At 71.3% G+C, this 57,377-nt stretch carries 51 protein-coding genes and 1 pseudogene (1 of these 52 running past the window's edge); 37 read left to right on the top strand and 15 right to left on the bottom strand.

Going from position 1 to position 57,377, the window contains the following annotated elements; genetic code table 11:
• Positions 1-221 carry the end of a trypsin-like serine peptidase gene (locus IF88_RS0119945; RefSeq protein ID WP_234323606.1) on the top strand. 559 nt of this gene lie to the left of the window's left edge, so the window shows 221 of its 780 coding nt (coding positions 560-780); the start codon falls outside the window, past its left edge; the stop codon is at positions 219-221.
• Positions 222-285: 64 nt separating this feature from the next.
• Here IF88_RS0119945 and IF88_RS0119940 read toward each other — a convergent pair whose 3' ends face one another.
• The 3 genes from IF88_RS0119940 to IF88_RS0119930 all read right to left on the bottom strand — a co-directional run bounded on the left by IF88_RS0119940 (position 286) and on the right by IF88_RS0119930 (position 3,428).
• Positions 286-1,230 carry an EamA family transporter gene (locus IF88_RS0119940; protein ID WP_030713824.1) on the bottom strand — a complete coding sequence of 315 codons (945 nt, stop codon included), beginning with the start codon at positions 1,228-1,230 and terminating at the stop codon, positions 286-288.
• A 44-nt stretch (positions 1,231-1,274) separates the two neighbouring features.
• A complete protein-coding gene (locus IF88_RS0119935; protein WP_030713815.1) occupies positions 1,275-2,096 on the bottom strand; it encodes an isocitrate lyase/PEP mutase family protein in 822 nt (273 codons plus the stop codon).
• Positions 2,097-2,315: 219 nt separating this feature from the next.
• Positions 2,316-3,428 carry a threonine synthase gene (locus IF88_RS0119930; protein ID WP_030713812.1) on the bottom strand — a complete coding sequence of 371 codons (1,113 nt, stop codon included), beginning with the start codon at positions 3,426-3,428 and terminating at the stop codon, positions 2,316-2,318.
• Between the two features lie 198 nt (positions 3,429-3,626).
• On the opposite strand from IF88_RS0119930, the gene IF88_RS0119925 reads away from it, so the two are divergent.
• From IF88_RS0119925 to IF88_RS0119890, 8 genes are all read left to right on the top strand, one after another.
• Positions 3,627-5,198 carry a S8 family peptidase gene (locus tag IF88_RS0119925; protein WP_030713810.1) on the top strand — a complete coding sequence of 524 codons (1,572 nt, stop codon included), beginning with the start codon at positions 3,627-3,629 and terminating at the stop codon, positions 5,196-5,198.
• Positions 5,199-5,344: 146 nt separating this feature from the next.
• Positions 5,345-6,550, top strand: a complete 1,206-nt coding sequence (locus IF88_RS0119920; protein WP_158754463.1) for a DUF4190 domain-containing protein — start codon at positions 5,345-5,347, stop codon at positions 6,548-6,550.
• Between the two features lie 137 nt (positions 6,551-6,687).
• Positions 6,688-7,440, top strand: coding sequence for a GntR family transcriptional regulator (locus tag IF88_RS0119915; protein ID WP_030713806.1), 753 nt, complete (start codon positions 6,688-6,690; stop codon positions 7,438-7,440).
• A 328-nt stretch (positions 7,441-7,768) separates the two neighbouring features.
• The gene (locus IF88_RS0119910; RefSeq protein ID WP_030713803.1) at positions 7,769-9,454 is read left to right on the top strand and encodes a purine-cytosine permease family protein; all 1,686 of its coding nucleotides are present in this window, start codon (positions 7,769-7,771) and stop codon (positions 9,452-9,454) included.
• A gap of 160 nt (positions 9,455-9,614) precedes the next feature.
• The gene (locus IF88_RS0119905; protein WP_030029543.1) at positions 9,615-9,800 is read left to right on the top strand and encodes an SPOR domain-containing protein; all 186 of its coding nucleotides are present in this window, start codon (positions 9,615-9,617) and stop codon (positions 9,798-9,800) included.
• A 28-nt stretch (positions 9,801-9,828) separates the two neighbouring features.
• Positions 9,829-10,305 (top strand): (deoxy)nucleoside triphosphate pyrophosphohydrolase, encoded by a 477-nt coding sequence (locus IF88_RS0119900; protein ID WP_234323605.1) that lies wholly within the window; start codon positions 9,829-9,831, stop codon positions 10,303-10,305.
• Positions 10,306-10,458: 153 nt separating this feature from the next.
• Positions 10,459-10,887 (top strand): ATP-binding protein, encoded by a 429-nt coding sequence (locus IF88_RS0119895; protein WP_030713796.1) that lies wholly within the window; start codon positions 10,459-10,461, stop codon positions 10,885-10,887.
• Positions 10,888-11,096: 209 nt separating this feature from the next.
• The gene (locus tag IF88_RS0119890; protein ID WP_234323617.1) at positions 11,097-13,706 is read left to right on the top strand and encodes a SpoIIE family protein phosphatase; all 2,610 of its coding nucleotides are present in this window, start codon (positions 11,097-11,099) and stop codon (positions 13,704-13,706) included.
• Positions 13,707-13,783: 77 nt separating this feature from the next.
• On the opposite strand, the gene IF88_RS43725 is transcribed toward IF88_RS0119890, so the two are convergent.
• From IF88_RS43725 to IF88_RS0119870, 4 genes are all read right to left on the bottom strand, one after another.
• Positions 13,784-13,936 (bottom strand): hypothetical protein, encoded by a 153-nt coding sequence (locus IF88_RS43725; RefSeq protein WP_420710992.1) that lies wholly within the window; start codon positions 13,934-13,936, stop codon positions 13,784-13,786.
• A gap of 55 nt (positions 13,937-13,991) precedes the next feature.
• The gene (locus IF88_RS0119880) at positions 13,992-14,711 is read right to left on the bottom strand and encodes a PspA/IM30 family protein (protein ID WP_030713790.1); all 720 of its coding nucleotides are present in this window, start codon (positions 14,709-14,711) and stop codon (positions 13,992-13,994) included.
• A gap of 54 nt (positions 14,712-14,765) precedes the next feature.
• Positions 14,766-16,934, bottom strand: coding sequence for a TPM domain-containing protein (locus IF88_RS0119875; protein WP_078893003.1), 2,169 nt, complete (start codon positions 16,932-16,934; stop codon positions 14,766-14,768).
• A 71-nt stretch (positions 16,935-17,005) separates the two neighbouring features.
• Positions 17,006-17,776: a succinate dehydrogenase/fumarate reductase iron-sulfur subunit gene (locus tag IF88_RS0119870; protein WP_030713783.1), complete on the bottom strand. Its 771-nt coding sequence runs from the start codon at positions 17,774-17,776 to the stop codon at positions 17,006-17,008.
• 137 nt (positions 17,777-17,913) lie between these two features.
• Here IF88_RS0119870 and IF88_RS0119865 point away from each other — a divergent pair.
• A pseudogene (locus IF88_RS0119865) lies at positions 17,914-18,873 on the top strand (RNA-guided endonuclease InsQ/TnpB family protein); the annotation flags it as partial.
• Positions 18,874-18,886: 13 nt separating this feature from the next.
• On the opposite strand, the gene IF88_RS0119860 reads toward IF88_RS0119865, so the two are convergent.
• From IF88_RS0119860 to IF88_RS0119850, 3 genes are all read right to left on the bottom strand, one after another.
• Complete coding sequence (locus IF88_RS0119860; RefSeq protein ID WP_030713779.1) at positions 18,887-20,788, bottom strand: fumarate reductase/succinate dehydrogenase flavoprotein subunit; 1,902 nt, start codon at positions 20,786-20,788, stop codon at positions 18,887-18,889.
• A 1-nt stretch (position 20,789) separates the two neighbouring features.
• Positions 20,790-21,614 carry a hypothetical protein gene (locus IF88_RS0119855; RefSeq protein ID WP_030713776.1) on the bottom strand — a complete coding sequence of 275 codons (825 nt, stop codon included), beginning with the start codon at positions 21,612-21,614 and terminating at the stop codon, positions 20,790-20,792.
• Positions 21,615-21,717: 103 nt separating this feature from the next.
• Positions 21,718-21,948, bottom strand: a complete 231-nt coding sequence (locus tag IF88_RS0119850; protein WP_030713774.1) for a hypothetical protein — start codon at positions 21,946-21,948, stop codon at positions 21,718-21,720.
• A gap of 348 nt (positions 21,949-22,296) precedes the next feature.
• Between IF88_RS0119850 and IF88_RS0119845 the strand changes: the two genes are divergently transcribed.
• The 21 genes from IF88_RS0119845 (at position 22,297) to IF88_RS0119745 (ending at position 47,812) form a co-directional block, all read left to right on the top strand.
• A complete protein-coding gene (locus IF88_RS0119845) occupies positions 22,297-24,636 on the top strand; it encodes an ABC transporter family substrate-binding protein (RefSeq protein WP_030713771.1) in 2,340 nt (779 codons plus the stop codon).
• Positions 24,637-24,981: 345 nt separating this feature from the next.
• On the top strand, positions 24,982-26,886 hold the full coding sequence (gene typA / locus IF88_RS0119840) for a translational GTPase TypA (RefSeq protein WP_030713768.1): 1,905 nt from the start codon (positions 24,982-24,984) through the stop codon (positions 26,884-26,886).
• A 491-nt stretch (positions 26,887-27,377) separates the two neighbouring features.
• Positions 27,378-29,033, top strand: coding sequence for a peptide ABC transporter substrate-binding protein (locus IF88_RS0119835; RefSeq protein ID WP_234323604.1), 1,656 nt, complete (start codon positions 27,378-27,380; stop codon positions 29,031-29,033).
• 257 nt (positions 29,034-29,290) lie between these two features.
• Positions 29,291-30,157: an ABC transporter permease gene (locus tag IF88_RS0119830; RefSeq protein WP_234323603.1), complete on the top strand. Its 867-nt coding sequence runs from the start codon at positions 29,291-29,293 to the stop codon at positions 30,155-30,157.
• A 23-nt stretch (positions 30,158-30,180) separates the two neighbouring features.
• Positions 30,181-31,104, top strand: coding sequence for an ABC transporter permease (locus tag IF88_RS0119825; RefSeq protein WP_030713759.1), 924 nt, complete (start codon positions 30,181-30,183; stop codon positions 31,102-31,104).
• A gap of 51 nt (positions 31,105-31,155) precedes the next feature.
• Positions 31,156-32,205: an ABC transporter ATP-binding protein gene (locus IF88_RS0119820; protein ID WP_030713756.1), complete on the top strand. Its 1,050-nt coding sequence runs from the start codon at positions 31,156-31,158 to the stop codon at positions 32,203-32,205.
• Positions 32,198-33,250 carry an ABC transporter ATP-binding protein gene (locus tag IF88_RS0119815; protein WP_030713754.1) on the top strand — a complete coding sequence of 351 codons (1,053 nt, stop codon included), beginning with the start codon at positions 32,198-32,200 and terminating at the stop codon, positions 33,248-33,250. The genes IF88_RS0119820 and IF88_RS0119815 overlap by 8 nt, the downstream gene beginning before the upstream one ends.
• 124 nt (positions 33,251-33,374) lie before the next feature.
• Positions 33,375-34,301, top strand: a complete 927-nt coding sequence (locus IF88_RS0119810; RefSeq protein WP_030713752.1) for a GNAT family N-acetyltransferase — start codon at positions 33,375-33,377, stop codon at positions 34,299-34,301.
• A gap of 106 nt (positions 34,302-34,407) precedes the next feature.
• The gene (locus IF88_RS0119805) at positions 34,408-36,039 is read left to right on the top strand and encodes a peptide ABC transporter substrate-binding protein (RefSeq protein ID WP_030713750.1); all 1,632 of its coding nucleotides are present in this window, start codon (positions 34,408-34,410) and stop codon (positions 36,037-36,039) included.
• Positions 36,040-36,070: 31 nt separating this feature from the next.
• On the top strand, positions 36,071-36,994 hold the full coding sequence (locus tag IF88_RS0119800; RefSeq protein WP_030713747.1) for an ABC transporter permease: 924 nt from the start codon (positions 36,071-36,073) through the stop codon (positions 36,992-36,994).
• Entirely contained in the window at positions 36,987-38,024 is a 1,038-nt protein-coding gene (locus IF88_RS0119795) for an ABC transporter permease (protein ID WP_051837196.1), read from the top strand. The genes IF88_RS0119800 and IF88_RS0119795 overlap by 8 nt, the downstream gene beginning before the upstream one ends.
• 12 nt (positions 38,025-38,036) lie before the next feature.
• Positions 38,037-39,020 (top strand): ABC transporter ATP-binding protein, encoded by a 984-nt coding sequence (locus IF88_RS0119790; RefSeq protein ID WP_030713741.1) that lies wholly within the window; start codon positions 38,037-38,039, stop codon positions 39,018-39,020.
• Entirely contained in the window at positions 39,013-40,056 is a 1,044-nt protein-coding gene (locus IF88_RS0119785) for an ABC transporter ATP-binding protein (RefSeq protein WP_030713738.1), read from the top strand. Before IF88_RS0119790 ends, IF88_RS0119785 begins: the two co-directional genes overlap by 8 nt.
• 394 nt (positions 40,057-40,450) lie before the next feature.
• Entirely contained in the window at positions 40,451-40,645 is a 195-nt protein-coding gene (locus IF88_RS0119780) for a hypothetical protein (protein WP_030713736.1), read from the top strand.
• A 23-nt stretch (positions 40,646-40,668) separates the two neighbouring features.
• Positions 40,669-41,565, top strand: coding sequence for an N-acetyl-1-D-myo-inositol-2-amino-2-deoxy-alpha-D-glucopyranoside deacetylase (gene mshB, locus IF88_RS0119775; protein ID WP_030713732.1), 897 nt, complete (start codon positions 40,669-40,671; stop codon positions 41,563-41,565).
• Positions 41,562-41,945, top strand: a complete 384-nt coding sequence (locus tag IF88_RS0119770; RefSeq protein WP_037806421.1) for a DUF6113 family protein — start codon at positions 41,562-41,564, stop codon at positions 41,943-41,945. Before mshB ends, IF88_RS0119770 begins: the two co-directional genes overlap by 4 nt.
• Before the next feature lie 205 nt (positions 41,946-42,150).
• Positions 42,151-44,172 carry a hypothetical protein gene (locus tag IF88_RS45530; protein ID WP_030713727.1) on the top strand — a complete coding sequence of 674 codons (2,022 nt, stop codon included), beginning with the start codon at positions 42,151-42,153 and terminating at the stop codon, positions 44,170-44,172.
• A gap of 143 nt (positions 44,173-44,315) precedes the next feature.
• Complete coding sequence (locus IF88_RS0119760; RefSeq protein WP_030713725.1) at positions 44,316-45,266, top strand: ABC transporter ATP-binding protein; 951 nt, start codon at positions 44,316-44,318, stop codon at positions 45,264-45,266.
• Positions 45,263-46,003, top strand: coding sequence for an ABC transporter permease (locus IF88_RS0119755; RefSeq protein WP_030713723.1), 741 nt, complete (start codon positions 45,263-45,265; stop codon positions 46,001-46,003). Before IF88_RS0119760 ends, IF88_RS0119755 begins: the two co-directional genes overlap by 4 nt.
• An 88-nt stretch (positions 46,004-46,091) precedes the next feature.
• The gene (locus IF88_RS0119750; RefSeq protein WP_051837222.1) at positions 46,092-47,198 is read left to right on the top strand and encodes a sensor histidine kinase; all 1,107 of its coding nucleotides are present in this window, start codon (positions 46,092-46,094) and stop codon (positions 47,196-47,198) included.
• Positions 47,195-47,812: a response regulator transcription factor gene (locus IF88_RS0119745; protein WP_030713719.1), complete on the top strand. Its 618-nt coding sequence runs from the start codon at positions 47,195-47,197 to the stop codon at positions 47,810-47,812. Before IF88_RS0119750 ends, IF88_RS0119745 begins: the two co-directional genes overlap by 4 nt.
• Positions 47,813-47,953: 141 nt before the next feature.
• Here IF88_RS0119745 and IF88_RS0119740 read toward each other — a convergent pair whose 3' ends face one another.
• Positions 47,954-48,739, bottom strand: coding sequence for a transglutaminase-like domain-containing protein (locus tag IF88_RS0119740; RefSeq protein WP_030713717.1), 786 nt, complete (start codon positions 48,737-48,739; stop codon positions 47,954-47,956).
• A 5-nt stretch (positions 48,740-48,744) separates the two neighbouring features.
• Positions 48,745-49,731, bottom strand: a complete 987-nt coding sequence (locus IF88_RS0119735; protein ID WP_030713716.1) for a GNAT family N-acetyltransferase — start codon at positions 49,729-49,731, stop codon at positions 48,745-48,747.
• Positions 49,732-49,848: 117 nt separating this feature from the next.
• On the opposite strand from IF88_RS0119735, the gene fdxA reads away from it, so the two are divergent.
• Positions 49,849-50,178, top strand: a complete 330-nt coding sequence (gene fdxA / locus IF88_RS0119730; RefSeq protein WP_030713714.1) for a ferredoxin — start codon at positions 49,849-49,851, stop codon at positions 50,176-50,178.
• Between the two features lie 109 nt (positions 50,179-50,287).
• Positions 50,288-51,397 carry a succinyldiaminopimelate transaminase gene (dapC, locus tag IF88_RS0119725; protein WP_030713712.1) on the top strand — a complete coding sequence of 370 codons (1,110 nt, stop codon included), beginning with the start codon at positions 50,288-50,290 and terminating at the stop codon, positions 51,395-51,397.
• Between the two features lie 74 nt (positions 51,398-51,471).
• On the opposite strand, the gene IF88_RS42830 is transcribed toward dapC, so the two are convergent.
• Complete coding sequence (locus tag IF88_RS42830) at positions 51,472-51,888, bottom strand: hypothetical protein (protein WP_030713709.1); 417 nt, start codon at positions 51,886-51,888, stop codon at positions 51,472-51,474.
• A 293-nt stretch (positions 51,889-52,181) separates the two neighbouring features.
• Entirely contained in the window at positions 52,182-53,165 is a 984-nt protein-coding gene (locus IF88_RS0119715) for a hypothetical protein (protein ID WP_234323602.1), read from the bottom strand.
• Positions 53,166-53,251: 86 nt separating this feature from the next.
• Between IF88_RS0119715 and dapE the strand changes: the two genes are divergently transcribed.
• Positions 53,252-54,331: a succinyl-diaminopimelate desuccinylase gene (gene dapE, locus IF88_RS0119710; protein WP_030713700.1), complete on the top strand. Its 1,080-nt coding sequence runs from the start codon at positions 53,252-53,254 to the stop codon at positions 54,329-54,331.
• Between the two features lie 64 nt (positions 54,332-54,395).
• Positions 54,396-55,211 carry a TIGR00730 family Rossman fold protein gene (locus IF88_RS0119705; RefSeq protein WP_078892998.1) on the top strand — a complete coding sequence of 272 codons (816 nt, stop codon included), beginning with the start codon at positions 54,396-54,398 and terminating at the stop codon, positions 55,209-55,211.
• 70 nt (positions 55,212-55,281) lie between these two features.
• On the opposite strand, the gene folP is transcribed toward IF88_RS0119705, so the two are convergent.
• On the bottom strand, positions 55,282-56,142 hold the full coding sequence (gene folP / locus IF88_RS0119700) for a dihydropteroate synthase (protein WP_030713694.1): 861 nt from the start codon (positions 56,140-56,142) through the stop codon (positions 55,282-55,284).
• A gap of 76 nt (positions 56,143-56,218) precedes the next feature.
• Here folP and IF88_RS0119695 point away from each other — a divergent pair, with 76 nt between their 5' ends.
• On the top strand, positions 56,219-56,572 hold the full coding sequence (locus IF88_RS0119695; RefSeq protein WP_030713693.1) for a DivIVA domain-containing protein: 354 nt from the start codon (positions 56,219-56,221) through the stop codon (positions 56,570-56,572).
• Positions 56,569-57,147: a DNA-3-methyladenine glycosylase I gene (locus IF88_RS0119690; protein ID WP_030713692.1), complete on the top strand. Its 579-nt coding sequence runs from the start codon at positions 56,569-56,571 to the stop codon at positions 57,145-57,147. The genes IF88_RS0119695 and IF88_RS0119690 overlap by 4 nt, the downstream gene beginning before the upstream one ends.
• Positions 57,148-57,377: the final 230 nt, after the last annotated feature.

Raw genomic sequence — 57,377 nt, 5'->3', positions numbered from 1 at the left:
AGACCCGCCACGACGACGACGATCCCGACATGCTCTACATGAGCTGCGCCGGGTTCTGGACGGGGACCAGCGGCAGCCCCTGGATCGCCGACCGGGGCGGGGCGGACCGCGCCGGGCGGCTGATCGGGGTGCTGAGCGGCGGGGACACGGACGTGGACTCCACGGCCGCGCTGTTCGACGAGCACGCGAAGGCCCTGTACGAGAAGGCAGCGCGGGGCTGAGCGGTGCCGGTGCACGTGCCGGCGCCGGTGCCGGTGTCTGTGCTCGTGCCCGGGCCTGCGCTCGCTACTTCTGGCGCTCCGTGCTGACGATCACGCCCACCGCCGCCACGACGATCGCACCGCCGACCACGATCGGCCAGGTCAGGGCCTCGCCGAGGATCAGCGCGCCGAGCGCGACGGCCACGACCGGATTGACGTACGCGTACGTGGCCACCAGCGACAGCGGCGCGGCCCGGAGCAGCCACACGTACGAGGTGAAACCGACGAGCGAGCCGAAGAGCACCAGGTAGCCCAGGCCCAGCCAGGAGGCGGTGGAGAAGGACGCCGGGTCCAGGCCGTGGTGCTCGCCGCGCACCAGGCCGACGACCACCCCGCCCACCCCGCCGGCGAGCATCTGGTAGGCGCTGCCGGTGAAGGCGTTCTCCGGCAGCGTCAGCTTCGACGCCGAGAACGAGCCCAGCGACCACAGGACGGACGCCGCCAGTACCAGCAGCACCCCCGACAGCAGTACCGTCCCGCTGAGGCCCGGACTGGTCAGCACCGCGAGCCCCGCCAAGCCGACGAGGACCCCGCCCAGCGTGCGCAGCGGAGGCCGGTCACCCGTGCTCGCCCGCAGCACCACCAGCCACATCGGCACCGCCGCGATCAGCAGCGCGGCGAGGCCGGACGGCACGGAGGTCTCGGCGAGCACGACCAGGCCGTTGCCGCCGAGGACCAGCAGCAGGCCGACCAGGACCGCCGAGCCGAGCTGCGTGCGGGTGACCTTGAGCGCGCCCGGACCGTACCGCCAGGCGACGGCGCCGGCCAGCAGCAGACCGGCCGTGATGAACCGGGCCCCGGCGGAGAGGAAGGGCGGCATGGTCTCGACGACGATCCGGATGCCGAGGTAGGTCGAGCCCCAGACGACGTAGACGAGCGTGAGTGCGATCCAGACCGCGCCGCTGGTCTTGCCGCGCGCCGCGGCCGTGGCCGTGGCCGTCCTACCGTCCACCGGAGTCGATGTGCCCATGACCGGATCCTATGGTCGTTGCCCCATGCAGGCTTCCGAATATCTCAGCCCTTGAGCAGGGCGTTCAGATCGCCGTACGGGAGGGAGTGCGCGAGGGCTCCGTACGTCCCGTCGGAGAGCAGCTCCTCGGCGGCGCGGCGGACCACGGCGTACGCGGCTTCGGCGACCCAGGAGCCGAGGCTGACACGGGACACGCCGAGGGCGCCGAGCTCGGCGACGGCCGGGGCGTCGGGGCCGAGAAGGATGTTGAGCGGGGCGTCGATGCCCTTGGCGAGCTCGGTGACGGTGGCGGGGTCGAGCACGCCGGGCACGAAGATGCCGGTTGCTCCGGCGCGGAGGTAGGCGGCGGCGCGGGCCAGGGTCTCGTCGAGGCGGGTGGCCGGGTCGCCGAGGCCCCTGAGGTACGTGTCGACGCGGGCGTTGATGTAGAGCGGGACCCCGGCGGCGTCGGCCGCGGCCCGGGCGGCGGCCAGGCGCTCGGCCATCTCCGCGGGGGTGCGGTGGGGGCCGTCCTCGATGTTGATGCCGACCGCACCGGCGGCGAGCACCCCGGCGACGGTCTCGCCCACGGCGGCGGCGTCGGCGCCGAAGCCGCCCTCGATGTCGGCGGTGACGGGGACGGAGACGGCGGAGACCACGCGGGCGACGAGGTCGAGGGCCCGGTCGCGGGCGAGCGCGTCGCCGTCGGGCGAGCCGAGGGACCAGGCGACGCCGGCGCTGGTGGTGGCGACGGCGGGGGCGCCGGTCGCCTCGACGATGCGGGCGCTGGCGACGTCCCAGGCGTTGGCGAGGGCGAGGGGCTTCGCGGGTGTGTGCAGTTCCGCGAACGCGGTGGCCTTGGCGGTGAGCTCAGGATTCGTGGTCATGAGCCCACTTCACCAGACCGGAGGGGCCCGGACTCGCGGTTTCCGACATCAAGGCCGCCCCCGCCCCTGGGGCTCCGCCCCAGCCCCCGCACGGCGCTCCGCGCCCGCGCCTCCAACGCCGGCGGGGCTGGAGGCACGGGCGCTCCGCCCCGGGCCCCGGTCCTCAAACGCCGGACGGGCTGAAAGATCGCCTCCAACGCCGGCGGGGCTGTTCGTTGGCTACGGGGCCAGGCCCGTCTTCGCGCCGGCGCCGCAGAGGGGGATGACCGCGGTGCGGCCCTGCAGGGGGTCGGAGGGGGCGCCCGGGCCCACCGCCGCCCAGCACGCCGCCGCCGTCGGTTCCACGAAGAGCCCGCGCCGGGCCAGGTCCCGCTGGGCCTCGCGGAGGCGGTCGTCCGGGACCGTCAGGAAGGTGCCGCCGGACTTGCGGACCGCCGCCAGGATCTGCCGGGCGCGCGGCGGGGCGGGGATCGCGATCCCCTCGGCCAGGGTCGGCAGCTGCGGAACCGGATCCGCGTCCTCGGCGCCGGCCGCGAAGGCCGTGGCCAGCGGGGCCACCGCCGCCGCCTGCACCGCGATCAGCGCCGGCGGCCGCACCCCGCGCCTGGCCAGTTCCTCCACGGCCAGCGCGGCCCCCAGCAGCAGGGTCCCGTTGCCCACCGGCACGACCAGCACCTCCGGCAGCCGCCCGCCCAGCTCCTCCCATACCTCGTACACGTACGTCTTGGTCCCGTGCAGGAAGTACGGGTTGAAGACGTGGCTCGCGTAGAAGACCCCGGGCGCGTCCGCCGCCGTACGCGCGGCCTGCGCGGCGGCCTCGCGCCCGCCGGTGATCACGCGCACGGCCGCCCCGTGCGCCCGCATCTGTTCCGTTTTCTTCTCGGATGTGCCCTCGGGTACGTAGATTTCACAATCGAGTCCGGCCCGGGCGCAGTACGCCGCGATCGAGGTCCCCGCGTTGCCGCTGCTGTCCGCCACGACGCGTTCCGGAGCCAGCCGCCGGGCCAGTTCCACGAGCATCACGGCGCCCCGGTCCTTGAAGGAGAGCGTCGGCATCAGGAAGTCGAGCTTGGCGTGAACCCGCTCTGCCAGCGGGACCAGCGGAGTATGACCCTCCGCCAGCGACAGCGAGAACGCCCCCGGCAGCGGCAGGGCGGATCCGTACCGCCACAGCGAATTCGGCCCGGCGGCGGGCTCCAGCGGCGCGGCCGGATCCGGCGTGAAATCGAGGTCCCAGGGACCGCCACAGACGGGGCACCCCCAAGGCGCAGTCCGGACGTCCGCGCGTGTACCGTCCTCGGAGCAGACGTAACCGGGGGTTGCGTGCGTCATGTGCGGATCGCCTTCGCTCGATCATGGCCGCTGTATGGCACGGATGTTACGCATCCGTTGTCCTCTTGTGGGTCGCGCCGGGGCTGGGTCAACCTTTCGAAGGCGGCAGCCCGTTGGGCCATCTGCGTTGTCATGGCCACGCTTGCGCGGCACCGCTCCACCCCCCGCAACGCACCACCTATGAGGAGGACCCGTCACATGCCCGTGATGCGTCACACGAGCCGGAAAATCGCCGGCATCAGCGCGACCGCCGTCGTGACCCTCGCGCTCGGCTCGGCCGCCGCGCTGCCCGCCTCGGCCGCCGACATCGGCGTGCGGGGCGTGATCCAGAACGCCGGAGCCCCCGGCTCCGTCCCCGGCAGCTACATCGTGACCCTGAACGACGCCGCCGCACGCTCGACCGCCCCGAGCGGCAAGGCCGTCGCGAAGCGCTACGGGGCGAAGATCGACAAGACGTACAGCGCGGCCCTCAACGGGTACTCCGTGGAGGTCTCCGAGGCGCAGGCCAAGAAGCTCGCCGGTGACCCGGCGGTCAAGTCGGTCGTGCAGAACCGTACCTTCACGGTCAGTGCCACCCAGCCCAACCCGCCGTCCTGGGGTCTGGACCGCGTCGACCAGCGCGCGCTCCCGCTCAACCAGAGCTACACCTACCCGGACCAGGCGGGCGAGGGCGTCACCGCGTACGTCATCGACACCGGTGTCCGCATCACGCACCAGGACTTCGGCGGCCGCGCCTCCTACGGCTACGACGCCATCGACAACGACAACACCGCCCAGGACGGCAACGGCCACGGCACGCACGTCGCCGGCACCGTCGCGGGCAGCACGTACGGCGTGGCCAAGAAGGCCAAGATCGTCGGCGTGCGCGTGCTCGACAACAGCGGCTCCGGTACGACGGCCCAGGTCGTCGCGGGCATCGACTGGGTGACCCAGAACGCCGTCAAGCCGGCCGTGGCCAACATGTCCCTCGGCGGCGGAGCGGACTCCGCGCTCGACGCGGCCGTCCGCAACTCCATAGCCTCCGGCATCACCTACGCCGTGGCCGCGGGCAACGAGTCGAGCAACGCCTCCACCAAGTCCCCGGCGCGCGTCACCGAGGCCATCACGGTGGGCGCCACCACCAGCACCGACGCCAAGGCGAGCTACTCCAACTACGGCTCGGTCCTCGACGTCTTCGCGCCGGGCTCCTCCATCACCTCCGCGTGGGGCACGGGCGACACCGCCACCAACACCATCAACGGCACGTCGATGGCCACCCCGCACGTCACGGGCGCGGCCGCCGTCTACCTCTCGCAGAACCCGGCCAGCACCCCGGCCCAGGTGGCCACCGCTCTCGTCAACTCGGCCACCCCGGACGTGGTGACCGGGCCGGGCACCGGCTCCCCGAACCGCCTGCTGTACGTCGGCGCCCAGGGCCCCGTCCCGCCGGGCAAGCGCTTCGAGAACACCGCGGACTTCGCGATCAACGACCACGCGACCGTCGAGTCCCCGATCACGGTCAGCGGTGTCACCGGCAACGCCCCGGCGACGCTGAAGGTCCCGGTCGACATCAAGCACACGTACATCGGTGACCTCAAGGTGGACCTGGTCGCGCCCGACGGCACCGTCTACACCCTGCACGACCGTGCCAACGGCGGTGCCGACAACATCGTCAGGACCTTCACCGTGAACGCCTCGGCGGAGACGGCGAACGGCGTCTGGAAGCTGCGCGTGAACGACAACGCGACGGCCGACACCGGGAAGATCGACTCCTGGGCGCTCCAGTTCTGAGCGGTATCCGAGCAGCAACCGAGCAGTATCCGAGCAGCGGGGGCGGCGGAAACTGACCGCGCCGTGACCAACAGCGGGGGCGACCGGCATGCCGGTCGCCCCCGCTGCGTACTATTCGCGCATTCGTTCGCGCGCATCGTTCGCGCGTGACGCCCCATGCGATGGAGTCCGACCCCGTGAGCACCCCGCCGAGTCCTCCTCCCGGACCGGGCCACTCCTGGCCCCCGCCGTCCCCGCAGCCCGCCTGGGGCCCACCGCCCGGATACGGTCAGCCGCAGCAACCGCCGCCGCTCAACGGCTTCGCGCTCGCCTCCTTCCTGTCCGGGCTGCTGTGCTTCGCGCCGCTCGGCATCGCCTTCGGCATCGCGGCCCTCGTGCAGATCTCGAAGCGGCGGGAGCGCGGGAAGGTCCTGGCGATCACGGGCCTGGCGCTGTCCGTGGTGATGACCGGAGTGCTGGTCTTCGCCGCCGACCGGGTCGCCACGGCGGTCGGGGACCGCTTCGAGGGGCTGGGCGACTACACCGAGGTCGAGGGCGAGCTCACGGACGTCGACGCGCTGCGGGCGGGCGACTGCTTCAACGTCCAGGACGGTGAACTGCTCGACGAGCACCCGCTGATGTACCGGATCGACTGCGCGGAGAAGCACCACGGCGAGGTCACCGCGAAGAAGCGGCTCGACGGGGTGGACGCCCCCGGCTCGGCCGCGGCCGTCCGCGCCTCCGAGGACGCGTGCTGGCAGGCCCAGGACGAGTACGCGATGGACACGTGGGCACTGCCCGACCACGCGGAGATGTTCTACTACGCGCCCTCCCGCCAGTCCTGGTACCAGGGGGACCGGATGCTCCTCTGCGTGATCGGCACGACCGAGCCGGAGGGGCGGGGCAGCCTGCGCCAGGACTCCGGCAGGCTCAAGCCCGAGCAGGTGGCCTTCCTGCGGGCCGCCAACGCCGTCGAGTTCGCCCTGAGCCGGCCCCCCGAGGAGGAGGTCGACGAGGCGCTGGGCGAGCACCAGGCGTGGGCGCGCCGGATCCACGCGGCGCTGGGCGAAGAGGCGAAGGTGCTCCGGGGCCACGCGGGCCGGCCGGGGCTGGAGAAGGCGGTCCCGGCGCAGCTCAAGGAGATCGAGGCGGCCCGCGCGGAGTGGCTGCGCGCCTCGCAGGCGAAGACGGCGGGGGAGTTCGACAAGCAGTGGGACCGGGCTCTGGCCTCGATGTCCATGGAGACCGAGCAGACGCTGCGCGGCGCGTACGGGCTTTCGATGGCGATCCCGCAGTGGCTGGAGGACGGCCAGGGCGGCCCGGAGCACCCGGACGGCGGGCCCGGACGGGAGCCCTCGACCGAGTCGGTGTGACGTCGTCCCCGTAACGCGCGGTAACGGGTTTGAGTGACCTGGCTTCATCACTTCGGGTGAAACTCTGGCCCTTGCTTGCGGTCTACAACCGTCGGTTGCCAGGCTGTAGCTGTCTGTCAACCTGATGGGAGTGGCCAGTGACTTTCGGTGAGCAGCCGGCCTATCTGCGCGTGGCCGGGGATCTTCGACGGAAGATCGTCGACGGTTCTCTGCCCCCGCACGCCCGGCTCCCCTCTCAGGCCCGCATCCGCGAGGAGTACGGGGTCTCCGACACCGTGGCCCTGGAGGCGCGCAAGGTCCTCATGGCGGAGGGGCTGGTCGAAGGCCGGTCCGGCTCCGGTACGTACGTACGGGACCAGCCGGTCCCGCGGCGGGTGGCCCGCTCCGGCTACCGCACGGGCGGCACGTCGACGCCGTTCCGGCAGGAGCAGGCGGACGCCGGGGCGCGCGGCACGTGGGAGTCGAGCAGCGAACAGGCGGGCGCGCCCGCCGAGATCGCGAAGCGGCTCGGCATCGAGCCGGGCGAGCGGGTGATGCGGACGCGGTACGTCTTCCGCGACGCGGGGGAGGCGATGATGCTGTCGACCTCCTGGGAGCCGCTCGCCGTGACCGGCCGGACCCCGGTGATGCTGCCGGAGGAGGGACCGCTGGGCGGCTCCGGGGTGGTGGACCGGATGGCCGCGATCGACGTCGTCGTGGACAACGTGGTGGAGGAGGTCGGCGCGCGGCCGGGCCTGGCGGAAGAGCTCGTACAGCTGGGCGGGGTGCCGGGGCACGTGGTGCTGGTGATCGGCCGCACGTACTTCGCCTCCGGACGCGCGGTGGAAACGGCCGACGTGGTGGTCCCCGCGGACCGCTACCGCCTGTCGTACCACCTCCCGGTGCGCTAGCCGCCCGCCGGGCATGCGGGTGCGCCGTTGCCGGGGGCCGGCCCCCAGCGCGTCGAACGCCGGCGGGGCCGAAAGGCCGGGGCTCCGCCCCGTGCCCCGCTCCTCAAACGCCGGAGGGGCTGCATTTGGCTGAGGCCGGCACCCTTCAGCCCCGCCGGTGTTTGAGGAGCGGGGTCTGGGGAGGAGCCCCGGCAGCGGTGGCGCGCCGGAAAGCGGACACGGGTGTGCGGGGGTGTAACCCCGTCGTGACGAGGGGGGCGGGGGTGTAACCCCCGGGCAATGCCCGAGGGTGACGGGGCGTCACATGTCGGCCCTACCGTCCGGCGGTATGACCGATACCGCCAGCACCCCCGTCACGGCGGCGCAGCCGACCCGTACCTACGCGAAACTCGCCGCCGACGAGAGCCGCGAGGACTACTCGCTCAGATACGCCCCCCACTCCTTCCGCCGCTGGGGCCCCGGCACCGTCGCCGGCACCGCCCTCGGCGGCATCGCCTACCTCGCCGACTTCGCCATCGGCGCCTCCGTCGTCTTCGCCTACGGATTCACCAGCGGGGCCGCCGCGATCCTGGCCGCCGCCGTGGTCATCTTCCTGACCGGCATCCCGATCGCGCGCGCCTGCGCCACGTACGGCCTGGACATGGACCTGGTGACGCGCGGCGCGGGCTTCGGGTACTTCGGCTCCACCCTGACCTCCCTCATCTACGCCTCCTTCACCTTCATCTTCTTCGCGCTCGAAGGCTCGATCATGGCCCAGGCCATGCACCAGGCCTTCGGACTGCCCGTCGAGATCGGCTACCTGGTCACGACCCTGATCGTGATCCCCATCGTCTTCCGCGGCATGGGCGCCCTCGCCAAGGTGCAGGCCTGGACCCAGCCGGTCTGGCTGATCGGGCTGGTGCTGCCCTTCGTGGTGCTCGCCTTCCACGCCCCCGACGCGTGGGGCGCCTTCGCCGACTTCGGCGGGACCGAGGGCGCCGGGTCCGGGTTCTCGTGGATCGGCTTCGGGTTCGGGACCGGCATCGCGCTCTCGCTGATCGCGCAGATCGGGGAGCAGGCCGACTACCTGCGGTTCATGCCCGCCAAGACCCCGGCCAACAGCCGGAGGTGGAACCTCGCCGTGCTCGCCGCCGGCCCCGGCTGGGTGATCATCGGCGCGGCCAAGCAGCTCGGCGGCGCCTTCCTCGCCTTCGTCGCCCTGGAGGCGGTGGGCAAGACCCACGCCCTGGAGCCGATCGCCCCGCAGATCGAGGCCCTTCGCCCGTGGCTCGGCGGCTTCGCGCTGCCCGCCGCCGCGCTCTTCGTGATCGTCTCCCAGATCAAGATCAACGTCACCAACGCGTACAGCGGATCGCTGTCCTGGTCGAACTTCTTCTCCCGCGTCACCCACCGCCACCCCGGCCGGGTCTGGTACATCTTCCTCAACCTGGGCATCGCGCTGACGCTGATGGAGCTGAACATGTTCGCGATGCTCGGCAAGCTGCTGGGCTTCTACTCCAACGTCGGCATCGCCTGGATCGCCGCGGTCGCCGCCGACCTCGTGATCAACAAGCGGCTCGGACTCAGCCCGCCCTACATCGAGTTCAAGCGCGCCTACCTCTACGCCGTGAATCCGGCGGGTTTCGGCTCGATGGTGATCGCCTCGACCGTCTCGATCCTCGCCTTCTTCGGGCTGTTCGGCACCTACGCCGAGGCCTTCTCCACCTTCATCGCCGCCGGACTCGCCCTCCTGCTGTGCCCGTTGATCGCCTGGGTGACCAGGGGGAAGTACTACCTGGCCCGGCCCAACACGGTGACGGGCCCGGGCGCCGCCGCCCCGGACGTCACCGCCACCCACGAGTGCGCGGTCTGCGAGGCGGCGTACGAACTCCCCGACATCGCCGACTGCCCTGTCCGATCGGGCCCGATCTGTTCCCTGTGCTGCTCCCTGGACGCGACCTGCGGGGACATCTGCCGCAAGGAGACGCGGGGCGGCGCGGTGATCCTGCCGATGCCTTCGGTGCGCGCCGTCTGAACCGGCGCGCACGGCCCACTCGTACGCATGGCCGGATGCGTACGCCTGCGAGGTACCTCTTCGTGAAAAACCGTATCCGCTGCGTAAAGGTCGGGCGTAAGCTCGGGCATATGCGCAATGCGGTTTCCCGGGCAGGTACGTCGGCGGAGGGTGAAACGCGATGAACGACAGCGGTGCCCTGCTCCCGTGGCTGGTCATACGTCAGGACGACAACGGCAACCGCTACCGGGTGGGCCGGTACGCCACCCGGGCCGAGGCCCAGAAGGTCGTCGACAGCCTCGACGACCGAGGACACAAGCAGCTCTACTGGGTCGAGCGGATCGGTCAGACCGCCACGATGAACTGAGCATCCAGTGTTGACATAGGCTCCGCCCATGACTGTACGAGTGGTCGTGGGCGGAGCCCTTTGTCATGAGGGGCGCCTGCTGGCCGCCCGCCGCAGCGCACCGCCGGAGCTCGCCGGACGCTGGGAGCTGCCGGGCGGGAAGGCCGAACCGGGTGAGTCCGTCCCCGAGGCGCTGGTGCGCGAACTGCGCGAGGAGCTCGGCGTGGAGACCGAGCCGCTGGAGCGGATCCCGGGGGAGTGGCCGCTGAGGCCCGGTCTCGTCCTGCACGTGTGGACCGCCCGCCTGCTCTCCGGGGTGCCGGCGCCGCTGGAGGACCATGACGAGCTGCGCTGGCTCGGGCCGGAGGAGCTGGAGTCGGTGGACTGGCTCGACCAGGACCGGCCCGCGGTCGCCGAGGCCGGACGCCGGCTGCGTGGGCAGGGTCGCGCGGACGTCGCCCCGGTCGCCGACCTGGACGTCGCCCCGGTCGCCGGCCCGGATGGCGGAGGGGGCGGGGGCGCGTGACGCTCGCGCCGTAGGCCGTCTGTGCCACAGTGCGCCGGTGGTGGGGGGTCGAGTGGTACGACGCCCCGAATATCGGGTATGTCGCTATTAATCCCTATCTCGTCCCTCTTTCGTCCCAGACGAACCGGACTGGGGTCGCTGCTGGCCCGGGAAGTGATCGGCGTGATCGACACAGACGGTGAATGCGCCGAATGGGCCTTTCCCGCCGAGCCAGGTGCCGTCCGCACCGCCCGCCACGCCGTACGCGGCGCCCTGCACGCCTGGGGCCTGGAAGCCGTCGGCGATGTGACCGTCCTGCTGGTCAGCGAGCTCGTCACCAACTCCCTGCGGTACGCCTCCGGCCCCATCGGGGTCCGGCTGGAGCGGCGCAGTCCAGCCGTCGGCAACCCGGCGAGCGGCCCCGCCCTGCTCGTGGAGGTTTCGGATCCGCTTCCGGATCCGCCCCGCGAACGGGTCGCCGAGGCGGACGACGAAGGGGGCCGCGGCCTGCATCTCGTCGCCGCCTCCTCGCGGCGCTGGGGGACCCGTCACGGGAAGTCGGGCAAGACAGTGTGGTTCGAATTGGCTCTTCCTGGTGAGTAACAAGGAGAACGGTGGCGGGTGATCCCCCGGCGGAAGCTCCCGGTGACAGCGGGGGGCAGGAGTCCGGGGGAGATCACGCGAGATGGCTCGAAATCATCGAGACCGTGCTGTGATCGTGAACGCCGTGCCGTCCGGGGCCGTGGTGCTGAATACTGCGGTCATGGCCGGTCCGGTTGCGGTGAGCTGGAGGGGACGGTCGCGTGAGCGAAATACCTGCGCAGGCACATCAGGCCGATGTGCCTCGGGAGACATGGCACGACGCCCTGTGGCACAGCAGTCCGCCTGGCTCGATATATGACTACATAAAGGTCGCATCCTTCTCGATCGGGCCCGACGGGTACATCGACCAGTGGAGCCTGCGTGCCGAGGAACTGTTCGGTCTGACGGCCGCACAGGCCGTCGGCCGCGACCCGGTCGACGCCTTCATGCCGCCCGAGCTGCGCCCCGACGCACACCGCAAGGTCGCCGAGATCCTCGACGGCAAGGAGTGGACCGGCCTGATCCCCTTCCGGATCCCGGGTGGGGACGGCGCGCACGGAGTGGCCGAGATCTATGTGATGCCCACGCTGACCGAGACCGCCGAACGGGCCGCGCTGTGCGTCGTCGTCGACGTCCGCGCGCTGCGGCGCATCGAGTCCGACCTGGCGGCCTCACAGGCCATATTCGGCCAATCCCCTTTCGGCTTCCTGCTCTTCGGCACGGACCTCACCGTGCAGCGGGCCAACCGCCGCTTCGCCACCGTCTTCGGTGGCGCAGCCGAGGAGCACCGCGGCCGGACCGTGCACGACTACCTGCCGCCGCACGAGGCCGACCGGATGGCCGAGGCCCTGCGCCGGGTGCTGGACACCGGGGAATCGGTCACCGACCTGCGGATCACCGGCGCCGCCCCCGGCAGCCGGGAGAACCGCCACTGGTCCATCAACCTCTACCGCGTCCACGGCGGCTCCGGCCGCCCCATCGGCGTCGCCGGCATCGGCACCGACGTCACCCGCCGCCACCTCGCCGCCCGCGAGGCCGCCGGGGTGCGGCGCAATCTCGCCCTGCTCAACGAGGCCGGGCACCGCATCGGGAACTCCCTCGACCTGGAGACCACCGCCCGGGAACTCCTCGACGTCACCGTCCCCGGCTTCTGCGACCTGGCCGCCGTCGACCTCTACCAGGGGCTGCTGCTCGGCGACGACGACCGGCCCGCACGGCCGCAGGGGCCGGGCGTGCCCAGCCTGCCCGGACAGGGCCCGGCCCGCACCCCGTCCGCCGCGCTGCGCCGGGTGGCCTTCGCCTCCGCCGTCTCGGACGCGCCGCTGTCCGGCCCGGGCGCGCTGGTCTCCGTAGGCGACGTCCACCGGTACCCGGCGGCGTCACCGGGCGCGCTCGCCCTGCGCACGGCGCGGACCCGGCTGATCGAGGGCGGCGGACCGGAGGACCTCGTGCAGTCCACGCTGGTCGTGCCGATGGTCGCCCACGACACCGTGGTCGGGCTCGCGCAGTTCTCCCGTACGAAGGGCAGCGAACCCTTCGGCGAACGGGACCGGGCGGTGGCCGTGGAACTCGCCGCCCGGGCCGCCGTGTGCATCGACAACGCGCGGCTGTACCGGCGCGAGCACGAGCGGGCGTTGATACTGCAACGCAGCCTGCTGCCCCCCGGCGACCCGGAGGCCGCCGGCCTGGACATCGCCTGCCGGTACCTGCCGGGGAACGCGGCGACGGAGGTCGGCGGCGACTGGTTCGACGTCATCGAGCTGCCCGGCCACCGCACGGCGCTGGTCGTCGGCGACGTCATGGGCCGGGGACTGCGGGCCGCCGTCGCCATGGGCGAACTGCGCACCGCCGTACGGACCCTCGCGCTGCTGGACCTCGAACCGGCGGAGGTGCTGACCGCGCTCGACGAGATCGCCCGGGGCCTCGGCGCCCCCGGCGGCTCCCAGCAGGCCTCGCGGGCGGCCCTGCACTCACGGGACGCCGACCGCTCCGAGGTCTACCTCGCCACCTGCGTCTACGCCGTCTACGACCCGGTGACGCGACGCTGCACGATCGCCAACGCGGGCCACATGCCGCCCGTGCTGGTGGAGCCGCCGGACGAGCGCGGGAAGCCGAGGCCCGCACTGCTCCTGGAGGTGCCGCCCGGAATGCCGCTGGGCGTGGGCGGAGAGCCGTTCGAGGAGGTCGAGGTCGAACTCCCCGAGGGCGCCCTGCTGGCCCTCTACACCGACGGGCTCGTGGAGAGCCGCGACCACCCGCTGGAGGAGGGCCTGCGCGGCCTGCGGGCCGCCCTCGCGGACCCGGTCCGCCCGCTGGAGGACGTCTGCGACCACGTGCTGAACACCCTGGACACCCGGCACGGCGAGGACGACATCGCCCTGCTGATGGCCCGGGTGCAGGGGCTCCCGGTGGACGCTGTGGGGGACTGGCAGTTGCCGCGCGAGGCCCGGTCCGTGGGACGGGCGCGGGAGCTGGCCCGCGCCAAGCTGCCGGCGTGGGGCCTGGAGGGCCTGCTGGACACCACCGAACTGCTGGTCAGCGAACTCGTCACCAACGCGCTGCGGTACGGGGAGGGCGAGATCCGGCTGCGGCTGCTGCTGGACCGGACCCTGGTCTGCGAGGTGTGGGACGCCAACCTGGTGCAGCCGCGCCGGCGCCGGGCCCGCGACACCGACGAGGGCGGCCGGGGCCTCCAGCTGGTGGGTCTGCTGTCCGCCGGGTGGGGCACGCGCCGTACCCACCGCGGCAAGACGGTCTGGTTCGAGCTCCCGCTGCCGGGCGCGGCGGCCGAGGCCGTGGCCGAGCTGTCGGCGGAGCAACTGCTGAGCATGTACGGCTGAGCACGTACGGCTGAGCGGAACCGGACGGCCGCGCCCCCGGACCCACCGGGTCCGGGGGCACGGCAGGTGACCCCCGATCAGGTCCCGGACGAGTCCGGACCCCGCACGGCGCCGGTCAGCGGGGCCACCGTGCGCCATCCCGTCGTCTCGTACAGGGCCCGGCCCTCCGTCGCGCCGAGCACGCCCGCCGCGGCGCCCTGCCCCGCGGCGGCGGCGGTGAGCCCGCGCATCACCAGCCGTCCCAGGCCGCGGCGCTGGTGGGCCGGGTCTAGCGCTGTGACCGCACTAGGCGGCGCGTCCCTGCTTGAGCGCGGCGAGCCTGGCCTCGATCTCCGAGGACTTCCCGAGGTCCTCCAGGTACTCGAACTGGGCGTCCAGCGAGGACGCGGCCAGCTCCTGCTTGCCCAGCGCCATCGCCTCCTCCCGCCGGACCTTCTCCTCGAAACGGTTCAGGTCGCTCGTCGGGTCCATGACGTCGATGTTCTTCACCGCGTCCAGCATCGTGTTCTGCGCCTGAGCCGTCCTGGCACGGGCCACCAGCTCGTCCCGCTTGGACTGGAGCTCGACCAGCTTGCTCTTCATCGAGTCCAGACCCGACTTGAGCTTGCCGACGACCTCCGTCTGGGCGGCGATCGTCGGCTCCGCCGTCCTCGCCTCCTTCTCCGACTGCATCTGCCGGCCCAGCGCCACCTTCGCGAGGTTGTCGAACTTGTCGGCGTCCGCCGTCGCCCCCGACACCCGCAGCTCGTCCCCCTTCCTGCTCGCCGCGAGGGCCTTGGCACCCCACTCGGAGGCCGCCTCCACATCCTCCTTGTGGTCCGCCTCCAGCATCCGCAGGTTCCCGATCGTCGTCGCGACGGCCTGCTCCGCCTCCGAGATGTTGTTCGTGTAGTCGCGGATCAGCTGGTCCAGCATCTTCTGCGGATCCTCCGCCTGGTCCAGCAGCGCGTTGATGTTGGCCTTGGCGAGCTGGGTGACACGGCCCAGGATGGTCTGCTTGCTCATGACTCGTCGCTCCTGATGAGGGATGGGCTGTCCGTTGCCGTTGCCGTTGCACATTCAGAAGCGGCCGCCACCGCCCATGCGGCCGCGGGTTCCGCCGCCGCCGAAGGAGCCGGGACCGCTGCCGCCGCCCCCGCCGAAACCGCCCCCGAAGCCCCCGCCGCCACCCCGGCCGCCGCCCCCGCCGAAGCCCCCGCCGCCCAGCCCGCCCCGCAGGATCTCGCCGAGGATGATCCCGCCGAGCACGGCGCCGCCCTGGCCGCCGCCGCGCCGGCCCCCGTACGGGTCCTGGTACGCCCGTACGTCCAGCTCCGCCAGCTGCTGCGCCTCCCGCGCCAGCGCGTCCGCCCGCTGCGCCTCGGCCAGCGCGCCCGACGGATCGCCCGCCGCCAGGGACCCCGCCCGCTCCAGGTGCCGGCCGGCCTCCGCCAGCCGGGTGCGGGCCTGACTGCCGACCGCGCCCCGGCTGGTCGTGACGTAGTCCGTCGCCGCGCCGATCGCGCTGCGCGCGGAGAGCATGGCCTGGTCGAGCAGGGCCGCCGCCCGCTGCCGGCCCGATTCCCGCTCCCGCGCCCCGGAGAGGGCCTCGTCCAGGGCCGCGTCGGCCTCCTCGACCCGGCGCAGGGCGTCGATCGGGTCGTACCGGCCGGCCGCCTCCTCCTGCCGCACGTCGGCCAGTACGGCCTCCGCCCGGCCGATCCGCCCGCGCAGGTCAGCCGTCGAGGTGCCCTCCGTGGTGCCGGTCAGCAGCCCGCCGGCGTCCGCCAGGTCGGTCTCCGTCTCGTTCAGCGCGCCCGGCAGCTTCCCGGCCGCCTCCGCCAGCTCCTGCGCCCGCCGCTCGACCGCGTCCAGCAGGGTCGCCGCCTGGTCCACCGCGCCCTCGGCGGCCCGTACGTGCACGGCCGCCGTGCCGTTCTCCCCGCCGTCGACGGCCGCGTGGGCCAGCCCCAGGTTGGTCGCCGCGAACAGCAGCCGGTCCTTGGCCTGTTCCGGGTTGGCGGAGACGGGCGCGGAAGCGGAGTCCGCGTACCGCCGCGTCAGCGCGGTCAGGGTCGCCTCGGCGGTGGCGGCGCGCCCGGTCAGCTCCAGATAGCGCTCCTCCACGGTCGCCAGCGCCTGCGGGGCGTTCTTCTCCAGGTCCCGCAGGCGGTCGAAGTCCGCCGACTCCGCGTCGAGCCGGCGGTTCGCCTCAGTACAGCGCGCGACGATCTCGTCCAGCATCCGGCGCCGGGTCGCGTCGTCCTCCGGGTAGGCGTCGTCCAGCTGCTGGCGCAGCCGGAAGGCATGGGTCAGCTCGCCCTTGGCGTACTCCACGGCCTCGGTGAAGGGCCCGACCGCCTCGTCGCCGAACTGCGCGGAGGCGAAGCCCAGTTCCTCCGTGCTGGTGCGGACGGCGTCATCGGTCTGCACCAGCAGGGTCTTGGCCCTGCCGTCCAGTTCCGGCAGCGGAAGCCGGTCCGGCGCCCCTTCGGGCCAGCCCGGTCCGGTGGTCGTACCGCGTCCGCCGCCGGCGGCCGTCTTCCGCTTGCGGCGGGTGTACGCGTAGGCCGCGAGCGCGCCGGCCGCGCCGACCGCGACCACCGGGAGCACGAAGTCCCCGGCCCCGTTCTCGCCGCTCGCCCCGCCGCCGGGATCGGCCGGCCCGGGGATGATGGTGGGCACGGGCACGGGCTGCCCCCCGAGCACCGCGTCGTAGCCGTTCGCCGCCCCGATCGCGGCGCCCGCCCAGTCGTTCTGCCTCAGGGCCGGCTCGATGGCGTCCCGGGCCACGGCCGCGAGCTGCTCCTCGGTGAAACCGGAGTCGACGGCGGCCGAATAGGCGTACTGGCGGGCCCCCGTCGCCACGGCCAGCAGGACGTCGTTCTGGCCGAGCCCGTTCTTCTCGGCGGTGGCGTCGGCCCAGCTCTGGGCGGAGCGCCCGGAGAAATCGTCCACGTACGCCACGAAGAGCTGGATCCGCCGGTCGGCGTAGAGCTTGTCGAGCGCGGCGGTGACGGCGGCCCGCCGGCCCTCCAGCGCCCCGACCCGGTCGGTGATCTGCCCCTGCCGGGACAGCGTGACGGGGTCCTCGGCCCGTGCGGGCGGCGCCTGGACCACACCCCAGCCGCCGAGCGCCAGCAGTGCGGCGGCCAGGGCGAGCCCGGCCCGTACGCGTACCTGGCTCTTCGGCTCGCTTCTCGGCGGGGTCACATTTGGGAGGGTATGAGCGGTTCCCGGCGCCCGCATCCGGAGCAATCCGCAGTGACGCGCCCGGGCCGGGGCCCTCCCGGAGAGGGCCCCGGCCTGGTACCGCGGCCTCAGCCCTGCCGGCGCCCGATCTTGTTCCCCAGCCACACCAGCGGGTCGTACTTGCGGTCCACCGCCCGCTCCTTCAGCGGGATCAGCGCGTTGTCTGTGATCTTGATGCCCTCGGGGCAGACCTCCGTACAGCACTTGGTGATGTTGCAGTACCCCAGCCCGTGCTCCTCCTGGGCCGTGCGCTTGCGGTCCAGGCCCGCCTCCGACGCCGCGTCCAGCGGGTGCATGTCCAGCTCCGCCACCCGCATCAGGAAACGCGGACCGGCGAAGGCGCTCTTGTTCTCCTCGTGGTCACGCACCACGTGGCAGGTGTCCTGGCACAGGAAGCACTCGATGCACTTGCGGAACTCCTGCGAGCGCTCCACGTCCATCTGCTGCATCCGGTACGCGCCCGGCGCCACCCCCTCCGGCGGCACGAAGGCCGGCACCTCCCGCGCCTTCGCGTAGTTGAAGGACACGTCCGTCACCAGGTCGCGCACGACCGGGAACGCACGCAGCGGGGTGACCGTGATCGTCTCGGACCGCTCGAAGGTGGACATCCGCGTCATGCACATCAGCCGCGGCCGGCCGTTGACCTCCGCGCTGCACGAACCGCACTTGCCCGCCTTGCAGTTCCAGCGCACCGCCAGGTCCGAGGCCTGGGTGGCCTGGAGCCGGTGGACGATGTCCAGGACCACCTCCCCGTCGTGCACCTCGACGGTGAAGTCCCGCAGTTCCCCGCCCTCCGCGTCGCCCCGCCAGATCCGGAAGCTCGCGTCGTACGTGGTCATCCCATTCTCCTTGCGTGGAAACCCCCAGGCTTCAGCCGGGGGAGGAAACGCATCCGTGGCTCGGAGCCGCGCAACGGCGGAATCTCGCTGCGTGATGCTGTGACCTGGGCTTGTGTTCGGATTCTGACCGGCCCTAGCGTCCGTTGCAGAATGCATTCGTGGCATTCCGGGGGAAACGGTCGCGGTTTCCGCGGTTCAAGTCGAAGCGGAGGTCGCGGGCCTCGGCGGAGTACACGCGCAGTGCGTTCCGGTACGCCGACGGTCGGCTGGTGCTGGCGAAGATGACCGAGCCGCTCGACATCGTGTGGTCTCGGCCCTTGCCCGCAGATGTGGTGCCGTCCACCGTCACGGTGTCCCGGGACAGTGCGGGACGCTGGTTCGTGTCGCTGCTGTGCGAGGACACCCCCGCGCCGATGCCCGTCACCACGAAAGCAGTCGGGATCGATGCTGGGCTGATGGCCCTGGTCGCCCTCTCCACCGGGGAGAGGGTGACCAATCCACGGCATGAGCGCCGTGACCGTGAGCGGCTGGTGCGTGCGCAGCGGTCGCTGGCCCGGAAGGAGAAGGGCAGCAAGAACCGGGCCAAGGCCAGGGTCCGGGTGGCGAGAATCCATGCGCGGATCGCCGACAGGCGCAGGGACCACCTGCACAAGCTGACGACTCGACTCGTGCGCGAAAACCAAACGCTCGTGATCGAGGACCTCACCGTCCGCAACATGCTCAAGAACCACAAGCTCGCCCGCGCCATCAACGATGTGGCCTGGCGCGAGCTGCGGACCATGATGGAGTACAAGACGGCCTGGTACGGGCGTGAACTGATCACCGTCGACCGATGGTTCCCCAGCACACGCCTGTGCTCCGCCTGTGGGGCACTCGCCGAGACCATGCCACTGAATGTTCGTGAGTGGACGGGCGGGAACTGCGGAACGACCCACGACCGGGACGAGAACGCAGCTCTGAATCTTCTGGCCGCCGGGCTCGCGGTCACTGCCTGGGGAACGGATGCAAGACCTCAACGAGAGTCCAGCTCTCGTTCGGGGCGGTCCGTGTTGAAGCAGGAAGCCCCACCCGCGACGGTGGGAATCCCCTCCCCATAAGGAGTGGAGGAAGTCAATCGTACAGCTCCTCTTCGGCGAGGTACTTGACCAGCTCTTCCTTCTCGAAGAGCGCGAGCAGGTCGGGACGGATGGGCTCGGTGCGGGCGCGTTCGAGGACGATCCGGTCGGCCGCGGGGTCCGCCGGGGGCGGGTCGACGGGGCGGCACAGCAGGTTCACCGGACGCCAGCCGCGTTCCATCGACGGACAGTCCTCCCGGGTGTGCCCGCCACGGCTCTCGGTGCGCTCCAGGGCGGCGCGCGCCACGCACTCGCTGACCAGCAGCATGTTCCGCAGGTCCAGGGACAGGTGCCAGCCCGGGTTGAACTGCCGGTGCCCCTCGACGCCGGCCCGGGCGGCCCGTACGCGCAGGGTCGCGAGCCTCTCCAGGGCCTCGGCCATCTCGCCCTCGCGCCGGATGATGCCGACGAGGTCGTTCATGGTCGTCTGGAGCTCCTGGTGGAGGGTGTACGGGTTCTCCGCGCCCTCGGCCGCGTGGAACGGGGCCAGCGCCTCCGCGGCCGCCGCGTCGATCTCCGCCTGGGAGACCGCGGGCCGCTCACCGGCGGCCGTGGCGTGCTCCGCCGCGTGCAGTCCGGCCCGCCGCCCGAAGACCAGCAGGTCGGACAGGGAGTTCCCGCCGAGCCGGTTCGAGCCGTGCATCCCGCCCGCGACCTCGCCCGCGGCGAACAGTCCCGGCACCCCGACGGTGGCCGCGGTCTCGGAGTCGACCGCGATCCCGCCCATCACGTAGTGGCAGGTCGGGCCCACCTCCATCGGCTCCGCGGTGATGTCCACGTCCGCCAGTTCCTTGAACTGGTGGTACATCGACGGCAGCCGCCGCTTGATCTTCTCGGCGGGCATCCGGGTGGACACGTCGAGGAAGACCCCGCCGTGCGGGGAGCCGCGGCCGGCCTTCACCTCCGAGTTGATGGCCCGCGCCACCTCGTCGCGCGGCAGCAGCTCGGGCGGACGCCGGTTGTGGTCCGGATCCTCGTACCAGCGGTCGCCCTCCGCCTCCGACTCGGCGTACTTCTCCTTGAAGACGTCGGGGACGTAGTCGAACATGAACCGCTTGCCCTCGGAGTTGCGCAGCACCCCGCCGTCGCCGCGCACCGACTCCGTGACGAGGATGCCCTTCACCGACGGGGGCCAGACCATGCCGGTCGGGTGGAACTGCACGAACTCCATGTTCAGCAGGGGCGCGCCCGCGAGCAGGGCCAGCGCGTGGCCGTCGCCGGTGTACTCCCACGAGTTCGACGTGGTCTTGAAGGACTTGCCGATCCCGCCCGTGGCCAGGACCACCGCGGGGGCCTCCAGGACGAAGAACCGGCCGGACTCGCGTTCGTAGCAGAAGGCCCCCGAGACCTTCTGCCCCTCCTTCAGCACCCTCGTGACCGTGCACTCCTGGAACACCTTGAGCCGGGCCTCGTAGTCCCCGTACTCCTTGAAGTCCTCCTGCTGGAGCGCGACGATCTTCTGCTGGAGGGTGCGGATCAGCTCCAGGCCGGTGCGGTCGCCCACGTGCGCGAGGCGCGGGTACTCGTGGCCGCCGAAATTGCGCTGGGAGATCTTCCCGTCGGGCGTGCGGTCGAAGAGCGCGCCCCAGGTCTCCAGCTCCCAGACCCGGTCCGGGGCCTCCTTCGCGTGCAGTTCCGCCATCCGCCACTGATTGAGGAACTTGCCCCCGCGCATGGTGTCTCGGAAGTGCACCTGCCAGTTGTCGCCCTCGTTGACGTTGCCCATGGAGGCGGCGATCCCGCCCTCCGCCATCACCGTGTGGGCCTTGCCGAAGAGGGACTTGCAGATCACGGCCGTCCGGGCCCCGCGCTCGCGGGCCTCGATCGCGGCCCGCAGCCCGGCGCCGCCCGCGCCGACCACGACCACGTCCCACTGCTGCCGTTCCACTTGGGCCATGTCAGAAGATCCTCGGGTCGGTGAAGGCGCCGCTGGCCAGCAGGTAGACGTAGAAGTCGCACAGGGCCACGCTGATCAGGGAGGCCCACGCCAGCTGCATGTGACGGGTGTTGAGCCGGCTGACCCAGCCCCAGAGCCGGTAGCGGACCGGGTGCTTCGAGAAGTGCTTGAGCCGGCCGCCCATGATGTGGCGGCAGGAGTGGCAGGACAGCGTGTAGGCCCAGATCAGCGTGATGTTGACCAGGAACAGCAGGGTCCCGAGGCCCATGTGGCCCCACTCGTAGTGCTCGTCGCGGAAGGTCAGCACGGTGTCGTACGTGAGGATGCCCGCGACCGGGACCGCCGCGTAGAAGAAGTACCGGTGCGCGTTCTGGAGGATCAGCGGGAAGCGGGTCTCGCCGGTGTACTTCGCGTGCGGTTCGGCGACGGCGCAGGCCGGCGGCGAGGCCCAGAAGCCCCGGTAGTAGGCCTTGCGGTAGTAGTAGCAGGTCAGCCGGAACCCGAGCGGGAAGATCAGGATCAGCAGGGCGGGGGAGAGGCCCCACCAGCTGCCGAAGACCTCCCAGTTGGGGCCGCCCTTCATCGGGACGCAGTTCTCCGCGAGGCACGGGGAGTAGAAGGGCGAGACGTACGGGGCCGCGTAGTAGTCGGCGTTCGCGAAGGCCCGCCAGGTCGAGTAGGCGATGAAGGCGAGCAGCCCGGCCGCGGTGACGGCGGGGGAGACCCACCACCGGTCGGTCCGCAGGTGCCGGGCGGTGATCGCGGCCCGGGAGGCGTCGTGGACGCCGCCGGGCCGCTGCCGGGGTGGTTGTGTTCCTGTGGCCAAAGAGGACTCCGGGAGGAGTGATGAGGGGTGGCCCCAGGGGGCCCGGCCGCGAGCGGCCGGGCCGGATGGGGTGTGCGGGAGGTCGTGGGGTCGCGTACGCCGGTCAGGGCGCGCGACGGTCGCGGGCGCCGAGGCCCTCGTCGTCCGAGTCGGTCCACAGCGAGCTGTCGTACGGCGTGTCCGGGACCGTCACCATCCGGGACGGTTCCGGCGGGGACGCCGGCGTCGAGCTCCCGGGCTTGCGCCGCCCGGCCTGCTGCTCCAGCTGCTCGACCTTGCGCGTGAGCTCGTCGAGGTTGCGTCGTACGGCATTCAGATCGTCTTGCAGGGACATGATTTGCCCTCACTTCCGCCAAGGTGCGGTGGCAACGCTCATGTGCGCCTGCGAGTGTCGCGCTTCCCGTCCCCCGTTGTGAAGGGACGTGCGGCGATTGCGGGCGCGCAGGCGTGAATTGTGCGCCCCCTCCCTGCCCCCATTCTCATCCCTCTCCCGGGGGACTGCCCCTTCGGCGCGCAAGCCGGATTGGTCCGCACGGGTGGGGTTCGCGGCGTGGCGAGAGGCGGGTGCGAAGGGTGCGGCGGACCGTCGATTTCAGTGGGATCCGGCAACCGGTGTGATCAGCTCCATATACCGCCGAACGTGATCATGCTTCCCCCACGCCCCGCCCCGGAGGTACCACCCATGTCCCAGCGAAGGCGCAGGTCCTTGGCGCTCCTGACCTCGGGAGTCCTCGCACTGCCGCTCCTCACGGGCTGCGGCGCGGGTGAAGACGAGGGCGGCCCCGTCGCCGCCGGGCAGGACATCGCCACGACCGCCCGCGAGAAGGTCGCGGACGGGGGTGTGCTGCGCTGGGCCGTGGACACCCTGCCGGACACCCTGAACACCTTCCAGGCCGACGCGGACGCCACCACCACCCGCATCGCCGGTGCCGTGCTGCCGCAGCTGTTCGTGCTGGATGCCAAGGGGCGGCCCGTGGCCAATCCCGACTACCTGGAGAAGGCCGAGATCGTCGGGCGGGAGCCCAAACAGGTCGTCCTTTACAAGCTGAACCAGCAGGCGGTGTGGAGCGACGGACGCGAGATCGGCGCCGCCGATTTCGTGGCCCAGTGGCGGGCCCTGAACGGCAAGGACTCGGCGTACTGGACGGCGCGCAACGCCGGCTACGAGCGGATCGAGAAGATCGAGAAGGGCAAGACCGACCTGGAGGTCAGGGTCACCTTCGCCAAGCCGTACGCCGACTGGCGCTCGCTCTTCAGCCCGCTTTACCCCAAGCAGGTCACGGGTACCCCGGACGCCTTCAACGAGGGCGCCCGCGGCGCTCTGAAGGTCACCGCGGGGCCCTTCGCCCTGGGGGCGATCGACAAGAAGACGGGCACCGCGGCCCTGACCCGCAATCCGCGCTGGTGGGGCCGGCAGGCCAAGCTGGACACGCTGGTCCTGACGGCGGTGCCGCGGGCCGAGCGCGCCGCGGCGCTGGCGGCCGGGAAGCTGGATCTGGCCGAGATCGACCGCACCGGCGCCGACCGGATCGCGCTGGCCCGCCGGGACGCCGGCAAGGACGCCGTGGGCAACGGCGGCGCGGGCTCGGGCGGCGCCCCGGCCCACGGTCCGGGGGCCGCGATGACCCCGGCGCAGGCCACGCTGTCCTGGGCGGTCGCCTTCGGGACGGACGAGGACAAGGCCGCGGCGGAGAAGGAGAGCCGCGAGAAGCACGTGGCGGCGGTGAAACGGTACGCCGACGAGCAGACGGCCCTGCGGAACTTCACCGTCCGCAAGTCCCTGGAGCCGGCCTACACCCAGCTCGCGATGAACGGGGCCGCCGGCCCGCTGGCGGACGAGCGGGTGCGCCGGGCGGTGGCCCGGGCACTGGACCGCAAGGCGCTGGCCGAGCTCGTCCTGAAGCCGCTGGGCCTGCCCGCGAAGCCCGTCGGCAGCCACGTGGCACTGGCCGGGCAGCGGGCGTACGCCGACAACAGCGACGCCCTCGGCGGTCAGGACATGCAGGCGGCCCAGGCCCTCCTCACGGACGCGGGCTGGCGCCGGGGCGGCAAGATCACCGAGCCGGCGGGAGCCAAGGCCGGCCCGGAGAGCGCGCCGCAGGACGACGGGAAGACCCCCTCGGGCCCGGGCACCGGAAACGACGGCCTCTACATCGTGGGCCAGGACGACGAGGCCAACGGCGACCCGCGCTCGGCCGCCGGGCAGCGCCCCCGGACCCGCCCGGCGGGCCCCGGCGAGCGGCCCCTCGCCGCGGCCCCGGACGGTGCGCAGGACCAGCCCTCCCCGGTACTGGCCCCCGCCCCCTTCGGCGCCCGGCAGGAGGTCTCCCTCCTCGCCCAGGCCGCCCGGGTGGCGGCCGTCGACGACGGCAAGCGCAGCGCGGCCCGCGACGGTGACGCGGCCGATCCCGCCAAGGCCTCTCCGGCCCCGGCCAAGCAGGCCACCCGCACCTCCGGCGCCATGCTCGCCAAGGACGGCAAGGCGCTCACCCTGCGATTCGTTCTCCCGTCCGGCCCGGGCTCGGAGTCCCTGCGCGCGGTCGGCGAGCGAATCGCCCAGATGCTGCGGAAGGTCGGGGTGAACACCGAGACGACCAAGGTGGCCGACGACAGCTTCTTCAAGGACCACATCGCCTCGGGCCAGTACGACCTGGCCCTCTACTCCTGGCCCGCGACCGCCTACCCCGCCACCGACGCCCGGCCGATCTTCGCCAAGCCGGAGCCGGCCGCGGACGGCTCGCTCCTCGTCGAACAGAACTACACCCGGGTCGGCACCGACCACATCGACCAGCTCTTCGACCAGGCGGTCGGCGAACTGGACGAGGAGCAGTCCCGCGAGCTGATCCGCAAGGCGGACGCCCGGATCTGGGCCGCCGCCGGCTCCATCCCGCTCTACCAGCGCCCGGAGCTGGTGGCCGTCAAGCCGGGCCTGGCCAACGCCGGCGCCTTCGGCCTCGGCACCCCCCGCTACCAGGACATCGGCTGGAAGAAGCCGCCGACGGCCAAGGACAAGAAGAAGTAGCGTGGGCGAGAAGTGATGACAAAGGGGTGCCTGTCAGGTTGACCCCCGGGTAGCAAGCTCAGATGTGACTCAAGTCCCTTGCCCGCCGGATCCCCGGCGGGCAAGGTCGTGCCGTACCCATTGACCCGGCCGTTGACCCGCATGATTACCGGCACGATGGGCGGCCCGGGCACCCCACGCAGCACCCGGCCTCGCTCATTCGTCCGGCCCCTTGACAGCCCCCCGGCAGGCGGTTCCCGCCACGCGACGTACCATGGGGTAAGGCCGTGGCAGGTTTTCGCCCGGCCGAGGCGCGCGTGCCAGGCCGTACGCGACGCCATCCACGATCCCGGGAGAAGCGCCGAAGTGCCCACGCGCCACGACATCCGTAACGTCGCCATCGTCGCCCACGTCGACCATGGCAAGACGACCATCGTCGATGCCATGCTCAAGCAGGCCGGTGCCTTCGCCGCCCACCAGCACCTCGACGACCGCATGATGGACTCGAACGACCTGGAGCGTGAGAAGGGCATCACGATCCTCGCCAAGAACACGGCGGTGAAGTATCACCCCAAGGACGGCGGGGCCCCGATCACGATCAACATCATCGACACCCCCGGCCACGCCGACTTCGGTGGTGAGGTCGAGCGCGGTCTGTCGATGGTGGACGCGGTCGTCCTGCTGGTGGACGCCTCCGAGGGTCCGCTGCCCCAGACCCGCTTCGTCCTGCGCAAGGCCCTTCAGGCGAAGATGCCGGTCATCCTCTGCATCAACAAGACCGACCGTCCGGACTCCCGCATCGACGAGGTCGTCAACGAGACGTACGACCTCTTCCTCGACCTGGACGCGGACGAGGACCAGATCGAGTTCCCGATCGTCTACGCCTGCGGCCGTGACGGCGTCGCCTCGCTGACCAAGCCGGAGGACGGCACCGTCCCCGCGGACAGCGACAGCCTGGAGCCGTTCTTCTCCACCATCCTGGAGCACGTCCCGGCCCCGGTGTACGACGAGGAGGCCCCGCTCCAGGCCCACGTCACCAACCTGGACGCCGACAACTTCCTGGGCCGCATCGCGCTCGTCCGCGTCGAGCAGGGCGAGCTCCGCAAGGGCCAGACCGTCGCGTGGATCAAGCGTGACGGCACCGTCTCGAACGTCCGCATCACCGAGCTGATGATGACCGAGGCGCTCACCCGCAAGCCGGCCGAGGTGGCGGGCCCGGGTGACATCTGCGCGGTTGCCGGTTTCCCCGACATCATGATCGGCGAGACCCTGGCCGACCCGGAGAACCCGATCGCGCTGCCGCTGATCTCGGTGGACGAGCCGGCGATCTCCATGACCATCGGTACGAACACCTCGCCGCTGGTCGGCCGCGGCGGCACGGGCAAGGGCGCGGACGCCAAGTCCGCGGTCAAGGACCGCAAGGTCACCGCCCGTCAGGTCAAGGACCGTCTGGACCGCGAGCTGATCGGCAACGTCTCGCTGCGCGTCCTCGACACCGAGCGTCCCGACGCCTGGGAGGTCCAGGGCCGCGGTGAGCTCGCGCTTGCCATCCTGGTCGAGCAGATGCGCCGCGAGGGCTTCGAGCTGACCATCGGCAAGCCGCAGGTGGTCACGCAGGAGATCGACGGCAAGGTGCACGAGCCGGTCGAGCGCATGACGATCGACGTCCCCGAGGAGCACATGGGCGCGGTCACGCAGCTCATGGGCGTCCGCAAGGGCCGTATGGACAACATGTCGAACCACGGCTCCGGCTGGGTCCGCATGGAGTTCGTCGTCCCGTCCCGCGGCCTCATCGGCTTCCGTACGGAGTTCCTGACGGGTACGCGCGGCACCGGTATCGCGCACTCCATCCACGAGGGTTACGAGCCGTGGTTCGGCCCGCTGGTGACCCGTAACAACGGTTCGCTGGTCGCGGACCGCGCCGGTTCGGTCACGCCGTTCGCGATGATCAACCTGCAGGAGCGCGGCGTCCTGTTCACCGACCCCGGCACCGAGGTGTACGAGGGCATGATCGTCGGCGAGAACTCGCGCTCCGACGACATGGACGTGAACATCACCAAGGAGAAGAAGCTCACCAACATGCGTGCGGCTTCCGCGGACAACACGGAGAACGTGATTCCGCCCCGCAAGCTCTCCCTGGAGCAGTCCCTGGAGTTCTGCCGCGACGACGAGTGCGTCGAGGTGACCCCGGAGGCCGTCCGCATCCGCAAGGTCGTCCTGGACCAGAAGGAGCGCTCGCGCACCGCGTCGCGCGCCAAGTCGGCCAAGTAGTAGTAAAGACCTTACGCAGCAGGGCCGTTGCGTCGCCCGTCCCGTGGTTTGCTCGGGCGGGCGGCCGCGGCGGAGGCTGTCGGCCGCAGCGCTTTGAAATGCAGCAGCCCCTCCCTTCACGGAGTCCGTGAAGGGAGGGGCTGTTCGCTTTTGTCAAGCGGATTTTTGCGTTCTGGTGTCCGCATACCGACCGTGACACTCCGGAAGATGAGCTAACCGTCCGTTTCGCACGTGTCTGTCTCCTATCCGTTTGTCCGGATTTCGGGTTTCTGCCGCGGATCGATGTTGTGAAAACGAGACCACCCAAGTGTGGTTTACGGCCTGGCAGTCCCTGAGGATGGCTCCATTGAGCTCGGGTCAATGGGTCACGCGCTGTGGGGAGCGCGCCGACTCACGAGCACACTATGGGCAGGGATTCGCTCGCCGTCAGGGGTGTCGGCGAGGTTTTTTTGCCCCTCAAGTCGATCAGTGGACTCATGAGGAGGAAACCCATGCGCGGTGCCAAGAGCGCCAAGTGGGTCGTGGGCGCGGTTGTCGTCGCCCTGGCCGCTACCGCCTGTGGTGGCGGTGACGGTGACAGCAAGGACAAGGGCAGCGCTGCCAACGGTGGCGTGTTCCGGATGGGCAGCACGGAGCCGGACACCATCGACCCGGGGCGTGCCCACGAGTCCACCGGTATCCTGCTCGCCAACGCGCTGTTCACCGGCCTGTACGGCAACACGCCGGACGGCCTGGCCGAGCCCGCGCTCGCCGAGTCGGCGACGTCGGACGAGGGTTGCACCTCCTGGACCTTCAAGATCAAGCCCGACACCAAGTTCTCCAACGGCGAGGTCGTGGACGCCGAGGCGTTCGCCCGCGGTTGGGCCCGTGCCGCTCACAAGGCCGCCGCGTCCGACGTGGCGTACCACTTCGCCGGTATCAAGGGTTACGCCGAGCTGCAGGACGGCTCCGCCAAGACCTTCTCCGGTGTCACCACCCCGGACCCGAACACCATCAAGGTGGACCTGTCCAAGGCGGACTGCGAGTTCGTCCTGAAGACGGCGCACAACGCCTACAGCCCGGTTCCGAAGTCCGCCAAGGTCGGCGAAGAGGACAAGGCGTTCGGCGAGGCCCCCATCGGTAACGGTCCGTTCAAGATGGACGGCACCTGGGAGCACAACAAGGCGATCAACCTCGTCCGCAACGACGACTACTCGCTGACCAAGGCCTCCCTCGCGAAGGTCCAGGTCACGCTCCTCAACGACAAGACCGCGCAGCAGCTCGAGTACGACGGCTTCCAGGCCGGCACCTTCGACTACGCGCACATCCCGACGCCGATGCTCAAGACGGCCGAGGCGAAGTACAAGCCGCAGAACAAGTGGTTCGCCAAGGACACGAACGGCATGAACTTCGTTCTGCCGATCGGTGACAACGGTCCGACGAACAACAAGGACGCCCGTCTGGCGATCTCCTACGCGATCGACCGTCAGGCCATCGCCAAGGGTGTCTTCCAGGGCTACCAGACCCCGTCGACCACCATCGTGCCGCCGGCGTTCCCGAAGGCGTACCAGAAGGACCTCTGCGTCTCCTGCGTCAAGCAGGACGCGGCCAAGGCCAAGGAGCACGCCGAGAAGGGCGGCCTGAAGCCGGGTACCGAGATCAAGTTCAGCTTCAACACCGGTGCGGGCCACGAAGAGTGGGTCCAGGCCATCGCCAAGCAGCTCGAGGACGTCCTCGGCGTCAAGGTCAAGCTGGACGGCAAGGACTTCCCGGGCATGCTCAAGGAGCAGCAGGGTTCCAGCGCCACCGGTGTCTACCGCTTCGCGTGGGGCGCGGACTACCCGACCCCGGAGAACTTCCTGTTCCCGCTGCTGCACTCGGCCTCGATGAACAAGGACGCCGAGGGCAACGTGACCGGTGACAACCGCGTCCGTTACAACAACCCCGAGTTCGACAAGCTGATCGACACGGCCCGCGCCACCAAGGACGAGGCCGCTCGCATCGCGATGTACAAGCAGGCCGAGAAGATGGCCATGGACGACATGGCGCTCATCCCGACCTTCAACCGTTCCCAGTTCCGCCTGATGGCGACCGACAAGTTCAACGGTCTGGACGACATCAACTTCAACGAGGACCCGATCCTCGAGAAGATCTCTGTCAAGAAGTAATCGGTTCGGACGGTATATCCGTCAGGAGCGAACGTGTCGCGGCCCCCGGGTGACCGGTGGGCCGCGGCCCCGCTCGGCAGGCCGTTTTCACTTCGGCACCCCTCACATCCGCGGGCAACCCCCGCACGCCGAGAGCCGGCCCGTTCCTTGGGCTGGAGGCCGCTGCTCCCAGAAGCGGCCAGGTAGAGAGGCAAAACATGGGAAGGTACGTCGCCCGTCGCCTCGGGCAGATGGTCATAGTCCTCATAGGCGCGACCATGGTTCTGTTCGCGTGTCTGTTCGTACTCCCCGGCGATCCCGTGGGTTCGATCGCGGGCAGCGACAAGGCACGTGACCCCGCAGTGGTCGCGGAACTGAAGGCGCGTTACGGGCTCGACAAGTCGTTGCCCGAGCAGTACGTCAACTACGTCGCGAAGGTTGCCACCGGCGACCTCGGCGAGGACTTCGTGCAGCGCCGCGAGGTTTCCGAGATCCTCGGCCCCAAGCTTCAGAACACGGCGAAGCTGGCCATCCTGGCCATCGTGCTCGTCACCGTGTTCGGTATGGGCGTCGGCATCATCGCCGCGCTCTACAGATACAGCATTCTCGACATGGCCACGACATTTTTTACGACGATGGCCGTCGGCTTCCCCACCTTCGTGATCGGCATGCTGCTCATGAAGTTCTTCGCCGTGGATCTCCAGTGGTTCCCGCAGCTCGGCGGAGACAAGCTCGAAGGCATGGTCCTTCCCGCCATCACCCTCGCCATCACCGACATCGCCTTCGTCGCCCGCCTCACCCGCGGCACGATGCTCGAGGTGCTGCGCGCGGACTACGTGAAGACGGCCGTGGCCAAGGGACTTCCGCGACGCCGCGTGCTCTTCAAGCACGTGCTGCGCAACTCGTCCATCCCCGTGGTCACGTACCTGGGTATTTCGTTCGGCGGACTCCTCGGTGGTGCGCTCATCACTGAGGCGATCTTCAACTGGGACGGTGTCGGTCTGGCACTGGTTCAGGCGATTCAGCAGCAGAACAACCCGATCGTCATCGGTGTCGTGACCTACAGCGTCGCGATCTTCGTCGTCCTCAGCCTCATCGTGGACCTGCTGTACGCGGCCCTCGACCCGCGTATCCGCCTCAGCTGACCGCCCCCAAGGAGGATTTCCTCATGTCTGAGCTCGCAACGAGCCCGGCGATCGGGGACGAGAACCCCGTGTCGTCCGCTTCGGCCTCCGCCGAACCCGCACCCAAGCAACTGAGCCAGTGGGGCGAGATCCGGCACCGCTACGTCCAGAACAAGCTGGCCGTCGTCGGTCTCGTGATCATCTCCCTGCTGTTCCTGACGGCGATCTTCGGCGACATGGTCGCCCCGTTCGACCCGGGCGCCCAGGACCTGGAGAACACCCTCGCCTCGCCCAACGGCACGCACTGGATGGGCACCGACGCCCTGGGCCGCGACATGTTCTCGCGCCTCATCGCCGGCACTCGCGTCGCCATGTTCGTCGGCCTCGCCTCGATCTTCTTCGCGGTGCTGATCGGTGTCGCCCTCGGCGCCATCGCCGGTTACTTCGCCGGTTTCGCCGACACCCTGGTCATGCGCGTCGCGGACGTGTTCCTCGCGTTCCCGCTGATGATCGGTGCCGTCGTCATCATCCTGGTCACCGGGCGCGGCATCACCCCGGTGGTCATCTCGCTGGCCATCTTCTCCTGGGCCACCGTGTCCAGGCTCCTGCGCAGCTCGATCCTGTCGGTGCGCGAGATGGACTACGTCCACGCGGCCAAGGCGCTCGGCGCCGGTGGCTGGCGGGTCGTCCGCACGCACATCCTGCCGAACTCGCTGACCGCCGTTCTGGTCTACGCGACCTTCAACGTCGGCACCACGATCGTCGGTGTGGCAGCGCTCTCCTTCCTGGGAGCCGGTGTCCCCGTCGACGTCCCCGAGTGGGGCAACATGCTGGCGGCCGGACAGGGCTTCATCGGCGTCAATGACTACCTGTGGTACTTCCCCAGCCTGTTCGTCGTCGTCACCGTGCTCGGCTTCGCCTTCGTCGGCGACGGCCTGCGTGACGCGCTCGACCCGAAGCTCCGGTAGGGCCGCCCGATGCCCCGAGACAACATCAGCAAGCAGGACGAAGGTGGCGGCGTGACGACGTCGGAGATTCTCAGCGTTGCGGAGACGGGCGGCGGGTCCGCCGTGCCGCTGCTGGAGGTGGACAACCTCCAGGTCGAGTTCAAGACCCGTGACGGGGTCGCCAAGGCCGTCAACGGCGTGAGCTACAGCGTCAACGCCGGCGAGACCCTCGCCGTGCTCGGCGAGTCGGGCTCCGGCAAGTCCGTCACCGCACAGGCGATCATGGGCATTCTCGACAGCCCGCCCGGACGGATCGCCGGTGGCGAGGTGCGCTTCCACGGCAAGGACATCCTCAAGATGTCCGACGAGGAGCGCCGCAAGCTCCGCGGCAACAAGATGGCGATGATCTTCCAGGACGCGCTGTCCTCCCTGAACCCGGTCTACTCGGTGGGCGACCAGCTCGGCGAGATGTTCCGGGTCCACCGCGGGATGTCCAAGAAGGACTCGAAGGTCAAGGCCGTCGAGCTCATGGACCGCGTGAAGATCCCCGCCGCCAAGGCGCGCGTGGGCGACTACCCGCACCAGTTCTCCGGCGGTATGCGCCAGCGCATCATGATCGCCATGGCGCTGGCCCTGGAGCCGGACCTGATCATCGCCGACGAGCCCACCACGGCTCTCGACGTGACGGTCCAGGCGCAGGTCATGGACCTGCTCGCCGAGCTCCAGCGCGAGATGAACATGGGCCTGATCCTGATCACCCACGACCTCGGCGTCGTCGCCGACGTCGCGGACAAGATCGCGGTCATGTATGCGGGCCGGATCGTCGAGACCGCTCCGGTCCACGAGATCTACAAGCGTCCGTCCCACCCGTACACCCGCGGCCTGCTCGACTCGATCCCGCGCCTGGACCAGAAGGGCCAGGAGCTCTACGCGATCAAGGGTCTGCCGCCCAACCTGCTCCGCATTCCCGCGGGCTGCGCCTTCAGCCCCCGCTGTCCCAAGGCGCAGGACATCTGCCGTACGGAGATCCCCGTACTGCACCCGGTCACCGAGCAGGACGGCACCGAACTGCCGGGCCGCGGCAGCGCGTGCCACTTCTGGAAGGAGCAGATCCATGGCTGAGCTCACCAAGAACGCCACCGAGCGCGAGCCGATCCTCCAGGTCCGCAACCTGGTCAAGCACTTCCCGCTGACCCAGGGCATCCTGTTCAAGAAGCAGGTCGGCGCGGTCAAGGCGGTCGACGGGATCTCCTTCGACCTGTACAAGGGCGAGACCCTCGGCATCGTCGGCGAGTCCGGCTGTGGCAAGTCCACGGTCGCCAAGCTCCTGATGAACCTGGAGCGGGCCACCTCCGGCCAGGTGCTCTACAAGGGCGAGGACATCAGCCGGCTGTCCGGCAAGGCCCTCAAGGCCGTCCGCCGCAACATCCAGATGGTGTTCCAGGACCCGTACACCTCGCTGAACCCGCGCATGACGGTCGGCGACATCATCGGGGAGCCCTACGAGATCCACCCCGAGGTGGCTCCCAAGGGCGACCGGCGCCGCAAGGTCCAGGAGCTCCTGGACGTCGTGGGCCTGAACCCGGAGTACATCAACCGGTACCCGCACCAGTTCTCCGGCGGTCAGCGCCAGCGCATCGGCATCGCCCGCGGCCTGGCCCTGCAGCCCGAGATCATCATCTGCGACGAGCCGGTCTCCGCGCTCGACGTGTCGGTGCAGGCGCAGGTCATCAACCTGATGGAGAAGCTCCAGGACGAGTTCAACCTCTCCTACCTCTTCATCGCGCACGACCTGTCGATCGTCCGGCACATCTCGGACCGGGTCGGCGTCATGTACCTGGGCAAGATGGCCGAGATCGGCTCCGACGCCCAGATCTACGAGCACCCGACGCACCCGTACACCCAGGCGCTGCTCTCCGCCGTCCCGGTCCCCGACCCGGAGGCCCGCGAGGGCCGCGAGCGCATCATCCTGACCGGTGACGTCCCGTCGCCGGCCAACCCGCCGTCGGGCTGCCGCTTCCGCACCCGCTGCTGGAAGGCCCAGGACAAGTGCTCCACCGAGGAGCCGCTGCTGGCGATCCCGGAGCGCTTCAAGGGCCAGACCGGCCCGGCCGCGCACGAGTCGGCGTGCCACTTCGCGGAGGAGAAGGCCATCCTGGCCGTCTGACCTCCGACGGACCCGTACGTCCACGGCCGGTCCCCGGTGCTTCGAGCACCGGGGACCGGCCGTTTCCGTACGGGTCCCGGAAACCCGGTTGCGGCGCCGGGAGCGCGGCCCGGAGAGTGAGGCAATGACCCTCACCGTACGGCCCGCCGGGCCCGGGGACGCGGCCGACATCTGCGCCCTCCTCAACGCCGTCGACATGATCGAGATCGGCCGCCCGGAAACCGACCTGGGCACCGTCGAATCCGACCTCAACGCCCCCGACGTCGACCTGGCGACCGACTCCTGGCTCGCCTTCGAGGGTGGCCGGCTCGTGGCCTACGCCCTCGTCTGGGCGGACTCCGGCCCGGGCCGCGTCGACGGCGACCACTACGTCCTGCCCGGCCACGACGAGGCCGCCGTCCGGCTGCTGGAGCACATGGAGGCCAGGGCCCGGGAGCTGACCGCCGGTTCCGGCGTCCTGCGGCTCCAGCTCAACGTGGAGCCCACCCTCGACCTCGCCCACCTCACCGGGCGCGGCTACCGCACCATCCGCCGCTACCAGGTCATGACCCGCTCCCTGTCGCCGGCCGCCGACCTCCCGCCGGCCGTTCCGGCCGGGCTCACCCTGCGCCACTGCGCCGACGACGAGGCCGACCGCCGCCGGGCCCACGCCCTGATCGAGGAGACCTTCGCGGCGCACTTCGGCCACGTGGACCGCCCGTACGAGAGCTGGCTGGACCACATCGACGGCCGCCGCCTCGACTGGTCCCTGGTCTGGATCGCGAGCCTGCCCGGCCACGGCGACGCGGCCGTCCTGCTCACCCGCGACGACCGCACCAGCATGGCCTGGGTCGGCCACATCGGCGTACGCAAGGAACTGCGCGGCCGCGGCCTCGGCGGCTTCCTGCTGCGCCACTGCTTCGCGGCCTACGCCGCCCGCGGCCGCGACACCGTCGGCCTCGGCGTGGACACCCACAACGAAACGGGAGCACTCGGGCTCTACGAGGCGCACGGCATGGGCCTGCACTACGCGGTCGACTCCTGGGAGCTGCCGTTGCACTCGCAGGGGTGACAGGGGCGAGACGCGCGGGTGCAATCGGTCCAACGAGGAGTGTGCGGGACCACACATAGGGTGACATTGGCCCCTAAGTGAGTCTGGGACCCATAGGAGGCACTCCATGCGCGGAGCCACCCACGCCAAGTGGGCCGCATGTGCGGTGGCCGTCGCCCTCGCGGCGACGGCCTGCGGCGGTGGAAGCGACAGCGGTGGGGGCGGGGGCGACGCGGGGGTCGTCAGCTCTTCGTGGGGTGACCCGCAGAACCCGCTGGAGCCCGCCAACACCAACGAGGTGCAGGGCGGCAAGGTCCTCGACATGCTGTTCCGGGGTCTCAAGCGCTACGACCCGAAGACCGGCGAGGCGAACAACATGCTCGCCGAGAAGATCGAGACGACGGACAGTCAGAACTTCACGGTCACGCTGAAGGACGGCTGGAAGTTCAGCAACGACGAGCCGGTCACCTCGCAGTCCTTCGTGGACGCCTGGAACTACGGCGCGGACGTGCGCAACAAGCAGAACAACGCGCCGTTCTTCTCCGACATCGTCGGCTACCAGGACGTGCACCCGGCCTCCGGGGAGCCGAAGGCGAAGACGATGTCCGGCCTGGTGGTGAAGGACGCCATGACCTTCACCGTCGCCCTCAAGAACAAGTTCTCCACCTGGCCCGAGACCCTCGGCTACCAGGCCTTCTCGCCGCTGCCCAAGGCCTTCTTCACCGACCACACCGGCTGGCTGAACAAGCCCGTCGGCAACGGCCCGTACACGGTGGACTCGTACACCAAGGGCACCGGCATGAAGCTGCGCAAGTGGGACGCGTACCCCGGTGCGGACAAGGCGCAGAACGGCGGCGTGGACCTGAAGGTCTACACCGACAACAACACCGCCTACACCGACCTGATCTCCGGCAACCTCGACCTCGTCGACGACATCCCGGCGCAGCAGCTGAAGAACGTCAAGAACGACCTCGGCGACCGGTACATCAACCAGCCGGCCCTCATCATCCAGACCCTCACCTTCCCGCTGTACGACCCGCAGTGGAGCAAGCCGGGCCTGGAGAAGGTCCGCCAGGGCATCTCCCGCGCGATCAACCGCGACGAGATCACCAAGCAGATCTTCCGCGAGACCAGGACCCCCGCCAAGGACTGGACCTCGCCGGCGCTCGGCGAGAAGGGCGGCTTCTCCGCCACGGTCTGCGGCGACGCCTGCGTCTACGACCCGGCCGAGGCCAAGAAGCTCATCCAGGAGGGCGGTGGGCTCCCCGGCGGCAAGGTCACGCTGACCTCCAACGTGGACACCGGCTCGCACCGCGACTGGATGGACGCCGTCTGCAACAGCGTCAACAACGCGCTGGGCGAGGGCCCGGTGTGCACGGTCAACCCGGTCGGCACCTTCGCCGACTTCCGCAACCAGCAGAGCGCCTTCAAGCTGACCGGTCCCTTCCGTTCCGGCTGGCAGGCCGACTACCCGCTGATCCAGAACTTCCTCCAGCCGCTCTACTACACGGGCGCCTCCTCCAACTACGGGAAGTTCAGCAACCCGGACTTCGACAAGCTCGTCGACGAGGCCAACCAGGAGAGCGACCCGGCCAAGGCCGTCGCGAAGTTCCAGGACTCCGAGAAGATCCTCGCCGAGCAGATGCCGGCCATCCCGCTCTGGTACCAGAACGGCAGCGCGGGCTACGCCGAGCGCCTCTCGGACGTGGCGCTCAACCAGTTCAGCGTCCCCGTGTACGACCAGATCAAGGTCAGCTGACCCACGTTTCGGATCGATCCTGGAGCAGTCCATGGGACGTTATGTGATCCGGCGGCTGCTCCAGATGATCCCGGTGTTCATCGGCAGCACGTTCCTGATCTTCGTCATGGTGTACGCGCTCGGCGACCCGGTCGCGGCCCTCTTCGGCGACAAGGCCCCCGACCCCGCGACCGCCGCCCGCATCCGCAAGGACCTCTACCTCGACCAGCCCCTGTGGAAGCAGTACCTCCACTACATGGGCCAGATCTTCCAGGGCGACTTCGGCACGGCCTTCAACGGCCAGTCCGTCACCGAGCTGATGGCCAGCGCCTTCCCCGTCACCCTGCGCCTGACCCTGGTCGCGATCTTCTTCGAGGTCGTCATCGGCATCACCCTCGGCGTGCTCAGCGGGCTGCGCCGCGGCAAGACCGTCGACACCTCCGTGCTCGTGGCCACCCTCGTGGTCATCTCCGTGCCCACCTTCGTGACGGGCTACCTGCTCCAGTACCTCTTCGGCGTCCAATGGGGCTGGGTGCGGCCCACCGTCTCCCCGGAGGCCCCCCTCGACGAGCTGATCCTGCCCGGCATCGTCCTCGCGCTGGTCTCCCTCGCCTACGTCACCCGGCTGTCGCGCACCTCCATCGCCGAGAACGTCAAGGCCGACTACGTGCGCACGGCCACCGCCAAGGGCCTGCCCCGCCGCCGGGTCGTCACCCGCCACCTGCTGCGCAACTCACTGATCCCGGTGGTCACCTTCATCGGCACCGACATCGGCGCCCTGATGGGCGGCGCCATCGTCACCGAGCGGATCTTCAACATCCACGGCGTCGGCTACCAGCTCTACCAGGGCATCCTGCGCAACAACTCGCCCACCGTCGTCGGCTTCGTGACCATCCTCGTCATCGTCTTCCTGCTGGCGAACCTGCTCGTCGACCTGCTCTACGCGGTCCTGGATCCGAGGATCCGTTATGCCTGAGCCCGAGCCCGAGCCTCCCGAGCGCGCCGAGGGCCCCGGCGGATACGACCCCGTCGGCCCCCGCCGGCACGAGGCGATCTCCCCCACCGGTCAGGGAGGACCCATGGATCTCGCGCTGGAGGAAGCCGAGAGCGTCGAGGGCATCGAGAAGACCGCCGGGCCGACCGGCCGCGGACCCACCGAGAAGGCCCGCTCGCTGTGGTCCGACGCCTGGCACCAGCTGCGCCGCAACCCCGTCTTCATCCTCTCCTCGCTGCTGATCCTCTTCCTCGTGGGCATCTCGATCTGGCCGCAGCTCATCGCGAGCGGCGACCCGCTCCAGTGCGACCTGTCCAAATCGCAGCAGGGTTCCTCCCCTGGCCACCCCTTCGGCTACGACACCCAGGGCTGCGACGTCTACACCCGCACGGTGTACGGGGCGCGCGCCTCCATCACCGTGGGCGTCTGCGCCACCCTCGGCGCCGCCCTGCTCGGCTCGGCCCTCGGCGGGCTCGCCGGCTTCTTCGGCGGCTGGGGCGACGCGCTGCTCTCCCGGGTCGCCGACATCTTCTTCGGCATCCCGGTGGTCCTCGGCGGCCTGGTCTTCCTGTCGGTCGTCACCAGCACCACCGTGTGGCCCGTGGTCGGCTTCATCGTGCTCCTCGGCTGGCCGCAGATCGCCCGCATCGCCCGCGGCTCGGTGATCACCGCCAAACAGAACGACTACGTCCAGGCCGCCCGGGCCCTGGGTGCCGGCAACGGCCGGATGCTGCTGCGCCACGTGGCGCCCAACGCAGTCGCCCCCGTCATCGTCGTCGCCACCATCGCGCTCGGCACGTACATCGCGCTGGAGGCCACCCTGTCCTTCCTCGGCGTCGGCCTGCGCCCGCCCACCGTCTCGTGGGGCATCGACATCTCCAACGCGGCCTCGCAGATCCGCAACGCCCCGCACATGCTGCTCTGGCCGGCGGGCGCGCTGAGCATCACGGTGCTCGCCTTCATCATGCTCGGCGACGCGGTGCGCGACGCCCTCGACCCCAAGCTGCGCTGAGGAGCCCCGCACATGCTGCTCGAAGTCCGCGACCTGCACGTGGAATTCAAGACGCGCGACGGAGTCGCGAAGGCGGTCAACGGCGTCGACTATGCGGTGGACGAGGGCGAGACGCTCGCCGTGCTCGGCGAGTCGGGCTCCGGCAAGTCGGTGACCGCCCAAGCCGTGATGGGGATCCTCGACATGCCGCCGGGCCGGATCGCGGGCGGCGAGATCCTCTTCAAGGGCAAGGACCTCCTCAAGATGAAGGAGGAGGAGCGGCGCAGGATCCGCGGCGCCGACATGGCGATGATCTTCCAGGACGCCCTCTCCTCGCTGAACCCGGTCCTGAGCGTGGGCAAGCAGCTCGGCGAGATGTACGAGGTCCACCGCGGGATGTCCCGCAAGGACGCCAAGGCCAAGGCCGTCGAGCTGATGGACCGGGTACGGATCCCGGCGGCGAAGCAGCGGGTGGGGGACTTCCCGCACCAGTTCTCGGGCGGCATGCGCCAGCGCATCATGATCGCTATGGCGCTGGCCCTGGAGCCCTCGCTGATCATCGCGGACGAGCCGACGACGGCCCTGGACGTGACGGTCCAGGCGCAGGTGATGGACCTGCTGGCCGAGCTGCAGAGCGAGCTGAACATGGGCCTCATCCTGATCACCCACGACCTGGGCGTGGTCGCGGACGTGGCTGACAAGATCGCCGTCATGTACGCGGGCCGGATCGTCGAGGCGGCCCCCGTCCACGAGATCTACAAGGCGCCCGCGCACCCGTACACGCGCGGACTGCTGGACTCCATCCCGCGCCTGGACCAGAAGGGGCAGGAGCTGTACGCCATCAAGGGCCTGCCGCCCAACCTGCTGGCCATCCCGCCCGGCTGCGCCTTCAACCCGCGCTGTCCGATGGCGCAGGCGGTGTGCCGTACCGACGTGCCGCCGCTGTACGAGGTGACCGAGTCGCCGGTGGAGCGGACCAGCGCCTGCCACTTCTGGAAGGAGTGCCTCCATGGCTGAGTCCCTTCTGGAAGTGAAGGACCTGGTCAAGCACTACCCGCTGACGCAGGGCATCGTCTTCCGCAGGCAGGTCGGCGCGGTCAAGGCCGTCGACGGGGTCTCCTTCGACCTGCGTGCCGGCGAGACGCTGGGCATCGTCGGCGAGTCCGGCTGCGGGAAGTCGACCGTGGCCAAGATGCTGGTCAACCTGGAGCGGCCGACGGCGGGTTCGATCCTCTACAAGGGGGAGGACCTCACCAAGCTGTCCGGCCGCGCCCTGAAGGCCGTGCGCCGCAACATCCAGATGGTCTTCCAGGACCCGTACACCTCGCTGAACCCGCGCATGACGGTCGGCGACATCATCGGCGAGCCCTACGAGATCCACCCCGAGGTGGCTCCCAAGGGCTCGCGCCGGCAGAAGGTCCAGGACCTCCTCGACGTGGTCGGCCTGAACCCGGAGTACATCAACCGGTACCCGCACCAGTTCTCCGGCGGCCAGCGCCAGCGCATCGGCATCGCCCGCGGCCTCGCGCTCCAGCCCGAGATCATCGTGGCCGACGAGCCGGTCTCCGCGCTCGACGTCTCCGTGCAGGCGCAGGTGATCAACCTCCTGGACCGCCTCCAGAAGGACTTCAGCCTGTCCTACGTCTTCATCGCGCACGACCTGTCGATCGTGCGACACATCTCGGACCGGGTGGGCGTCATGTACCTGGGCCGGATCGTGGAGATCGGCACCGACAGCCAGATCTACAACCACCCGACCCACCCGTACACCCAGGCCCTGCTTTCGGCCGTTCCCGTGCCCGACCCGGAGGCCCGCGCCCACCGCGAGCGGATCATCCTCTCCGGCGACGTGCCGTCCCCGGCCAACCCGCCGTCGGGCTGTCCCTTCCGCACCCGCTGCTGGAAGGCCGAGCCCCGCTGCGCGGCGGAGGTTCCGCTGCTCGCGGTGCCGGAGGCCTTCCCCTCGGGCCCGGCGGCCCATCCCTCGGCATGTCACTTCGCGGCGGAGAAACAGGTGGTGCCGCAGGTGCCGCCGGAGGGTCCGCAGGGCTAGTCCCGGCCGGTCCAGCCCCGTTCCGCCCCGTGGGACACGCTCCGCGCCGACCGATCATTTCCGGCCACCCACGGGGTGTGGGATGCGGGTGTGGCCACCGCCCCACAACGGGGTTTACACGGGGGCAACTTGACCGTTTCTGCCCCGAGATCTGGGGCATGCAGCCTGTGTGGCGTGCGGCCGTGCGGGTGCCGACAGTCGGCCGGGGAGGCGTACAGCCGCCCCGGCCGACCTCCCCGTGACCCCGCCCGTGCGCGCCATGCGCCCCTCGTGCTGCCGGATTTCGATCGATGCGCTGGTACGGATAGTTATGATCCGTAGCGCACGGTGGGTATGACTCTCGCCGAGCGCGAATGCGCGTACCGATGTCCGCTCGACGTGGAGGTGAAACGCCGTGGCACTCTCGATCTCCGCCGTGGTGCTGCTGGCGATCATCGTCTTCCTGCTGGTCCGGAGGGCCGGCCTGAAGGCGGGACACGCGGTCGTCTGCGTCCTGCTCGGCTTCTACCTGGCGAGCTCCACCATCGCCCCGACCCTGAACCAGCTCACCTCGAACGTGGCGAGCATGATCAGTGGCCTCAAGTTCTGAGCCGTGCCTCGTAGGCTAGGCCCATGAACGGTCTTCCCGCCCGTCGTCTGCTCCTCGTGCACGCGCACCCGGACGACGAGTCGATCAACAACGGCGTCACCATGGCCAAGTACGCGGCCGAGGGCGCCCACGTCGCGTTGGTGACCTGCACCCTCGGCGAGGAGGGCGAGGTCATCCCGCCCGCCCTCGCCCACCTGGCGGCCGACCGCGACGACACCCTCGGCGCCCACCGCGTCGGCGAACTCGCCGCCGCCATGGCCGAGCTGGGCGTCCACGACCACCGGTTCCTCGGCGGCCCCGGCCGCTACCGGGACTCCGGGATGATGGGCGCCCCGCAGAACCACCGCCCGGGGGCCTTCTGGTCCGCCGACGTGGACGAGGCGGCCGCGTACCTCGTGGAGGTGATCCGCGAGCTGCGCCCGCAGGTGCTCGTCACGTACGACCCGGACGGCGGCTACGGGCACCCCGACCACATCCAGGCCCACCGGGTCGCCATGCGCGCCGCCGAACTGGCCTCGGAGACCGCGTACCGACGCGACCTCGGCGACCCGCACGTGATCGGGAAGATCTACTGGAACCGCGTACCGCTCTCCGTGGTGGAGGAGGGCTTCGCCCGACTGCGCGCCGCCGGAGCCGGGAACCCCTTCCCGGGGCTCGGCTCGCCCGAGGACGTGCCGGGGGTCGTGGCCGACGAGCGGATCACGGCCGAGATCGGGGCCGAGGAGGCCTTCGCCGCGGCGAAGGCGGCCGCCATGCGGGCCCACGCCACCCAGATCGCCGTGGACGGGCCCTTCTTCGCCCTCTCCAACGACCTGGCGCAGCCGCTGTTCACCCGCGAGTACTACGAACTCGCCGAGGGCCGGCCGGGCGTACCGGAGGGGACGCGCGAGCACGACCTCTTCGCGGGGGTGCGGGCATGACCGGCCGCCTGACGGCGGGCCGGATCGCCGTCGGCCTGGGCCTGGTCGTCGCGGGCGCGCTGACCGGTGCGGCCGGCTGGCTGGTGGTGGACCTGTGGTTCCCCGGCGGGCTGCTGCTCGCCCTGCTGGCCCTCTTCGGGCTGTTCCTCGGGGGCCGGATCGCCCTTGGCACCGGCCTCGGCGTGGGCGGGGCCGCGGCCGGCTGGTTCCTCGCGTACGTGATGCTCAGCGTTCCGCGCCCCGAGGGGGACTTCCTCCTCAGTTCGTCCGGAATCGCCATGTACGCCTACCTTTTGGGTGGAACGGTGTTCGCTGTGATGTGTGCCACGATGCGCGGTCCGCTGGACCGGCCGGTTTCGGCCGCGCGCTCTGCCAAGTGACGTGGTGTCGGACCTCGTAGGGAGATCGGCGCAGTGCCGCGCGCGGGGTCTCCCGGGCCGGTTCAGGGGGGTTTGACGGGCCCTGTGCGGAACCCCTGAATCCCGGCCGTCAGTTGCGTGCGGGCGGCGGCCAGTATGGTGGACGGGCCGCCGAGCTGCCCGCGCACGGTATGACGGGCGGCGGAGCCAACCGGGAGAACCTGCCTTGAGTCGTGAAACCGACAGTTCGTCCTCCGGGCCCAAGGGGCACGGTGGAGCCGCATACCCCTCGGGGACGCCGCCGTACGGAACCGGCCAGCACCAGTCCACGACCGTGCCGTCCGGACCTGGCGCGTCGACCGCTCCAGAGGAGAACCCTGTGACCTCGAAGCCGTCCACGCCCGAATCCGACGGGCCCAAGACCGAGACCACCCTGACGACCCGGATCCGGATCAACATCCCGGGTTCCCGGCCGATCCCGCCGGTGGTCGTGCGCAAGTCGATGGGCACCAACTCCGGCCCGGCCGCCCCCGCGCCCGAGCAGGGGCCGGAGCAGACGCCCGAGCCGAAGCCCGCGCCCGCGCAGCGGCCGCAGCCGACGCGGATCGAGGCCGAGCGGGAGCCGGAGCCGGCCCAGCAGGCCCGCGCCCAGCGCCCGGCCGAAGCCGAGGAGCCGGCCCCCAGCAACTGGTTCGCCCCCCGCAAGCCGGCGGGCGCCGCCCCCGCGGGCCCGCCGCCGCCCGCCGCCGCGCAGATGCCCCCGGCCGCGTCCGCCCCGCCGCCCCCGCTCGCGCAGCGGCCCGTGCCGAGCGCCGCGCCCGGCCCGACGCCGCCTCCGCCCGCGCCGGGCGGCGGGTACGCGCCCCCGCCGGGCGCCCAGACCCCACCACGCACCCAGACCCCGCCGGCGCCGGACAGCGCCTACGCGCCGCCGCGCACCCCGCCGCCGCCCGTGGCGGACTACGGCACCGGCTACGCCCCGCCGCCTGCGCCCGCCGCCCCGATGCCCGGCGGCCCCGGCGTCGGGTCCACCCAGGGCTTCCCGGCGTACGGGAGCGGCCAGGGCGACGGCGGCCCCGTCACCGAGGCGTTCCCCGTCTACGGCAGCCAGCCCGCCGGGCCCACCGGCGGCCCCGGCTTCGGCTCCGGCCCGGTCGGCGGCCCCGGCGGCGGCCCCCGCGTCGAGGAGGCGGCGAGCTGGCCCGGCCCCGAGCTGGACGCGCCGCTGCCGACCCCCGTACCCGCACCGGCACCCGCGGCCCCGCGCCCCGCGCCCGCACAGCAGAAGGACACCGCCAAGCCCGCCAAGAGGGGCCGCTCCAAGCTGGTCCTGCTCGGCGGCGCCGTCGTGGCCCTGATCGGCGTGGCCTACGGCGCCGGGCTGCTCCTGAACCACTCCGACGTCCCCAAGGGCACCACCGTCCTCGGCGTCGACATCGGCGGCAGCCGCGACGAGGCCCTGGCCAAGCTCCAGACGGCCTTCGGCACCCGCGCCTCCACCCCGATCCAGCTCAACGTCGGCGGCAAGCAGGTCGAGCTGAAGCCCGACAAGGCCGGGCTGACCCTCGACGGCCAGACCACCGTCCGCAACGCGGCCGGCAGCGACTACAACCCCGTCACGGTCATCGGCTCCCTCCTGGGCAACGAGCGCGTCGCCGACCCCGTGATGCCGGTCGACGAGGAGAAGCTCCAGGTCGCGCTCCAGGAGCTCGCGGGCACGGCCGGCTCGGCCACCGAGGGCACGATCACCTTCGACACCGGCAAGGCCGTCGCCGTCCCCGGCAAGCCCGGCACCACCCTGGACGTGGACGGCTCCGTCGACCTGGTCACCAAGGCCTTCCGCGACCAGGTCGCCACCGGCAAGGCGGCCGTGGCCGAACTGCCGACCACCACCAAGGAACCGGCCGTCACCCAGGCCGAACTGGACCGGGCGATGAAGGAGTTCGCGGAGCCGGCGATGTCCGCCATCGCCACGGTCAAGGCGGGCGGCAAGTCCCTCCCCTTCGGCTCCAAGTCCCTGCCGAAGTTCCTCAGCATGCAGGCCGTCGACGGCCGCCTCACGGAGAAGTTCGACCTGGAGGCGCTCAAGGAGGTCTACGGGAACACGTTCGACGGGGTCCTGATCACCCGCGGCACCGGCGCCAAGACGGCGGTCACCCCGCAGGACGTCGCCGGCGCCCTCGGCAAGGCCCTGCGCGGCAAGACCACCGCCGAGCGGACCGTCGTCATCGAGACCAACGCGAGCTAGCCCGCCCCGCGTCACGACGGACCAGTGCCCCCGCCCGGACCCCGGGCGGGGGCACTGTCATGTCCGCCGCATGACATCCGTCATGCGGCACACACGACGCCCGGCACTGCCGCGCGGGACCCCGTACGGGCGAATCTCTACCCATGACGACGACGACCGCGGCACGCACCGCGAAAACCGCCACCGACGCCGACACCGTGGTCAGCTTCGAGAACGTGACGAAGGACTACGGCACGGTCCGGGCGGTCGACGGCCTCACCCTCGCACTCCACCCGGGCGAGACCGTCGCGCTCCTCGGCCCCAACGGCGCCGGGAAGTCCTCCACCCTCGACCTCCTGCTCGGCCTGCGCCCCGCAGACTCCGGCTCCGTGCGGCTCTTCGGCACCACCCCGCGCGAGGCCGTCGCCGCCGGCCGGGTCGGCGCCATGCTGCAGAGCGGCGGCCTGATGGCGGAGGTGACCGTACGGGAGATCGTCGCGCTCGGCTGCGCCCTGCACCCGCGGCCGCACCCGGTCGACGCGGTGCTCTCCCGCGCCGGCATCGACAAGATCGCCGACCGCAAGGTCGACAAGCTCTCCGGCGGCCAGGAGCAGCGGGTGCGCTTCGCCCTCGCCACGGCCGGCGACAACGACCTGATCGTGCTCGACGAGCCGACCACGGGCATGGACGTCACCGCCCGCCACTCCTTCTGGGCCACCATGCGCGAACAGGCCGACCAGGGCCGCACCGTGCTCTTCGCCACCCACTACCTGGAGGAGGCGGACGCGATCGCCGACCGGGTGCTGGTCCTCAGCAAGGGCCGGCTGCTCGCCGACGGCACCGCCGCCGAGATCAAGGCCAGGGCCGGCGCCCGGAAGGTCTCCTTCGAGCTGGACGCCCAGGAGGCCGTGGACGAGCAGGTGCTCCGCGCGCTGCCCGCCCTCACCGCCTTCGAGCGGCACGGCGCGACCGTGCGGCTCCAGTCCGCCGACCCCGACGCGACTGTCCACGCCGTGTACGCGCTCGGGCTCTACCCCCGCAATCTGGAGGTCGCAGGCCTCGGCCTGGAACAGGCCTTCATCGCCCTCACCGAGGCCGAGGAGGCCACCCTGTGAACGCCCTGATCAAGCTGGAGATCGTCCGCGCCCTGCGGAACAAGAAGTACCTCTTCTTCACCGTCCTCTACCCGGCCGCCCTCTTCCTGATGCTCGGCGGCACCCTCGACGGCACCACCAAGGTCATGGGCACCGAGCTGACCATGCCCGCCTTCTACATGGTCGCCATGGCCTCCTTCGGAGCCCTGACCGCCGTCCTCGTGGGCAACAGCGAGCGCATCGCCAAGGAGCGCGAGCAGGGGTGGGTCCGCCAGCTCCGGCTGACCGCCCTCCCCGGCCACGGCTACGTCCTCGCCAAGACCGCCGGCGCCGGCGTCCTCTCGCTCCCCTCCATCCTGACCGTCTTCGCGGTGGCGGCCGTCATCAAGGACGTACGGTTCGACGCCTGGCAGTGGCTCGCACTCACCGGCGCGATCTGGGCCGGCAGCCTGGTCTTCGCCGCGCTCGGCGTAGCCATCGGATACCTGGCCAGCGGCGACAACGTCCGTCCCATCTCGATGCTGTTCTACTTCGCCCTGTCGATCCTCGGCGGCCTGTGGATGCCCACCACGAACTTCCCGCAGTGGCTCCAGACCATCGCGAGCTGGCTCCCCACCCACGCCTACGCGGGCCTCGGCCAGGCCATCGAACTGGGCGGCGCACCGCATGCCAAGGACGTGGCGATCCTCGCCGTGTACTTCGTACTGTTCACCGGTGCCGCCGCCTGGCTGTACCGCAAGGACTCACTGAAGGCATGAACCCGTGGCACTGAAGCAGGCATACGAGGACCGCGCGGACCGGGACTTCCTCGAGATCGCCAAGCAACCGGAGAACCGTCACCAGAAGATGGTGAAGATGCTCTGGATCAGCATCTGGCTCTTCTACCTGAGCGCGCCCGTCACCGACCTGATCAGCGGCGGGCACGCCACCGGGCCCCGGATCCTCGGGACGCTGGGCCTCGCGGCCTTCGTCGCCTGGTACCTGGTGCTGGTCTTCCGCACCACCCGCCCGATGCCGGTCCGCCGGGTGCTGTTCTCCCTGGCGGTGCTCGCCACCCAGGCCACGGTCCTGTCGCTGACCCTGGGCCGCGAATGGCTCGTGCTCTTCGTCTACGTGGCCATCTCCTCGGGGGCCGCGCTGCCGGCCGAGTACTCCCGCTGGACCGTCCTCGGCACGACCGCCCTGCTGGCGGTCACGGCGAACGCGGTCCCGGGCGGTACCGCCTACCTGGCGGGCCTGCTGATCCCGGCGCTGATGGGCGGGTTCGCCATGGTCGGCGTCCGCGCGATGATCCGGACCACGATGGAACTCCGCGAGGCGCGGGCCACGGTGGCGCAGCTCGCCGCCAACGAGGAACGCCTGCGGATGGCCCGCGACCTTCACGACCTGCTGGGGCACTCGCTGTCGCTGATCACGCTGAAGAGCGAGCTGGCGGGCCGGATGCTGCCCGGGCAGCCCGACGCGGCCGCCCAGCAGGTCGCGGACATCGAACGGGTCAGCCGGCAGGCGCTGGTCGACGTGCGCGAGGCGGTGAGCGGCTACCGGCGGCCCACCCTGCCCGGCGAACTCGCCGGCGCGCGGACGGCGCTGGCCGCGGCGGGCGTGGTCGCGGATCTCCCGGCGGAGCCGTCCGGAGAGCTCCCGGAGGAAGCGGAATCGGCCCTGGCCTGGTCCCTGCGCGAGGCCGTGACGAACGTGGTCCGGCACAGCGGGGCGAAGCGCTGCCGGGTCACCCTGGAGACGCTCCAGACGCTGGACGGGCCGGTGCTGGAGCTGACGGTGACGGACGACGGCTCGGGCGGCCCCGGCGGCCCGGCCGCACCCGGCAACGGCCTGACGGGTCTGACGGAACGTCTGGCGGCGGTCGGCGGCGACCTGTCGGCGGGCTCCGCCAGCCGGACCGGCTTCGCCCTCACGGCCCGCGTCCCGCTGGCCCTAGGATCGGAATCATGACCTCACGCCCGATCCGTATCCTGCTGGCGGAGGACCAGTCGATGGTCCGCGAGGCCCTCGCCGCCCTGCTCGGCCTGGAACCCGACATCGAAGTACTCGTGCAGGTGGCCCGCGGCGACGAGGTGGTGGACGCGGCCCGCGCGCACGACGTGAACGTCGCGCTGCTGGACATAGAGATGCCGGGCATGACGGGCATCGAGGCGGCCGCGGCCCTGCGGACGGCCCTGCCCGACCTGCGCATCGTCATCCTCACCACCTTCGGCCGCCCCGGCTACCTCCGCGGCGCGATGGAGGCGGGCGCCTCGGCCTTCCTGGTCAAGGACGCGCCGGCCGCGCAGCTGGCGGAGGCGGTGCGCAAGGTCCTCCAGGGGGAGCGCGTCATCGACCCCACGCTCGCGGCGGCGGCCCTGGCGGAGGGCGCGAACCCGCTGACGGACCGCGAACGGGAGGTCCTGCGGGAGGCGGAGTCGGGCGCGACCAACGCGGAACTCGCGGCGCGGCTGCACCTGTCGGCGGGCACGGTCCGCAACTACCTGTCGACGGCGATCCAGAAACTGGCGGCGCGCAACCGCGCCGAAGCCGTGCGCGTGGCCCGCGAGAAGGGCTGGCTCTAGCAGGAGCCCCGGCTCCCGGGGCTCCGCCCCGCACCCCGTCGGGGCACGCCCCGCGGTCGCCCGCGCCGTCGCTGCCGGGGGCCGGCCCCCGGACCCGCGCGCGCCTCAAACGCCGACGGGGCTGGAAACTGCCGAGCCGGGTCAGTTCAGCAGGGCGCGGGCGGAGACGGCCTCCGCGTGGATGCGGGCCGCCGCGTCGGGGTCGATGGCGGCCACGACGTCCGCGTACGCGTCGAGCGCCACCGCGCCCTCCTGGAACGAGCCCCGTTCCACCAGCAGCCGTGCCCGCTCGTACCGCAGCGCCGCCGGGTGCGACGGCAGCAGCAGCGACAGGTCGAGCGTCCACAGGGCCACGCCCGACTGCTCCGGGCGGGTCGACGCCCAGGCCCGGATGTTGCCCAGGATCCGCAGCACGATGGCCAGGGTGCCGGCCGGCGTGCGCGGCCCCGCCGCCAGCTCCGCGGGCCCGGCGGCCAGCGACGCGCCGCCTGCGAAGGGGTCCACGACCACGCCCTCCTCGGGGTCCCCGAAGCCCACCACGAAGTGCCCCGGCAGCCCCAGCCCGTACACCGGCGCCCCCGCCCGCCGGGCGACCTCCAGCCAGACGACGGAGAGGAGGATCGGGAGGCCGCGGCGCCGCCGCAGGACCTCGTGCAGCAGCGAGGACGACAGTCGGCCGTAGTCCGCGGGGGTGCCGTGGAAGCCGAGCCGACCGCCCAGCAGTTCCGTCACGGCCGACGCCCACGCCCGCGCGCCCCGCAGCCCGTACGGCAGCATCCCGGCGAGCCGGTCCAGCTCGATCTGCGCCCAGTCCATGGCGCGTTCGTCCAGCTCGGGGTCCGCCTCCGTCGCCAGCAGCAGGCACAGCAGCGCCAGATCGGGCCGCTCCGAGCGGGCCTCCGCCGCGAACTGCTCCCGCCAGTCCACCGGACTCACCCCGCCGCCCGGTAGTGGTGGTACGCGTGGTGCGTCGCGAAGCCCAGCCCGTCGTACAGCGCCAGCGCCCCCGCGTTGTCCGTCTCGACCTGCAGCCACGCCGCCGACGCGCCCTCCTCCAGCGCCTTGCGGGCCAGCGCGGCCATCACCGCCGTCGCCAGGCCCTGCCGCCGCTCCACGGGATCGACGGTCACCGCCGAGAAGCCGGCCCACCGCCCGTCCACCACGCACCGCCCGACGGCCCGGCCCCCGGGCAGCGCCGCGAACCACACCGACGGCCCTTCCACCAGCAGCCGCCGCGCCACATCCGGGTCGCCGACCTTCCCGTAGCGCCCGAGCCACTCCTCGTCCGGGACGCGGGTCAGCCGTACGGATCCGGCGGCGGGCGCCGCCACGTCGGCCACCGTCGCCAGCGCCCCGATCCGTACCTCCGCCGACACCTCGGACGCCCAGCCCCGCCGTTCCAGCTCCGCGCAGAGCAGCTCCTGCGTGCCGACGGCCCCGGTCGCGGCCTGCACATAGGCCGGAAGCTCTCGTTCCGCATACCAGGAGGTCACCCGCGCGAGTGCATCGTCCAGCGGTATGCCCGGGTCGCCCACCGCCAGTACCGAATTGGCCCGCCGGGTGAAACCGGCGGCGGCCCGCAGGGTCCACTCGCCCAGCGGCTCGCTCTCCAGCGGCTGCCAGGACCGCGCGGCGATCCGCGACAGCTCCTCGAAGGAGGCCGCCGGACCCCGCCGCCGGGCCGGTGCCGGAGGCACGATCTTGCCCGCCACCAGGGAGGATTCCGCGATGCGGACGGACTGCCCGTTCTTCTTTGTGATCAGCAGCACACCCTGGTCCCAGGATGTGAGAACACCGACCGTGTCCGTGAACTCGGGTGATCCGCTCAGTCGGGCCTCCACCCGTCGTACAGAGACACGTTTACCCACGTCAGCCGGGGTAATTCGGACCTCCAGCAGTCCTCCGGCGTTGATTTCCACAGCTCTGTCCGCCCCTCCTGTTCGGATCGTGCCCGGGAACGGAGATACTAGGTGCGGGCATCGACGACGCCGCGCTCCCGCGCGATATGGAAAGCCCTACCGAGGAGGAACGAGAGCGTGACCTACGTCATCGCGGAGCCTTGTGTCGACGTCAAGGACAAGGCATGCATCGAAGAGTGCCCCGTCGACTGCATCTACGAGGGCCAGCGGTCCTTGTACATCCACCCGGACGAGTGCGTCGACTGTGGTGCGTGTGAGCCGGTCTGCCCGGTCGAGGCCATCTTCTACGAGGACGACACTCCGGAAGAGTGGAAGGACTACTACAAGGCGAACGTCGAGTTCTTCGACGAGCTCGGTTCGCCCGGTGGTGCCTCCAAGCTGGGCCTGATCGAGCGCGATCACCCCTTCATCGCCGCGCTGCCTGCCGGTATCAACGGCGAGCACTGACCCTTCAGGCAGGCGCGCCCCTCGGTCCCGTACGGCCTCGTCGCCGCACGGGACCGAGGCGTTTTGCGGACCCGCTACCAGCCAGTACTCAGAGAGAGCAGAGACCATCGTGGCCGCAGTATCCGACCGTCTTCCCGCCTTCCCCTGGGACAAGCTGGAGCCGTACAAGAAGACGGCGGCGGCCCACCCGGACGGCATCGTCGACCTGTCCGTCGGCACCCCCGTGGACCCGGTCCCGCAGCTGATCCAGCGGGCCCTGATCGAGGCCGCCGACTCTCCGGGCTACCCGACGGTGTGGGGCACGGTCGCCCTGCGCGACGCGATCACGGGCTGGGTGCGCGGGCGCCTCGGGGCGAGCGCCGCCGAGCACCGCAACGTCCTGCCGGTCGTCGGCTCCAAGGAACTGGTGGCCTGGCTGCCGACCCAGCTCGGCCTCGGCGCCGGCACCGGGACATTGAAAGACAAGGTCGCCTACCCCCGGCTCGCCTACCCGACGTACGAGGTCGGCGCACGGCTGTGCGGCGCCGAGGCGGTCGTCTACGACGACCCGATGGACCTCGACCCGGCCGGCGTGAAGCTGCTGTGGCTCAACTCCCCGTCCAACCCCACCGGGAAGGTCCTCGCCAAGGAGGACCTCGTCCGGATCGTGGCCTGGGCGCGCGAGCACGGGATCCTGCTCTTCAGCGACGAGTGCTACCTGGAGCTGGGCTGGGAGGCCGAGCCCGTCTCCGTCCTGCACGACGAGGTGTGCGGCGGCTCGTACGAGGGGATCGTCGCCGTCCACTCCCTCTCCAAGCGCTCCAACCTGGCCGGCTACCGGGCGGCCTTCATCGCCGGTGACGCGGACGTGCTCGGCGAACTCCTGGAGATCCGCAAGCACGGCGGCATGATGACCCCCGCCCCGGTGCAGGCGGCCACGGTGGCGGCGCTCGGCGACGACCGCCACGTCGAGGAGCAGCGCGAGCGCTACGCGGCCCGCCGTACGGCGCTGCGCGCGGCCCTGGAGGCGCACGGCTTCCGGGTCGAGCACAGCGAGGCGAGCCTCTACCTGTGGGTGACCCGGGACGAGCCCTGCTGGGAGACGGTCGCCCACCTCGCGGACCTGGGCATCCTGGTGGCGCCGGGCGACTTCTACGGCGAGGCGGGCGCGCGGTTCGTGCGCGTCGCCTTCACCGCCACCGACGAGCGCGTCGAGGCTGCGGTCAAGCGCCTCGGCTGAGCTTCTGGCGGTCCGGAACGGCCCGAGGGGGCCGGGAGTGCGCACTCCCGGCCCCCTCGGTGTTTCCCGCGGCGTCAGCCGCCCAGCGGCGCGCCACCGGGCAGTCCCGCCGGCAGGACACTGCCCACGGGCAGCTCGGACACCGGCAGCTGGGAGACCGGCAGCTCGGACACCGGCAGCTCGGACACCGGCAGCTCCTTCGTCGTGGGCAGCCCGCCGAGCAGGCCCCCCGCCTTGCCGGCCACGTCGGCGGCCGGGGCCGGCAGGGTCTTGGCGGTGGAGCCCACGGCGTCGGTGGCCGCACCCGTGACCGCACCCGCGGTCGCATCGGTGGCGGCTTCGGGCGCGTCCTGCGCGGTGAGTGCGCCCAGCTGCGGCACGGACTCCAGACCGGCGGCGCTGGCCGCGCCGGCCGCACCGACCACGGGCGCTGCCCCGGCTGCGAGGAGCAGCGCGGCACGGGCGATCCGACGGGTCAGGGGGAGAGACATGTTGCTCCTAAGCGGTAGCGGCTGAGTACGCCGTGACTAACCGCTCGCGGGGCGGGTGGAGTTGCGGTGCCGGTGGGTAAAGGATCGGTAACGGATCGTTTAATCGGCTTCCGCGACAAGCGCATCGGACACGGGCCGACCTGGGGTTCCGTCCGGCCCGGGGCCCATGGGCCGCCGAACGGATCACCCTCGCAGGAGTGAGCACTCGTACGCGCGGCCGGGTGTCCGTCCCGGTGTGCCGTCAGGGGCCCCGACGGATGGCCGGAGCCGGAGCGACCCGGCCCGGACGAGGGTCAGCGGGCCATGAAGATCCGTACCTCGCCCGGGTTCGCGTTGTGCGGGTCCCCGTCCCCGTCCTTCGGTCCGGTGCCGCCCTTGTGCTGCCACTGGCCCCGGGCCTGGCCCGCGATCCAGGCGCGCAGCCCGTAGGACACCCTGGAGATGCCCAGCTCCTTCGCGTTGGCCACCGCCCAGTGGGCCATCGCCCGGCTGCGGCGCATGGCGGCCTCGCCGCCGTTCGCCTTCTCCGTCAGCGTGACCTCGACCTCCGGGCCGCCCTTGCCGCCGGCGCTGTTTCGGCCGGCCTGGCCCGCCTGGCCGGTCTGCGGGGGAATGGTGTGCAGGCCGTCCTTGCCGAAGATCCGGATCATTTCGCTCCGCACCTTCTCCGGGTCACCCGGCCCGGTGGGCTCGGGGCCGCCGCACTCCAGGATGCCGTCGCCGCCGAAGGCGGCCGTCAGCACGGTCGCGTCCGGCTCGTGCTTCGCGTACGCCTGCGGGAACCCGCTGCGCTGCACCTTCTGCGCGGCCACCGTCAGCGGCAGCCGCGAGTACCCCGGCACGTCGACGAGGCGGTCGTAGAAGATGCCGGCCGAGTAGACGGGGTCCCTGATCTGCTCCGGCGTGCCCCAGCCCATCGAGGGCCGCTGCTGGAAGAGTCCCAGCGAATCCCGGTCGCCGTGGTCGAGGTTGCGCAGCGCGGACTCCTGCATGGCCGTCGCCAGCGCGATGGTCACCGCCCGGTCGGGCAGACCCTTCGCGACGCCGACGGCGGCTATCGTCGCCGCGTTCGCCGCCTGCTCCGGGGACAATTCGTACGATTCAGAAGTTCCGTCGTAGTTGCCCGAGTACACCCTGGCCGTGCAGTACGGGGCGCCACCGCCGTTCGAGGCGCGCTGCACGGCGAAGTAGCCGATCACCGCGAGGAGAACGAGCAGGCCGACGGCCGCGCGCAGCGGGCGGCGGCGGCGGGGACGGGGATCACGGTTCTCGGACACGCGGCCCACCGTACTTGAGGCATATGACGCGTCCATCGGCCGGACGGCGAGGCCCCGTCCCAGTCAGGGGCGTTAGGGTCAGTTCCATGTCCGAATCCGAGCTGGACCTCACCCTGGACGCCGCCGAGCTGACCGCCCGGCTCGTCGACATTCCGTCCGTGAGCGGCGACGAGAAGGCACTCGCCGACCTCGTGGAAGACGCGCTGCGCGGCCTGCCGCACCTCACGGTGGACCGTTTCGGCAACAACGTCGTCGCCCGCACGCACCTCGGCCGCGCCGAGCGCGTCGTGCTCGCCGGCCACCTCGACACCGTGCCGATCGCCGACAACGTCCCGTCCCGCCTCGACGAGAACGACGTCCTGTGGGGCTGCGGCACCACCGACATGAAGTCCGGTGTCGCCGTACAGCTGCGCATCGCCGCGACCGTGCCCGAGCCGAACCGGGACCTCACCTTCGTCTTCTACGACCAGGAGGAGGTCGCCGCCGACCTCAACGGCCTGGGCAAGGTCGCCGCGGCCCACCCCGACTGGCTGACCGGGGACTTCGCGGTCCTGCTGGAACCCTCCAACGCCGAGGTCGAGGGCGGCTGCCAGGGCACCCTGCGCGTCCTGCTGCGCACCGCCGGCGAGCGCGCCCACTCCGCCCGCAGCTGGATGGGCTCCAACGCCATCCACTCGGCGAGCCCGATCCTGGCCCGGCTCGCGGCGTACGAACCGCGCAAGCCGGTCATCGACGGCCTGGAGTACCACGAGGGCCTCAACGCGGTGCGCATCGAGGGCGGCGTCGCCAACAACGTGATCCCCGACGCCTGCACGGTGACGGTCAACTACCGCTACGCCCCCGACCGCAGCGAGGCCGAGGCGCTGGCGCACGTACGGGAGGTCTTCGCGGACTGCGGGATCGACGAGTTCGTCGTCGACGACACCTCGCCCGGCGCGCTTCCGGGCCTCTCCCACCCGGCCGCGGCCGCCTTCATGGAGGCCGTCGGGGGCCACGCCATGCCGAAGTTCGGCTGGACGGACGTCTCGCGCTTCAGTGCCCTGGGCGTCCCGGCGGTCAACTACGGCCCGGGTGACGCCCTGCTGGCGCACAAGGTCGACGAGCGGGTCGAGACCAAGGCGATCCTGCACTGCGAGGAACGACTCCGTGCCTGGCTGACCGCCTGAATTCCGCTTCCCGTCACCTTTGTGCGCCTACCCTGATCCAACGATCAGCAGGAGGGAGCACATCATGGGCAACCCCGAAAGTTCCGCTCATCGGGCCGAGGGGCAGCAGCTCGGGCCGGTGCTGAGGAGGCGGAGCCAGATCAAGGCGGGCAGCACGACCGACCAGCGGCTGCTGGATTCGGCGGGGCCTTCCGAGTGGGTGCACACCGATCCCTGGCGGGTCCTGCGCATCCAGTCGGAGTTCATCGAGGGCTTCGGCACGCTCGCCGAGCTGCCGCCGGCGATCAGCGTGTTCGGCTCGGCCCGTACGTCGGTGGACTCGCCGGAGTACGACGCGGGCGTACGGATCGGGCGCGCGCTCGTCGACGCGGGCTTCGCCGTGATCACGGGCGGCGGGCCGGGTGCCATGGAGGCCGCCAACAAGGGCGCGCGGGAGGCGGGCGGCGTCTCCGTCGGCCTGGGCATCGAGCTGCCGTTCGAGCAGGGCCTGAACGAGCACGTCGACCTGGGGCTGAACTTCCGCTACTTCTTCGTCCGCAAGACGATGTTCGTGAAGTACAGCCAGGGCTTCGTGGTGCTCCCGGGCGGGCTCGGCACGCTGGATGAGCTGTTCGAGGCGCTGACCCTGGTCCAGACCCGGAAGGTCACCCGCTTCCCGATCGTGCTGTTCGGCACGGAGTACTGGAGCGGGCTGGTCGACTGGCTGAAGAACACGGTGATCGCGCAGGGCAAGGCCTCCGAGTTCGACCTGCTGCTCTTCCACGTCACGGACGACGTGGAGGAGGCGGTGACGCTGGTCAGCAAGGAGGTCGGCGAGGGCTCGAACGAACGCGCCGCCCTGGGCGCAACCGAGGAGCTGGCCCGGGAGGCCGGCGACTAGGCGGCCGGCGACTAGGCGGCAGGCGGCCGGGCGGCCGCCGGGCCGGCCCGCCCGGCGGCCGGCCCTCATGTCAGGCCAGGCCCCGGCGGGCGACCGCCGGTGGCCGGTGGCCCTGGATCGAGGCGACCATGTCGAGGATCTGCTTCGTCTCCGCCACCTCGTGGACCCGGTAGACCCGGGCGCCGAGCCAGGCCGAGACGGCCGTCGTGGCCAGGGTGCCCAGCAGGCGTTCCTTGACCGGCTTGTCGAGGGTCTCGCCGACGAAGTCCTTGTTGGACAGGGAGACCAGGACCGGCCAGCCCGTCGCCGTCATCTCCTCCAGCCGACGCGTGGCCTCCAGCGAGTGGCGGGTGTTCTTCCCGAAGTCGTGACCCGGGTCGATCATGATCGCGTCCCGGCGGACACCCAGCGCGGCGGCGCGTTCGGCGAGGCCGACCGTGACCCGCAGGATGTCCTCCATCACGTCCCCGTACGCGATCCGGTGCGGGCGGGTGCGCGGCTCGACCCCGCCCGCGTGGGTGCAGACGAGGCCGGCGTCGTAGCGCGCCGCGACCTCGGCCAGCTTGGGGTCCACCCCACCCCACGCGTCGTTCAGCAGGTCCGCCCCGGCCTCGCACACGGCCTCGCCGACCTCGTGCCGCCAGGTGTCCACGCTGATCACCACGTCGGGGAAGCGGCGCCGGACCTCGGCCACGAAGCCGACCGTGCGCCGTGCCTCCTCGGCCGCGTCCACGTGCTCGCCCGGGCCCGCCTTGACCCCGCCGATGTCGATGATCGCGGCGCCCTCGGCGACCGCCTGTTCGACCCGGTCCAGCGCCGGCTCGTCGCGGAACGTCGCGCCCTGGTCGTAGAAGGAGTCCGGAGTCCGGTTCACGATGGCCATGATCACCGGCTCGTGGGTGTCGAACTCGCGCCTGCCCAGTCGCAGCATCCTGCTCTTTCCTCCTTCGGCGGCCCTCGCGCCTCGCCTGCGACCTTAACCTGGTGGCCGGAGTCTCTCAGGGGAGTTGATCGTGTTCTTCTTCTTGATGATCGCGCTGGTCGTGGTCGTGGCGGCGGTCACCCTGGCCGTGATCGGGGGCGGCTCGGAGGCCGTCCTGCCGGAAGCGGAGCCGGACCGCGTGGCGGACGGGCTGCCGGAGGCCCGGCCTGTCGTACGGGCGGACATCGACGCGCTGCGCCTGCCCGTCGCGCCGCGCGGCTACCGGATGGCCGAGGTGGACGACGTACTGGAGCGGCTCGCGGCGGAACTGGCCGAGCGGGACGCGCGGATCGCGCAGCTGACCGCCGCGGCGGCGGGGTCCACCGCCCCGGCGGACGCGACCGACCGGGTGGACCTCGGCAAGGGCGGTGAGCGGTGAGCGGCGTGCTGGCCGGGGCGGACGGGCTGCCGCGCTGCCCGTGGGCGCTGTCCACGCAGGACTACGTCGAGTACCACGACACCGAGTGGGGGCGTGCGGTCCGCGGCGACGACGCCCTGTACGAACGGCTGTGCCTGGAGGCCTTCCAGTCGGGGCTGTCCTGGTTGACGATCCTGCGGCGCCGCGCGGGTTTCCGTACGGCCTTCTCCGACTTCAAGATCGCGGCGGTCGCGGAGTTCGACGAGCGGGACGCGGAGCGGCTGCTGGCCGACGAGGGGATCATCCGCAACCGGGCCAAGATCGAGGCGACCCTGGCCAACGCGAAGGTCCTGGCCGGATGGGAGCCGGGCGAGCTCGACACCCTGATCTGGTCCCACGTCCCGGAGGAGCCCGGACCGGCGCCGCGGGCGGTCACCGAGGTGCCGGCCATCACCCCGGAGTCCACCGCCCTCTCCAAGGCCCTGAAGAAGGCCGGCATCCGCTTCGTCGGCCCCACCACGGCCTACGCGCTGATGCAGGCCTGCGGGCTCGTCAACGACCACCTGGCGGCTTGCGCCTCGCGCGACGCGGCCTGACCCGGGCGGGGCCGGGGCGCGGGTTGGCTGCCGGTTGGCTGCGCCGCTCGGGCCGGTTGGCTGCGCCGCGCTTGCGGGTCGGGTGGGGGCCGGTTGCGCGGGTGGGCTCCGCCGCGGGGTTGGCTGCGCCGCCGGGTGGCTGCGCCGCTTGGGCGGGGTCGGTGGGAGCCGGTTGTGCGGGTTGGCTGCGCCGCTTGGGCGGGGTCGGTGGGAGCCGGTTGTGCGGGTTG

It is taken from the genome of Streptomyces sp. NRRL F-2580 (assembly GCF_000720115.1).
Lineage (GTDB): Bacteria > Actinomycetota > Actinomycetes > Streptomycetales > Streptomycetaceae > Streptomyces.
The sequence above is the reverse complement of the archived record's forward strand: the minus strand, read 5'-3'. Positions and strand labels throughout refer to the sequence as shown.

Coding starts and splice junctions, on each gene's coding strand:
- IF88_RS0119940 (WP_030713824.1), bottom strand. CDS start 1,230: ATGGGCACATCGACTCCGGTGGACGGTAGGACGGCCACGGCCACGGCC.
- IF88_RS0119935 (WP_030713815.1), bottom strand. CDS start 2,096: ATGACCACGAATCCTGAGCTCACCGCCAAGGCCACCGCGTTCGCGGAA.
- IF88_RS0119930 (WP_030713812.1), bottom strand. CDS start 3,428: ATGACGCACGCAACCCCCGGTTACGTCTGCTCCGAGGACGGTACACGC.
- IF88_RS0119925 (WP_030713810.1), top strand. CDS start 3,627: ATGCCCGTGATGCGTCACACGAGCCGGAAAATCGCCGGCATCAGCGCG.
- IF88_RS0119910 (WP_030713803.1), top strand. CDS start 7,769: ATGACCGATACCGCCAGCACCCCCGTCACGGCGGCGCAGCCGACCCGT.
- IF88_RS0119905 (WP_030029543.1), top strand. CDS start 9,615: ATGAACGACAGCGGTGCCCTGCTCCCGTGGCTGGTCATACGTCAGGAC.
- IF88_RS0119900 (WP_234323605.1), top strand. CDS start 9,829: ATGACTGTACGAGTGGTCGTGGGCGGAGCCCTTTGTCATGAGGGGCGC.
- IF88_RS43725 (WP_420710992.1), bottom strand. CDS start 13,936: ATGCGCGGGCTCACCGCCGCCGCCGCGGGGCAGGGCGCCGCGGCGGGC.
- IF88_RS0119880 (WP_030713790.1), bottom strand. CDS start 14,711: ATGAGCAAGCAGACCATCCTGGGCCGTGTCACCCAGCTCGCCAAGGCC.
- IF88_RS0119875 (WP_078893003.1), bottom strand. CDS start 16,934: ATGCGGGCGCCGGGAACCGCTCATACCCTCCCAAATGTGACCCCGCCG.
- IF88_RS0119870 (WP_030713783.1), bottom strand. CDS start 17,776: ATGACCACGTACGACGCGAGCTTCCGGATCTGGCGGGGCGACGCGGAG.
- IF88_RS0119860 (WP_030713779.1), bottom strand. CDS start 20,788: ATGGCCCAAGTGGAACGGCAGCAGTGGGACGTGGTCGTGGTCGGCGCG.
- IF88_RS0119850 (WP_030713774.1), bottom strand. CDS start 21,948: ATGTCCCTGCAAGACGATCTGAATGCCGTACGACGCAACCTCGACGAG.
- IF88_RS0119845 (WP_030713771.1), top strand. CDS start 22,297: ATGTCCCAGCGAAGGCGCAGGTCCTTGGCGCTCCTGACCTCGGGAGTC.
- IF88_RS0119835 (WP_234323604.1), top strand. CDS start 27,378: ATGCGCGGTGCCAAGAGCGCCAAGTGGGTCGTGGGCGCGGTTGTCGTC.
- IF88_RS0119830 (WP_234323603.1), top strand. CDS start 29,291: ATGGTTCTGTTCGCGTGTCTGTTCGTACTCCCCGGCGATCCCGTGGGT.
- IF88_RS0119825 (WP_030713759.1), top strand. CDS start 30,181: ATGTCTGAGCTCGCAACGAGCCCGGCGATCGGGGACGAGAACCCCGTG.
- IF88_RS0119815 (WP_030713754.1), top strand. CDS start 32,198: ATGGCTGAGCTCACCAAGAACGCCACCGAGCGCGAGCCGATCCTCCAG.
- IF88_RS0119810 (WP_030713752.1), top strand. CDS start 33,375: ATGACCCTCACCGTACGGCCCGCCGGGCCCGGGGACGCGGCCGACATC.
- IF88_RS0119805 (WP_030713750.1), top strand. CDS start 34,408: ATGCGCGGAGCCACCCACGCCAAGTGGGCCGCATGTGCGGTGGCCGTC.
- IF88_RS0119800 (WP_030713747.1), top strand. CDS start 36,071: ATGGGACGTTATGTGATCCGGCGGCTGCTCCAGATGATCCCGGTGTTC.
- IF88_RS0119795 (WP_051837196.1), top strand. CDS start 36,987: ATGCCTGAGCCCGAGCCCGAGCCTCCCGAGCGCGCCGAGGGCCCCGGC.
- IF88_RS0119790 (WP_030713741.1), top strand. CDS start 38,037: ATGCTGCTCGAAGTCCGCGACCTGCACGTGGAATTCAAGACGCGCGAC.
- IF88_RS0119785 (WP_030713738.1), top strand. CDS start 39,013: ATGGCTGAGTCCCTTCTGGAAGTGAAGGACCTGGTCAAGCACTACCCG.
- mshB (WP_030713732.1), top strand. CDS start 40,669: ATGAACGGTCTTCCCGCCCGTCGTCTGCTCCTCGTGCACGCGCACCCG.
- IF88_RS0119770 (WP_037806421.1), top strand. CDS start 41,562: ATGACCGGCCGCCTGACGGCGGGCCGGATCGCCGTCGGCCTGGGCCTG.
- IF88_RS0119760 (WP_030713725.1), top strand. CDS start 44,316: ATGACGACGACGACCGCGGCACGCACCGCGAAAACCGCCACCGACGCC.
- IF88_RS0119750 (WP_051837222.1), top strand. CDS start 46,092: ATGGTGAAGATGCTCTGGATCAGCATCTGGCTCTTCTACCTGAGCGCG.
- IF88_RS0119745 (WP_030713719.1), top strand. CDS start 47,195: ATGACCTCACGCCCGATCCGTATCCTGCTGGCGGAGGACCAGTCGATG.
- IF88_RS42830 (WP_030713709.1), bottom strand. CDS start 51,888: ATGTCTCTCCCCCTGACCCGTCGGATCGCCCGTGCCGCGCTGCTCCTC.
- dapE (WP_030713700.1), top strand. CDS start 53,252: ATGTCCGAATCCGAGCTGGACCTCACCCTGGACGCCGCCGAGCTGACC.
- IF88_RS0119705 (WP_078892998.1), top strand. CDS start 54,396: ATGGGCAACCCCGAAAGTTCCGCTCATCGGGCCGAGGGGCAGCAGCTC.
- folP (WP_030713694.1), bottom strand. CDS start 56,142: ATGCTGCGACTGGGCAGGCGCGAGTTCGACACCCACGAGCCGGTGATC.